This is a genomic window from Aeromonas sp. FDAARGOS 1417 (assembly GCF_019046985.1).
Lineage (GTDB): Bacteria > Pseudomonadota > Gammaproteobacteria > Enterobacterales > Aeromonadaceae > Aeromonas > Aeromonas veronii.
Genome location: NZ_CP077221.1, coordinates 3,755,255 through 3,800,000 on the forward strand (window position 1 = coordinate 3,755,255; position 44,746 = coordinate 3,800,000).

Genomic DNA, 44,746 nt, shown 5'->3' on the forward strand with positions numbered 1-44,746 from the left:
ACGAGCTGGCTCAGGTGGCCGATCTGCTGGATCGCTGCTGCGGCCGCAACCGCTATCGCGAGACGCTGGCGATGCATCGCGAGAAGCTGCTCAACCCCGAGCTCACCTACTCCGCCCGCATGCTCAGGGAGTTGCTGGAGAGCGGCAAGGACAACGGCTGCTACGGCGACAAGCTGGCGACCCGCTATCGCGAGGAGCTGCTGGCAGGGGAGCTGCAGTACTGGGATGAGGCCTACTTTGCCGGTGAGGCGAAGGATTCGCTGGCCAAACAGCGCGAACGCGAGCGCAGCGACAGCCTGTCGTTCGATGACTTCCTGGCCGACTACTTCGGGACCAGTAAGACCCCGGCCTGAAGGCGGGTTCGTACCAACCAAAGTGCCAACAAAAAGCCGCTCGAGTGAGCGGCTTTTTTATTTCTCTGAACCTGAGCGATATCAGACGTGGTTATACATGGCCTCGATTTCGCTCTGGTACTTGGCCTCGATGATCTTGCGGCGCAGCTTCATGGTGGGGGTCAGTTCACCCAGCTCCATGGAGAAGGCGCTCGGCAGCAGGGTGAACTTCTTCACCTGCTCGAACTTGGCCAGCTCTTTTTGCAGATCGGCGATGCGGGCTTCGAAGAACTCCATTACCCGGGAGTGGCGCAGCAGCTCGGTCTTGCACTGGTACTGCAGGTTGATGGAGCGGGCGTACTCCTCAAGCGACTCGAAGCAGGGGACGATCAGCGCCGAGACGAAGTGGCGTGCATCGGCGACGATGGCGATCTGCTCGATAAAGCGATCCTTGCCGATGGTCCCTTCCACCAGTTGCGGAGCCACGTATTTGCCGTTGGAGGTCTTCATCAGCTCCTTGAGGCGTTCGGTGAAGTAGATATTGCCCTGGCTGTCGAGCTCACCGGCATCGCCGGTACGCAGGAAGCCATCCTCGGTCATCACTTCTGCGGTGGCGTCCGGCTTGTTGTAGTAGCCGCGCATCACGGTGGGGGAGCGCACCAACAGTTCGTTGTTCTCACCCAGCTTCACTTCGATGCCGTTCAGTGCCGTGCCGATGGAGCCCAGCTTGAACTGGCTGTCTTCGTAGCAGCAGACAGTGGCGGTGGTCTCGGTCATGCCGTAGCCGTACTTGAGGTTGAGCCCCATCGCCTGGAAGAAGAGGTTCACATCGTCGGCCAAGCGGGCGCCCGCCACCGGCAGGAAGCGGGTGCGGCCGCCAAAACGGGCGCGCAGCTTGCGAAACACCAGTCGCTCGGCAAGCCAGAGCTGGCCGTAGAGCAGCGGGGAAGCGGACTTGCCTGCCTGACGGGTGGCAACCATCTGCTTGCCGACCTTGGTCGCCCAGCCAAACAGGGCACGACGCAGAGCCGGAGCCTGAGCCACCTTGGCCTGGATCATGGCATAGGCCTTCTCGTAGAGGCGAGGCACGGCGCACATCACGGTCGGCTGCACCTCGCCAATCACATCCATCACCTTCTGCGGATCGCGGATATAGACGTTCTCGGCACCACAGTAGAGCACGTAGTAGCTCCAGGCCCGCTCAAACACGTGGCTGAGCGGCAGCATGCAGAGCGACACATCCTGCTGATTGAGGTCGAGGCGGCTGTTGTGCATCTCGAAACAGGCGGCGATGTTGCTGAAGTCGAGCATGACCCCCTTGGGCTCGCCTGTGGTGCCGGAGGTGTAGATCAGGGTCAGCAGATCATCCATCCGGTACTGGGTTTCCCGTACTCGCAGTTCCTGCTCGCTGGGCTGATGGTTGCCGGAGACCAGAAATGTCTGGAAGTGGCTCGCCTGCTCGCAGCCGCGCAGGTTGACGCTGCCGTCGAGGGCGATGAGCTGGCGGATCTCGCCGCTTTCAATCAGTTGCAGCGCCTGATCGAACTGGGGTTGTTCGCCAACGAACAGTACCTTGATGCCGGCATCTTTGACGATGTAGCGCAGCTGATCGAGCGTACTGGTGGGATAGATAGGGACGCTGACACCGCGGGCGGCAAGGATGCCGAGATCGGCCTGGGTCCACTCCGGCATGTTGCGGGCATAGATGCCGACCATTTCGGTTGGCTGGTGGCCGGCACGGATCAGTGCCTGTGCGCAGTAGTCCATGGCCTGGCCCAGAGTACGCCAGCCGATGGCGCGCCACTGACCATCTTGCTGAACCCGCAGGGCAGCCTTGTTGCCAAGCTGGGCAATACGTTCACGCATCAGTCGAACCAGATGAAGCTTCGGCATCAGTTAAACATCCTTTAATTACAGTTGTACGCCCGCGAGGGCACTAAAAATCGGGCTAGAGTTTAAACTCCAACATTACAGCTTACAAGTGTTCGCCGTTTGTCTTGGATCACAAAGAGCGCAAATAGCTCTCCCTTTGCGCAGACTGGCCGATACTGCTAGGAGGCAGAGAGAGGGTTAACGATATGAATCTGTGGGTGAAAGGGGCGTTGGCCGCGGTCGGGCTGATGGTGGTGGGGGGCGCTGCGTTTTGGTTCTTTGCCGGAACGTCATCACAGGGGCCCGCCAATCCCTGGTATCAGGGGGCCGATGGGTATCAGCAGGCGCAGCAACAGGCGCTGGCGTTGGGCTATCCGCTGCTCTATGTGCTGGAGACCCCCAAGTGCCGCCGTTGCGGCGATCTGGAGAAGAAATTCTGGCAGAGCAAGGAGATGGCTGGCCCGCTTGCCCGGTTGGTGAAAGTGCGGCTCAACCCGGGCAAGGGGGATGGCAGCGAGCAGATCCTGCGCCGCTTTCCCAAAGTCGCCACGCCGCCCGGCATCTATATCCAGCAGCCGGGCCAGCCCCTCAGACCCATCAAGATAGTGGTGGATATCGACCAGATCTGGATGCCGGGGAAAACCTGGCAGCGTGGCTTCTATATGCCGCTCTCCGGTGCCGGATTCGAGGCGGTAGTGCATACCACTCTGGCCTTGCAGGATCCCGCGCTGGACAACGCCCCCCTCGATTGAGGGGGACAAAAGGCATGGGCGCGACGAACAGGCTGGATCAGCCGAAATCGAACAGTCGCGACATCAGCACCGCATCTTCCCTGTCGTTGCCGGTGCCGTAGTAGTCGGCGCGGCGGCAATACTCGGCAAAACCGGCGCTCTCGTAGAGGTTGATTGCGGTCTGGTTACCGGCCCGTACCTCGAGAAACCAGGCCTCTGCCCCGGCTTGCTTGCTGCGCGCCAGATAGGCCTGCAACAGCGCTCGTCCCAACCCCTTGCCCTGAAACGCCGGATGCACGCAGATGTTCATCAGCGAGCTGTCACCGGCCACCAGATCCGAGATATAGAAGCCCGCCGGGCGACCATCGACCAGCATCAAACCGTTGAGATAGCGAGGACCGAAGCAGGAGAGCAGGTTGGCCTGGCTCCAGGGCTCCTTGTGAGCGGCTTGCTCGATGGGGTAGACAAGGTCGAAATCGCTCTCGAGCAGGGGACGAAACTCAGGCATGGGGGCTCCGGATGGCAAGATGTTGGGCACTGGGGTTAACAGAGGTTGCAGAGGCGGCATTTGTAAAATCAGGTAAAAAGAGCAGCATCACAGTGGGTCTTGGCGGCATGATGCAGGGTCACGCCGCGTTGGCCGCAAGGTGTTGGCGCAGTTGTTGCCACAGGGCGCGCTTTTGCGCTGCGCTGGGGGTGAGCGGGCAGATCAGCGCATTTGGCCGCTCGGGGTTGGCCTCCGTCAGCCAGAGCAGGGGGGAGGCGTCCGCCGTTTGCAGGTCGGCAGATGGCAGTTCGCTGAGCAGTGAGACCTCGTCGGGGGTCATGCCGAGCAACTGGCAGATATCCGCCAGCAGCGTGGTGGCAGGCAGCTGAGGCGCCAGCAGCCAGAGTTTGCCGCTGGGTAGCGGAGCGCGGGTGGCCGGTGCCGTGTGGCCCGGGTGTGTGGCGTTTTGCGCAAGCTCGGGAGCGGGTGGTGCGCCCAGCAATGCCGGACGACGCAGTTGCCAGCTTTGAATGCCCATGCGGGCCAACATGCTCTGACGAACGGGATCTTGCATTTGAGGCGACTCACTCTTGATCTGCATTGGGGAAAATTGTGTTGCGCAGGGTACACTCGAACCGCTTTTGCTGCACCCTTTGCAACGTATCATCTGGCGCATGCGGGCATGGTGCTCATCACGACACTGGCTATGCATGGGCGCAGCACGCTGCCGATACGGTATCACGCCGACCTTGCGTTTTTCCCTGCCAGAGGCGGGTATTGTGTGGCAAGAGATACCAGAATAAACATCATAACAAGACAAAACCCAAGGTCGAGCAAATGGATATCGCGCCTTGGGGCTAACATCATCCCAGCTTCGGAACACTCTCTATGTCGTCTTTAGCTCAAGCCCAGAACCCTGCGCGTCTTATTCCCATCCAGGAGCGCTTGCCCCGGCTGCTGGCCGCCCTCGGTGAGGGACTCTACGAACGGCAGGATGCCTTGCGCCTCGGTCTGCTGGCTGCCCTCAGTGGCGAGAGTGTCTTCTTGCTGGGGCCACCCGGTATTGCCAAGAGCCTGATTGCCCGCCGCCTCAAGCTGGCCTTTCACGACGCCCGCCACTTTGAATACCTGATGACCCGTTTCAGTACGCCGGAGGAGGTGTTTGGCCCCCTCTCTATTCAGGCGCTGAAAGAGGATGGCAAATACCTGCGCCTCACCACAGGCTATCTGCCTGAGGCCGAAGTGGTGTTCCTCGACGAGATCTGGAAGGCGGGCCCTGCCATCCTCAACACCCTGCTCACCGCCATCAACGAGCGGCAGTTTCGCAACGGCGACAGCCAGCACCCTATCCCGATGCGATTGCTGGTGACCGCCTCCAACGAGCTGCCGGCACCGGACAGCGGGCTGGAAGCGCTCTACGACCGGATGCTGGTGCGGATCTGGATGGACCGGGTGCAGGAGAAAGCCAACTTTCAATCCATGCTGGCCAGCGATGGTCACGCCCACCAGAATCTGCCGGAATCCCTGCAGATCCGGGGGGATGAGTACGAGCAGTGGCAGAGCCAGATTGAACAGGTGCGCCTGCCAGATGCCTGTTTCGAGCTCATCTATCAGCTGCGCCAGCAGCTCGACAGTCAGCTGGCCCATCGCTGCTATGTGTCGGATCGTCGCTGGAAGAAGGCGGTACGGCTTATCAAGGCGAGTGCCTTCTTCAATGGCCGCGACGAGGTCGCACCGGTAGATCTGCTGCTGTTCAAGGATTGTCTCTGGCATGACGAGGAGTCCCGCACCGCCCTGCTGGAGATGATGACCGAATTCTCCCGTCTCTACGGCTATCAGCAACTGGCGATGACCCGTCAGCTACTCGCCCTTCGGGATCAGTTCAAACAGCTCAAACAGAGCGTGGCCCAGCGCCTGTGCACAAAGGCCCGGCAACGCAAGCAGTGGTTTGGCCGGCGGGCTCGGGGCATCGAGATCCCGCTCGCCAATGCCAGACCCTTTGGCAAGCAGGTGCACTTCCATCTGCTCACCCCGGCGCCGCTGGATGGCGGCGATCCTGAACGGCTCACCCGCACCCTGGTGTTCGATCGCACCTTGCTCTCCCATTGGCATCCGACCGGCGAGGCGCTGGTGGGTTATGAGTTCGGCAACCCGAAAGAGGGGCATTATGAGCTGGTGCTGGACGATGAGTTGCGGCTGCAGGTGCTCGATATCCAGCGCCAGCAGATCCCGTTGGTGCTGATGGAGCGCAACGCCATCCCCGAGGTGGTGCTGGCGCCCTGGTTGCAGTCGCTCGACGAGCAGCTGGTTCAGGTCGGCAAGGTGATGCAGATGCTCAAGCAGCAGCGCAGCCTGTTCGAGCGTCACCAACAACACCTCTTTATCGACTCACGCTGGTTGCAGCAGGTGGAGGACAGCTTCTTCGTGCTGAACCGGGATCTCGAACTGCTGCGCAACGAGCTGACCCAGTGGCGCGAGCGGTTGCCAAGGCTGGACGAGTAAGGAGCGCTCATGCTTGAGATCGGCATGCTGGATCTGGGGCTCCTGATTGGCGAAGGGGAGCTTGCGGGTGAGGTGGCGCTCCTGCTGGCGGCCTCGCCCAAGATTTCCGAATTTATCAAACGCTCCCCGCTACAGGGCAAGCTGCTGAAAAAGCGCCTGCAGAGTTGGGGCGAGCAGCTTGGTGAGGAGATCCGTCACAAGCCGGTGCCAGTGGCGCTGGAGCAGGAGTACCTGCTCTATCAGGCGCATCGGCAACTGCCGATGACCGAGCTGATTGGTCGCCTGCCCGGCCTGCTGGAGTCGCTGGAGCAGTACAGCCCCTTCGCTGGTGAGGCCAGATCCTTGGTGCGTCAGCTGACGGCTCACCCCACCGAGGGGCTGCGCCAGCTCTTTATCGACAAGTGGCGCGCCAGTCTGGTGGGGAGCCTGCTGCAACTGCAGCAGCAGATCGCCGAAGCGGAGCGGGAGAAGCAGCGTCAGGAGATTGAAGATCAGCTGCTGGCGAGCCGCACCCTGGCCGATGCCCTCGATCCCAACCAGATCTCCGCGGGCGGCCTTTGGGATCTGGCGCAGGGGCACTGGCACAAGCGCAGTCTGGTGCTGGTCAAGCAGTATGCCCGCATGTTGCAGCGCGAGCCCTTGCTGGCGGAGATTGCCGGTCTGCTCGGGCGCAGCGAGCGGGATCGGCGGGCGCAGGAGCAACCTGTGCCGCCGGTTCAGGTGCTGGAGCTGGAGCCAGCCCCCAGCGACGATGTGCCGGACGATCTGGTAGGCATCCATCAGGCGAACGATCTGATGCGGTTATTGCCAAGTGAAGCTGTGATGCTGGGGCTGCCGGAGCTGGAGCTGGAGTTCTATCGCCGCTATCTGGAGCGGCGTCTGATCAGCTACCAGTCACGTGGCACCTTGCCGCGTCAGCGCATCATGCTGCGCACCCCGGAGCAGGGGGGCCAGCAGTTGCAGCAACGGGGCCCCTTTATCGTCTGCGTCGATACCTCCGGCTCTATGGGGGGATATCCCGAGGAGTGTGCCAAGGCGCTGTTTCTGGCGCTGCTCAAGGTGGCGATGGATGAGAAGCGCGGCTGCTACCTGATGCTCTTCTCCACCGAGGTGGCGACCCTCGAGATCACCGCGGATACCGGGCTGGACAAGGCGGAGCGCTTCCTCTCCATGAGTTTTCACGGCGGTACCGATCTGGTGCCCTGCCTGGAAAAAGCGCTGGCCAAGCTCGATGATCCCGCCTTTGCCAAGGCGGATGTACTGGTCATCTCCGACTTTATCGCCCAGAGCCTGCCTCATCCCCTGCTCGATCAGATGAACCGCTATCGCCAGCGCCAGACCCGTTTTCACGCCGTCGCCATGTCCCGCCACGCCAAGCAGGCGCTGCTGCGGGTATTTGACAACAGCTGGCTGCTCGATTGTGGCCTGCGCGGTCGGCTGCTGCGGCGCTGGCAGCATATGTGACGATATAGAGGACACCAGTTGGGCATCTGATTGCGATTTTCCCCCTCCCTGATTCGGCCGGAGCTCATCCTGACTCGACGATGATTCGCTACTGTGGGTCCGGTGGACATATCTTTGGGCTTCCTGCGGCGGCGCTTCCCTTTACAACGGTGGTGGCAGAAGGGAACAATAACAATAGTCATGTAGTATCGGATTGCCCATTTTATCCGGAGAGTTTATGCGTCATCTCGCTGTACTGCTTTTGTTGGCAGCGTTCAGGCTTGCGGCTTATCCTTTGGCTCCTGCCCAGCTGGAAGGGGTGCTTGATGAGATGGAGCGAACCTACCAGCTTATAGAGTTACAGAGCGAGCGACTTAACCAGTTATTGCAGGAGGGGGATTCTTATTCACAATCGCAGCTGATGCGGATCAGGCGTCTGACCTGTTGGGCACAATCTGCCGATGACATGCAGAAGTCCAGTGCGGCTGTTACCTATGCCAATGCCCAATTGTTGCTGGCGTACCAGCAGCAGGATGGCGTTGCTATGGCAGACCTGACCATTTGTCGTGGTTGGTTCAATCAGCTACTGGGTGATGTGGCACATGCCCGCAAGGACTACGATGAGGGGCTGCAACGGGCCAGGGTCGCCCACGAGCCAAAGCTGGAAGCTCAGGCTCTCTCTCACCGTGGCGCTATGTTGTCGTTTCACGGCGCGGCAGGCCAAGGGTTGGTCGATCTTACCAGGGCGCACACCATTTATGAACGGCTCGGATTGATATCATGGTCTCAGCACGTCCAGCTGGAGATTGCTGCAGCATTTCGTCGTATGGGCCTTTATACCGATGCATTTGCTGCTTTGGCGCCGCTTCGCCCGTACTTTATCGCCAGCAGTGATCGCTTCGGCATGGCCAGGCTTAGCGATCAACTTGCTCTTATCTACCTGCGGACCGAACGTTATCAGGATGCCTTGGCAGAACTTGAGCTCAGCTCTGCATACTACCGTCAGATCCGGTATCGGATTGAGCATGCCGCTCGTCAGATAATGAAGGCCGAGGCCCTGCTCGGGCTGGGTAACCCCGATGAAGCAAAGAGCTTGTTGGATGCGGCTAGCAAAGTCTTGTTGGCAGATGTGGATCCCGTGCTTTATGGCCGTGTAGAGTTGGTGAGAGCCAAGTGGCAGCTGCAGGCTGGGCAACCGGAACAAGCGCTGCAGTCGCTGGAGCGAGTTGAGCCCATTCTCAAGGCGAAGGGCTATGTACTGTTTCTTACCACGTTGTATGCATTGCGTGCTGAGGCACAGGAGGCGTTGCATAACTATCCTGCGGCGTTGGCTGCCCAGCGGGATAACCTGACGCAAGAACAGCTCCTCGCTCAATTGTTACGGGAGCAAAGCATTGCCTGGGTTCGCGGCGAGTTCGAGCTGGCCCGTCAAGAAGGGGATAATGCACGACTGAGAATCGAGCAGCAGTTGCAGCAGCAGGAGCTGGAGCAGGTCAAGGAGCGTCGTTTCTGGCTGCTGGTGGTGATGGTGCTCTGCGGGGTACTGGCGCTGCTGACGATGGGGTGGCTGCTTGATCGCAACCGTCGGATGCGTCGTCTGGCCTTTACCGATGAGCTGACCGGCATCAACAACCGCCGTCGGGTGCTGCGGCAGGGCAGCGATATGTTGGCGCAGGCTCGCAGGCAGGGCGCGCCATTTTGTCTGCTGGTGTTCGATATCGATCACTTCAAGCGGATCAACGATACCCTGGGACATCATCAAGGAGACAGGGTGCTGCAATGGGTCTCTCGGGCGGCAGATCGTCAGCTGCGGCACCAGGATCAGTTGGGGCGTACCGGCGGAGAGGAGTTCTTGATCCTGCTGCCGGATACCAGCCTTGAAGAAGCGTGCCGGGTGGCTGAGCGGATCCGTCACACGGTCGCCAACCGGGCGCTGCCCGGCATGTCGTACCCGGTAACCATCAGTATCGGATGTGCCTCTCTGCGAGACGATGATCAGGATCTGGCGGCCTTGATCCAGCGTGCTGACAATGCGCTGTATCGTGCGAAAGAGGCGGGGCGCAACCGGGTGGAAACAGATAACTGACGGGCTGGGTATTGTCATTCAGCAGGGTGTCATCGCTATTGGGGGCACACTGATACGGCGATGATGCTCGTCCCCTGCGCTCGTTCTTGCCTGCGATGACAGATTGGCAAGCACGAGCGCAGAAGACCGTCAGAAGGGCGTTATGCCCAGGCGCTGCCGCCATTGAGGTGAAGCACTTCACCATTCATGTTGTTATTGCTCATCAGGAATAGCGCGGCCTGCGCATAATCCTCTCCCTCTCCCAAGCGTTTCAACGGCAGGCTTTGCGCCACTGCGGCCACTTTTTGTGGGTCATTGCCCAGCGCTTTAAGCAGCATGGGAGTGCGCATGGGGCCCGGGTTGATTACGTTGATCCGACGGGGGGTCAGCTCGGTAACCAGACTATGAGCCAGCGTTTCAACCGCGCCAGCTGCAACGGCAGGGAGTGCTTTACCTAGTTGTGGGCGGCGCGTCACCATCCCGGACGTGAGCACGATGGAGCCGCGTTCGGACAGTTTGGGTGCTGCGGCGCGGATCGCATGAACACTTCCCCAGAAGCGGCTGTCCATGTTGATTTTCAAGTCCTCGATGGCTGCGGTGAGAAAGCTGCCTGGTCGCATGACGGCGGCGGTGATGACGAGATGATCCAGCGAATCCAGCTGGCTGAAAAAGTGATTGACGGAGTCGACGTCGAGAATATCCAGTTGATGGCCACTGGCACTTGGCCCCAGTTCAGCCAGTGCAGTGGCAAGCTGCTCACGGCTGGAACCGCCGATAATGACCTTGGCGCCTTGCTCGATCGCCTGTTGGGCGGTGGCCAGGCCAAGACCCGAGGTACCACCGATAATGACGATCTGTTGATTGTGCAGGGTGGAATGTTTCATGTAATGACCTCTTCATTATGTAGATACGATTTACATATTTGTAGCTGGATAGGGAAAGTCCAAGTATGAAAATTTATCAAGAGTGGTTGTTGCTGGCATGGGGAGGGGGCCAACTCCACGTGGTCCGGATGCTGCCATCCGATTCGGAGTGTTTGATTTTCTGTTCAGTTGGAACCTGTGTAACGGCTGGGCGGCCAAATTATCATCTCTTGTCAGGCTGGGTATTTTTCACTCGCGCGGGTATAATGTCGCGCAATTTTGCTTTGACTCAGGCGAGAAGACCCATGTAACGCAACCCTCCTCCCTCTCTCCACCAGGTTGGCAACACGCCAGCTGGCGTGGCTTTCGTTGCGTATACATGTGCCATGAGCGGCATTCCGGATTTATTCCCACGGTGGCCGATGCCACCGCTCAATAGAAGAACGTTGAATTATGTCAGCTGAATTTCTGAGTGAAGTCTCCAAGAGACGCACTTTTGCGATCATTTCGCACCCGGATGCGGGTAAAACCACCATCACCGAGAAAGTCCTGCTGTTTGGACAGGCCATTCAGCGCGCCGGTACCGTCAAGGGCCGTGGCTCGGGCCAGCACGCCAAATCCGACTGGATGGAGATGGAGAAGCAGCGTGGTATCTCCATCACCACCTCGGTGATGCAGTTCCCCTATGCCGACTGCCTGGTCAACCTGCTCGATACTCCGGGTCACGAGGACTTCTCCGAAGATACCTACCGTACCCTGACCGCGGTCGACTGCTGCCTGATGGTCATCGATGCCGCCAAGGGTGTTGAAGACCGGACCCGCAAGCTGATGGAAGTCACCCGTCTGCGTGACACCCCCATCCTCACCTTCATGAACAAGCTGGACCGCGAAGTGCGCGATCCGATGGAAGTGATGGACGAGGTAGAGCGCGAGCTGAAGATCATGTGCGCCCCCATCACCTGGCCTATCGGCTGCGGCAAATCCTTCAAGGGTGTCTACCACCTCTACAAGGACGAGACCTATCTCTATCAGAGCGGTCAGGGCCACACCATCCAGGAGAAGCGGGTGGTCAAGGGGCTGAACAACCCGGATCTGGATGCCGCTGTCGGCGAAGATCTGGCCCGGCAGCTGCGCGACGAGCTGGAGCTGGTGCAGGGCGCCTCTCCCGAGTTCGATCACGATGCCTTTATCGCTGGCGAGATGACCCCGGTCTTTTTCGGTACCGCACTGGGTAACTTCGGTGTTGACCACATGCTGGATGGCCTGACTGACTGGGCGCCGTCTCCCATGCCGCGCAAGGCCGAGAGCCGCGAAGTGGTGGCGACCGAGGAGAAGTTCTCCGGTTTCGTATTCAAGATCCAGGCAAACATGGATCCGAAGCACCGTGACCGTATCGCTTTTATGCGTATCGTGTCAGGTACTTACAGCAAGGGCATGAAGATGCGCCATGTGCGTATCGGCAAGGATGTGAACATCTCCGACGCCGTGACCTTTATGGCCGGTGACCGTGAGCAGGCGGAAGACGCCTTCGCCGGTGACATCATCGGTCTGCACAACCACGGTACCATCCAGATCGGCGACACCTTCACCCAGGGTGAGGATCTCAAGTTCACCGGTATCCCGAACTTTGCACCGGAACTGTTCCGCCGCATCCGTCTGCGCGACCCGCTCAAGCAGAAGCAGCTGCTCAAGGGGCTGGTCCAGCTCTCCGAAGAGGGCGCGGTACAGGTGTTCCGTCCGCTGATCAGCAACGATCTCATCGTTGGTGCGGTCGGTGTGCTGCAGTTTGACGTGGTGGTTTCGCGCCTCAAGAGCGAGTACAACGTCGAGGCCATCTACGAGGCGGTCAACGTCTCCACCGCCCGCTGGGTGGAAGGGACCGACGTCAAGAAGTTCGAAGAGTTCAAGCGCAAGAACGAGGTCAACCTGGCCCTCGATGGTGGTGACAACCTCACCTATATCGCGCCGACCATGGTCAACCTGCGGTTGGCGCAGGAGCGTCACCCCGACGTGGAGTTCCGCCAGACTCGCGAGCACTGATAAGTGCTTGCCTGCTCGGCAGACAAGATAAAAGAGACCCCGCTTCGGCGGGGTCTCTTGTTTTGTGCCGTTTTGCCTGTTTTAAGGAGGGATGCAGGGGGTAATGGTTCAGCATATACCAGTCGCAAGCAGCCCTCACCCTAGCCCTCTCCCAGAGGGAGAGGGAACCATCAGAGGTCTGCCTGAAAGGTCGCGGAAGTGTTTTTGCCCCCTTCTCCCCTTGCGGGAGAAGGGTTGGGGATGAGGGGGCTACCCCAGTGTCAGCACCATGCAGATCTCGCAATCCCCGTGGCCGGTGCAGCCAAGGGGGCCGGGCAGGTGTTCAAAGCCCAGTGATTCGTAGAGGCTGGTGGCCTCGCGCAGTACTTCGGTGGTCTCCAGATAGCAGCGTCGATAGCCAAGGGTGCGCGCCTCGTCCAGCGCCTGCAACACCAGCCGCTTGCCAAGACCCAGTCCGCGCAGGGTGGGCATAAAGTACATCTTCTGCAGCTCGCAGACTCCCTCTTCTCCCGCCAATGGCGCGATACCGCCACCGCCGAGGATGGAACCGTCCGGCCCTTCGATGACCCAGTAGCGACTCTTCTCCCCCTGATAGCTCTGGGAGAGTGTGTCGAGATTGGGATCGGATACCCCATACCCCTTGTCAGCGGTGAGGCCATATTCGGCCGAGACGGCGCGAATTACCAAGGCGATCTGGGCATTGTCCGCCGCCGTGATGGGGCGGATCTGGTAACCCCGCTGGCGACGGGCGCGGGAGAGGGCGCTGCGATAGAGCCGCAGTCCTTGCCACAGCTGCTCCCGCTCGGGCAGGCTCAACTGCGCCAGCATCTCTTCCATCGCCCCGTCCATCTCCCGGTGCAACTCCAGCAGCATCCCCTGACCGTTGACGGTGAGGCGGGCCTCCTTGCTGCGGCCGTCGGAGGGGTGCGGGTGCCAGCTGATGAGCTCCCGCTCGGCGAGGCGGGCCAGCGGACGGCTGGCGTTGGATTTGTCGATGTGCAGCTTTTCTGCCAGCTGCTGATTGGTGGCCGGGGCGTTTTCCAGCTCGATCAGCAGGTGAGCCTCGATGGGGGTGAGGGCCAGATTGCCGCACTGCTGGGAGAGCATGCCGAGTTCGCGAACCAGATCGCGCGACAGGGCGCGCAGGGGACGGGGATCCATATCGTGGTTTCCTTTTTAGTTGTGCATGACAACTAAAATAGCGTAAAAGTTGTAATTCGCAACCTTTTGCTGTGATGACTTGCAGAATATGAGGTGAGCGGCAGCCCCGTTGATTGGGCTGCCGCAGGTGGGGCGGTCGTCAGGCGGCGGCTCTGATAGCCAGCTCCGGGCGGCGGGAGAAGCAGCGGGCCAGCAGCAACATGGTGGCGACGCCTATGGTGCCCAGCACCAGCCAGGGAAGGGCCGGTTGTCCCTGTTGCAGCGAGAAGTCATAGAGGGAGCCGCCGCCCACATAGCCGGTCATGCCCCCCAGCGCCAGTCCGAGGCGGCTGAAGCCCATGTAGCTGCCGCGGGCTGTGGGGTTGGCAAGCCGGGTCATCAGGGTCTCCCGGGCCGGTTCACAGATGATGATCCCCAGATAGAAGCAGGCCAGCAGTACGAAGATGCCGGAGAGGGTGCTGACGAAGGCGACCAGCCCGATCCCCACCGTCATCAGCAGGATACCTGCCATCAGCCGGCTCTCCAGCCGATAGCGCCGCTCGCTGAAACGGGCGATAGGGTAGAGCAGCGCCAGTGACAGCGCCGTTTCCAGGCTGTACATCCAGCCCACTGCAGTGGTTGTGCCGGAGAGCTGCTTGACCAGAATGGGGAAAATCAGCATCACCTGTACCCACAGCATGTAGTAGCCGCTCAGGATCAGTACCAGTCGGCAGAAGGCGCGATCCGCCAGCACCTGTCCCAACCCTTCCCGCATCGGAGTCGGTTTGACCGAGAGGCGGTAGGCGGGCAGCAGGGTCCAGTTGCACAGGGCCGCCAGCGTGAAGAGTCCGGCGCCCAGCAGGCAGACGTAGGTGAAGTCAAAACGCAGCAGCCAGCTGCCGAGCAGCGCACCGGTGACGGCTCCCGCGCTCTCCAGCATCATCAGCAGGGAGATAAAGCGGCCCCGCTCATGGGGACGGGTAAATTTGATCACCAGTGCGGCCCGTGGCGGGTCGAACAGGCAACCGCCCAGTCCGGAGAGGAAGCAGGAGAAAATCAGCATGGCGCCGCTGTCGGCCCAGGCCAGGGTGGCAAAGCCGACAGCGCGCAACAGCATGCCGGTGACGATGAGCGGGCGGGCGCCAAAGCGGTCAGCGAGGGAGCCGCCGAAGATCCCCAGTCCCTGCTGGGTCAGCTGGCGCAGGCCGAGGGCCAGCCCCACCAGACCGGCCGCCCAGCCGAGTTGATCGACGAAGCGCAGGCTGATCATCGGCATCACCACAAAGAAACCCAGGATCACCAGTGTGGTATCCAGCGCCAGAAACCAGCGTCCCCAAAACCTCGCCCTATCGACCATAACGCCCTCTCATTCACAGATATCTTCATTCTGGAGAGGGTTTAGATATAGTGGTAGACGACAACTACCTATATTTCATATCAGGATTATTTATGTCTATGGATCTGGACGATCTGCAACTGCTGCTGGATGTGGCCGAGCTGGGCAGCTTCAGCCAGGCGGCGGCCATTCGTGGCTGGTCACAACCGCTGGTGAGCCAGCGGATTGCCCAGCTGGAGGAGAGCCTCGGAGCGCCGCTGTTTCAGCGTCATCGGCGCGGGGTGACGCCGACCCGTGCCTGCGAGGAGTTTCTCCCTGCCGCCCGCTCGGCGCTGGCCACTCTGAGCGAAGGGCGGCTGGCACTGCAGGGGGCGCCTGCGCTGCCTTGTATCCGTCTCTCCAGCCTGCCATCCCTCACTTCGGTGGTGTTTGGCTCGCTATTGATGGAGCTGGTGGATGAGCCGTTCGAGATCCGCTGCACCACGGATCACTCCGGCGAGATCATGCAGTCGCTGCTGACCGGGGAGGCCGATATCGGCTTTGTGCTCAAGCGTCCGCCGGTTGCGGGCCTGCAGATGGAGCTGCTCTGCTGCTCCCCCATTATCGCTATCGCCTCGCCATTGCATCCGCTGGCCGGTTGTCACGGCCTCACCCTGGAGGATATTGCCGACCAGCGGCTGGCGCCTCAGGTATGGGGGCCGGGGTGTGACGTCTTTATCCAGCAGTTGCGGCGGCTGCGACGGGCGGCCAGCCCCCTGCATGCGGTGCAACCCGCCAGTGCAGCGCGGGATCTGGCGCTGGAACACGGGTTTATCACTCTGATGCCGGAGCTGGCCATCAAGCGGGATCTGGAGGTGGGGCGGTTGGTCAGGCTCGATGTGCGCAATCTGCCGCAGGAGCATTGGGATGTGATGATGGCGTGGCGAGGTGGCAAGCGGCCCAACCCGGCCCGGGAAACCGTGTTGGCCACCGCCCGCACGCTGGCGAAACGGTGGCGCAATGAATAGAGCGATGCGGGACAAGGCCCGCATCGGGTGGATCAGTAGTTGGCCTTGAGGGTCACGCCGCTGAACGCTGCAAACCCTGACAGCTGCACATGCCAGGTGCCCACCTTGGGATTGGTGAACGAGCAGCTTTCGTTATTGCCCCCCTTGTAGGGACGGCAGTCGTAACTGCTGCTGGTGGGGGCGCTGCCAAAGCGGACGTAGAGGTCGGCATCACCGGTACCGCCACTGCTGCTGATCTGCAGCGACCTAGTGCCCGCCGGTACGTTCAGGGTGTAGTTGAGCTTGCCACCCTTGCTGGCGGCGAGGTTGCTCACCGGCACGCCGTTTTGCAGTACGTTGTCGCTCGGTGGCGGCGTGGTGCCGCAGCTGGCATCGACCCCGACGGTCTGGAAGGCCCGTGCCACATCCGCCTGACTGTAACCCAGGTCGGCGGTCGCCCGGCTGACGCCGCAGGCCCCTTGCTGGTAGTTGGTGTTGGCGCCCCAGTAGAGGCGGTTGGCCAGCAAGAAGACTTCAAATGCCTTGCGGGTGTTCCAGCCGCTGCTGGTGGCGAGCAGGTAGAAGGCGCGGTTATAGACCCCAGAGCTGTGGTGTACATCCATCCCCTCCTGATAATCCGCCGCATGGCCGATGGATCTGCCATCCCGGGTCGGATCCTCGAAGTAGCGCAGTGAGCCGTTGCCCTTGAAGATCTGGGCACCGACCAGCCAGTCGTTGCTCCCCTTCATGTAGAACTCGGCCGCTTCCCCCGCCATATCGGAGAAGGCCTCGTTGATGCCACCGGATTGTCCTGAATAGATCAGCCCGGAGTTCTGCTCGGTAAAGCCGTGGCTCACCTCGTGGGCCGCCACATCGAGGCTCACCAGCGGGTGGAAGGTGGTGGCGCCGTCACCGAAGGTCATCTGGCTGCCATCCCAGAAGGCGTTCTCGTAATTCTTGCTGTAGTGAACCCGCATCTTCAGTTTGAAGGTGAGGGGCGCCGTGTTGTACCAGTTGCGGTACATGTCGAACACCACGTTGCCGAAGTAGTGGGCGTCGTTGAGGGGCGAGTAGGCGCCGTTGATCTCCTTGACCCGGTTCTCCGGGCAGGTGAACTGGTGGATGGCGCCGCCAGAGGTGGCGTGGTTGAGGTTGATGGTATCGACGTTGGGGCTGGTCATCCGGCAGTTGTCATCGACGATGAGCGGGCCAAAATCGGTGCCGTAGACGTATTTGCCGGTCTTGATGTTGCCCCCCGGGCCGGTGGCGTCCTTGTGGTTGATCCCCTCCCAGCGTTTGAGCTCCTCACCGCTCTGGGCATCAAGAATGACGAAGGGGCGGCTTGGCTTGTCACCTTCGGCGATGAAGGAGACCTGATAAACCAGCCGGGCCAGCCCGTTCTCATCCTGCATCACGTAGAGTTTGACCTGCTCGTTGTTCCCCTTGCTGCCCGCCTTGGCCTTGCTGGCGGCATCCTGTGGCGAGAGGGTGGCGGCCGGGCTTGCTACATCCTGATCGATCTGGCGCAGCATGCGTCCACTGGCCTGTTGCAGCTGGCCGTTCAGGCTCTTGTCAGCCACCACCACCTGACCCATTACCGGGATGCCGTTCCAGACCTGCTCGTAGCGGATCCGCTGCTGGCCGTTGGGCAGCTTGACCACCCGCACCTGACGAAACTCGCCATCTTCCAGCTGCAAGGTACCACTCGCGGCACTGAGGCCGGTCATGGCCCGGATGCCGTTTGCCGTTACGTTGATCTCTACCTCTTGCGCCGCCAGTGCGGCGCTTCCCCAGCAGGCCAGCGCAACGGCCAGATAAATTTTATTCATCTCTTCTTTCCTTAAATCGATGAGGTTGATAAACCGACCGAAGGTCGGGCGTTTTGAAGCTAGTGCCGGTGGGGGAAAGTGCCCCCTGTCAAAAGTGACAGCGCAGCACAAAGGGGTAGCAGGATCTGCCAAAGTGCCGTTTGGGGGGATTAATCGGCGTCATGTGGAGAGCATTATCCGGTTTCAGACACCCACCCTCCTCTTTTGAGGGAGGAGAGTACGTGCGCTTTCATCCTCTGTGACGCCTGCCGGAGGGGGGCCGTAAAAGTGGCTGGCGCGGCCAGTGGCGATTGGCTACATTGGGTGCTGATTCGCTATTTGATCACTGATTTGAAAGGAGAATCCCATGTTTTCATGGCAGTTGGACGACGAGCTTGCGCTGCTCTTCTTGCAGCCAGATATGGCGAGCGAACTGTTTGCCCTCTGCAATGACAACCGGGAGTACCTCTCCCAGTGGCTACCTTGGCCGCCACTGATCCAGCGCCCCGTTGACAGCGCCCTCTTCATTCGCAGTGCCATCGAGAAGTTCGCCCGCGGCGAGGGGCTAACCACTGCCATCGAGTATCAGGGGGAGGTGGTGGGGGTCATAGGTTACAACAGCATCGATCACGACCTTGGCAAGGTGGTCATTGGTTACTGGCTGGCGGAGCGCTGGCAGGGTAACGGCATCATCACCCGGGCCTGTCAGGCCCTGATCCACCACGCCTTCGAGGAGATGGGGATGGAGAAGGTGGAGATCAGCGCCGCCACCGATAACGAGCCCAGCAGGGCTGTTTGTGAACGGCTCGGGATGCAGCTTGAGGGGGTGACCCGGCGCGCAGAGCGGCTGGGCAACCGGATTGTGGACCATGCCCACTACAGCTTGCTGCGCGATGAGTGGCTAAGACAGAGGGAGTCCTGATGGCGCTGCCACATATCAAGACGGCCCGCACCCACCTGACCATACTGTCGCCGGATCAGGCCCCCATGATGCTCGACTTCTACCGGCGCAACCGCGACCACCTTACCCCGTGGGAGCCGCTGCGCGACGAGCACTTCTACACCCTCTCTTACTGGCATGCCCGGCTGCAGGACAGCTACAGCCAGTTCTTCAACGGCACCGGCGTCAATCTGGTGGCCCTCGATCCGGCTGGCGAGCGGGTGATCGCCACCTGCAACTTCAGCAATATCCTGATGGGGGTCTTCAAGGCGTGTCATCTGGGCTATGCCATCGACCAGCAGCATCAGGGGCAGGGGGTGATGGGAGAGGTGCTGTCAGCCGCCATCGACTACCTGTTTCGGGAGCACGATCTGCATCGCATCATGGCTTGCTATATGCCTGCCAATCAGCGCAGTGGCGCCCTGCTGGAGCGGCTTGGCTTCGAGCGGGAGGGATTCGCGCGGGCGTATCTGATGATCAATGGTCGCTGGGAGGATCACATCCTTACCTCGCTGATTAATCCGGCCTCCTGAACGGCAGATAAAAAAAACGGGCCCGAAGTTGCCTTCGGACCCGTCTTCGAATGAGGTGCAGGCTTAGTTGGCCTTGGCATCGCTCACTGCAGCTTCAACCTTGGTAGCGGCTTCGGTAGCTGCTTTTTCTACGGTTGCAGTCGCTTCGGAGGTGGCCTTCTCTACGGTAGAGGTGGCTTCGCTAGCGGCTTTTTCTACAGTGGCAGCAACTTCGGCGGCCGGAGCAGCAGCAGGAGCGGCAGCTTTTTCTTCTTTCTGACCGCAAGCAGTCAACATCAGACCCAGGATACCGGCTACCAGTACTTTGTTCATGTGCATTCCCTCAAAAAAAGATGGAGAGATGGTCTGTGCAACCATCACAGCGCCCACCGTTGCCCGGTATTGAAACAAGAAGCCGGGAGGCAGCAGGCGGGCGCAATATAGCCCCATTAGTTACCGATGAAAACGGATATCACAATGACATTTTTTCGTGCCGTGGATAAAAAGCTCCACTGCAACGACTGATATCAATACAAGATGCCGTTAAATGGCACTAATTGCACAATTAAACACCGCTTTGCTGCCATCTCTTGGCGGTTTAGCAAGGTCAAGGTTGGTCAAGCGCGGCCGATGACCCGCACCTTAGTCAGACAGCTTCTGACAGGGCAGCCGTTTTCCCTCAAGGTGGCTCTGACGGGCCAGATCCAGCAGCGCCATCACCGCCAGCGCTTCACTTGCTGGCACCGGGTTGCTCCCTTCGCCCTTGATGGCGGCGCAGACACCGCGATAGTAGGCGCCATAATCCCCCGCCTCACCCACCAAGCTCTGCTGCTGCAACTGACCGTCGACAATGCGGGTGAGCTGACCGGGTTCGCTATCCATGCCCCAATCCGCCGCCGGTGGCCGCTTGCCCAGCTTGAGCTGATCTTCCTGCACATCCATACCGAATTTCACGAACGAACCCAGGCTGCCGTGAATGACAAAGCGCGGCATGGTGGCCGAGACCAGACAGCTGCCATGCAGAATAACCCGCAGAGCACCGTAACCCAGCACCACATGGAAGTAGTCGTCCGCCAGTGCGCCGGGGCGCTGCTCGGCCAGATCGGCCTGCAACCAGTCCGGCTGGCCGAACAGCTGCAGCGCCTGATCCAGTACATGGGGGCCGAGATCGAACCAGAGGCCGGAACCCGGGCCACCCGCTTCGCGCCAGCGCTGGCGCACTTCGGGGCGATAGCGATCGAAGTGGGATTCGAACTGGGCGATCTGCCCCAGCGTCCCCTCGGCAATCAAACGGCGCACGGTGAGAAAATCCCCGTCCCAACGACGGTTGTGGAAGATGCTGAGCAGCCGCTGCTGCTTTTCGGCCAGCTCGACCAGCGCTTGCGCCTCGGCCAGATCCAGTGCGAAGGGCTTGTCGATCACCACATGTTTGCCTGCCAGCAGCGCTTGGCGGGCCAGAGGCGCGTGGGTGTCGTTGGGGGTGGCGATCACCACCAGATCAACGGTCTCATCGCTTAGCACCTCCTCCAGTGAACCGACCCGGCTGCCGGGCAGATCGGCCTGCACCTTGGCGGCATGGCGGCTCACCACCCAACTCAGGGACAAGCCCGGCGTGGTGGAGAGGAAGGGGGCGTGGAAGGTCTTGCCTGCAAAGCCATAGCCCACCAGGGCTGCGTTGAGAGTGTGGCTCATCGGGAGTTCTCCGCTGACATCGAGTGAGTGGGGTTGCCATCGCAGGCTCTCTGCCGGATGGCCATTCGTTGTAAAGGCGATACAAACGAGAAGGGGGCCGATGGCCCCCCGAATGTGCCCATCAGAGCACAGGATTTATTGCAAACACAAGCGGCGGCCGCGTCGGGTCATCAGCATCACCAGAGGCGGCAGCAGCAGCCACATATGCAGCGCCAGCTGGCTGAGCGGGTCGTGCATCAGGGCACCGGTCAAGCCAACGAGGGCGCCGGATCCGCTCATCTGGAACAGGCCGAGCAGAGCGGCGGCGGTACCGGCGCAGTGGCCGAACGGTGCCAGCGCCATCCCGGCGGCCGAGCCCAGAATCATGGCAAAGCCGATGCTGGAGAGGAATACCGGCCCCATCATCGCCAGTGGATGCTCGATGTGTATGGCCAAAGTCAGGGTGATGGCCGAAAGCATCAACACCAGCAGCCCGATGCGCAGGGTGCGTCTTGGCCCCACCTTGGCGATAAAGCGCGGCGCCATGAAGCAGGCCAGGATGTTGAGCGCGGCGTTGGCGGTAAACCAGTAGCTAAAGCCGCTCATGTCCAGCCCCAGTTTCACCATCAGCTGCACCGGTGCGGCGGTGACATAAGCGAGGATCACCGCCATCGCCAGCATGCACAGCGCCGCATTGAACAGGAAGCTGGGGGAGCGCAGCACCGGGCTATAGCGGGACCAGCTGATGAGGGCCCCTTCACTGCGGGTCTCCTCCGGGCGGGTCTCCGGCATCCGCCACATCAGCCAACTGCCGACGATGAGCGCATAACCGGCCATAAACCAGAAGTTGGCAGACCAGCCCGCCTTGGCGGTGAGCCAGCCACCGAGCAGGGGGGCCAGCGCAGGAATAAAGCAGATGGCGCCATTGAGATAGGAGATCATCTGGCCGCTCTTTTTCGGGCCGTAGCTGTCACGTACCACCGAGAAGGCGGCAACCGAAGTGGCGCAGGCGCCAAAGCCCTGCAGCACTCGCGCCAGCATCAATTCGCCGAGGCTGGCGGCAACGCCGGCCCCCAGCGCGCTCAGGCCATAGAGCAGCACGCCGCCCAGCGCGATGGGCTTGCGACCGTAGCGATCGGCCAGCGGGCCAACAAGCAGTTGCCCCAGCCCCATGCTGAACAGGAACCAGGTGATGGTGCCCTGCATCAGAGTTACTTCGGCGCCCAGCTGCTCGGCCATCTGCGGAATGGCGGGCAGGTAGATGTCGATAGCCAGCGGACTGAACAGCACCAGTAGTACGAGCAAAAGTATCAATGGCATCTGTCACCTCTTTAGTCAGCCAGGTTAATGAATTGGGGCGCGAGTCTACTGACTCACAGTAATGAATAGAAATGGTATTTAATCACTTTGGTTATTCCATTATGGAAACATGTATTAAAAAGCTGGTTATTCGATGGCGGCAAATCCCCCGTAACCCCATCACAGCGGGTGTAATTGACGCTTTTACTAAACGCTTGCGCCGCATAGAATGCGCAGATTATTTTTGCGGAGGTGCTCGATGAACAAGCTTGTCCTGGCAACAGGTAACCAGAAAAAGGTGAAGGAATTGGCCGCCATGCTGGCCGATATGAAGATCCAGGTGATCCCACAGAGCGAGTTTGCGGTCTCCGATGCCGATGAGACCGGCACCACCTTCGTCGAGAATGCCATCATCAAGGCCCGCCACGCCGCCCGCATTACCGGTCTGCCCGCCGTGGCCGATGACTCCGGTCTGGAAGTCGATCTGCTGCAAGGGCGCCCCGGCGTTTACTCCGCCCGCTTTGCCGGTGTGGGTGCCGGTGACAAGGCCAACATCGAGAAGCTGCTCGGCGAGCTGCAAGGTGCCCCCGAGTACCTGAAGAGCGCCCGCTTCTGGTGTGTGCTGGTCTATATGCGCCACGCCGACGATCCCACCCCCATCATCTGTCAGGCGAGCTGGGAAGGGATGATCATCGACGAGCCGCGCGGTCAACATGGCTTTGGCTATGACCCGGTATTCTTCGTGCCGGATCACGACTGCACCGCCGCCCAGATGCCAGCCGAGCTGAAAAACCAGCTGAGCCATCGCGGTCAGGCGCTGGCCAAGCTCAAAGCGGCGCTGGCTGCGGCGCACTGAGTCACTTCGCCACCTTGTTGGTTACACACGGTCAATCACACATAGTCATCTACAATGGGGGCCTTGAGCCCCCGTTTTATTGGAAGCCCCATGCTGCAACTGCCGCCGCTCTCTCTCTATATTCATGTGCCCTGGTGCGTCCAGAAGTGCCCTTACTGTGACTTCAACTCCCATGCCCAGAAGGGGGAGTTGCCTCACCTCGAATATGTCGCCGCCCTGCTGGAGGATCTGGATCAGGATCTGAAGTGGGCGCAGGGACGGCCGCTCTCCTCGATCTTTATCGGCGGTGGCACTCCCAGCCTGTTGACGGTGGAGGCGATGCAAACCTTGCTGGACGGGGTGCGGGCCCGCATTCCGCTCACCGCGGATTGCGAGATCACCATGGAAGCGAATCCGGGCACGGTGGAGGCGGACAAGTTCGCCGGTTTCCAGCGCGCCGGCATCAACCGTATCTCCATCGGGGTGCAGAGCTTCCAGCAGGAGAAGCTGACCCGCCTCGGCCGCATTCACGGCCCGGAAGAGGCGCGCAAGGCCGCCGCACTGGCCCACACCATCAAGTTGCCTACCTTCAATCTGGATCTGATGCACGGTCTGCCGGATCAGAGTCTGGATGATGCCCTTTATGACCTGCAGCAGGCGATCGACTGCGCCCCGCCGCACCTCTCCTGGTATCAGCTCACCATAGAGCCGAACACAGCGTTTGCCTCCAAGCCGCCCAAACTGCCGGAAGATGACACCCTGTGGGACATCTACGAGCAGGGCCACGCCATGCTCACCGCCAGCGGTTATCGCCAGTACGAGATCTCGGCTTATGCCAAAGAGGGCTACCAGTGCCATCACAACCTCAACTACTGGCGTTTCGGCGACTATCTGGGGATTGGCTGTGGCGCCCACGGCAAGGTGACCGATCTCGCGAACCAACAGATCCTGCGCACCGCCAAGGTGAAGCATCCAAAAGGGTATCTGGACAAGAGTCGCCCCTATCTGGACGAGCAGTGGCAGGTGACGGCAGACGATCTGCCGCTCGAATACTTCATGAACCGCTTCCGCCTGTTTGAACCTGCTCCCAAGGCGGAGTTCGAGGCCTATACCGGCTTGCCGCTGGAGCGGGTAGAGACGGTGCTCGCCATCGCCCAAAGCAAGGAGCTTATCGAGGATCTGGGGGATAGCTGGCAGCTCACTTCTCTCGGCCATCGCTATCTCAACGTATTGCTCGAACTCTTTATGGATGAGTGAGCGGCCTGTTGAGGCTGTGAGTTGGCGTTGCCAAATCGCTTCTTCTGTCAAAACAATCAGGGCGCCATTGGCGCCCTGATTGTTTATGCGCGGTAGAAACCCGTTCAGCAGCAGACGCGGATCATCTGCTGTTGGCCGGGCTCCCACCGCTTGCCAAATTTGGCCTTGCGCTGGTAACTCCCCTTGCCCTTTTTGTTGCGCTCGACCCGGCTGCGAAACAGGGGATCGGAGAGCAGGGCGTGCAGATGGTTATCCTTTATTTCGCCGCGCTGATGGGCATAGCAGCCCCCTTGCGCATTTTCCTCACGGGGGAGGGCGGGTTGGTCGACCCGGATCTTGGCCATGATGGCTCCTCTTCTTTTCTCTTGGTGTGTTGATTCTTGTGTCTGGATGGCGGTTTTCGCTGCGGGCGCCTGTTCAGGCTAGCGCCCGGCAACCGGATGCACTGGCACCGGTTAAAAACGCGGCGATTTTGTCACCAAATCGCCGCAGGAGCAATGCATCGGGCGCGCCGAGTCAGTCACACTGAGCCAGGCACGCTCAGTCAGGCATACCATGTCAGCCGTGAACCGGGTCATGCTGGTCGTGGCTGTGATGCTCGTGATGGGCCGGGGCACCAGATTCCAGCGTCTCGAGGATGGCGCAGTGCTCCGCCGAGCGGGGGCCGCCGCAGCAGATATTGGAGAGCTCGCGCAGATTGTCGCGAAAGCGGGTCAGTTCGATGATCTTCTGCTCCACCTGGGCCAGCTTGGTGTCGGCCACCGCTTTCACCTCCTGACAGGTGACTTTGGCCTTGTTGGTATCGAGGTCGAGCAGCTCGCCAATATCGGCCAGCGAGAATCCGACCGACTTGGCGCGGATAATAAACTCCAGCCGCCGCTTGTCCTGTTCGCTGTAGAGGCGGTAGCCGGATTCGTTGCGGATCCCCGGTGAGATAAGCCCGTTCTTCTCGTAAAAACGCAGGGTATCTGCCTTGACCCCGCACGCCTTGGCCAGTTCACCGATCCGATACATGCTCTCTCTCCCCTTGAATGTATGCCGCCACAAAAACCGGAATCCACTATCACCCCTTTGCCCATGGATTGCCAGCCAAGGGCATAAAAGGGGCAGATAAACATCTCCTGGCGACCCTTTTTCCCATAAAACACTGAAAGTGCAAACGTTTCGAGGAGATCAAGTGGAAAACGTTTAACGCCGCGCCAAATAAGGCTTTGCTGTTTCAAAAAATCCACCACAGGTCACATTTTTTGTGTAGAATACGCGCCCATAACAGAGCGCCGCACCAAGCGGGCATTTCCTAAAACGCTTTTGCCGGATGTTGGGGCGAGAGTGGTTTGCGAAATCCCCCACTTCCATTTATTTGGGGACTCTCTGTGTTGAGCCTCGCCTCCCATGGAACGGTCCCCGTTATGTTGAGGACGATAGTGTGATGGAACAAGCTCGACCCATTCGCCGTGCACTGCTGAGTGTGTCTGACAAAACTGGCATTCTGGAATTTGCCAAGGCACTCAACGAGCGTGGTGTTGCCCTGCTCTCCACGGGCGGTACCGCCAAGCTGCTTGGCGAGGCGGGTCTGCCGGTGACCGAGGTCTCCGACTACACGGGTTTCCCTGAAATGATGGATGGCCGGGTCAAGACCCTGCATCCCAAGGTTCATGGCGGCATCCTCGGCCGTCGGGATCAGGATGACGCCATCATGGCCCAGCACGCTATCTCCCCCATCGACATGGTTGTCGTCAACCTCTACCCCTTTGCTGCCACCGTGGCCAAAGCGGGCTGCACCCTGGCGGATGCGGTCGAGAACATCGACATCGGCGGCCCGACCATGGTGCGTTCTGCCGCCAAAAACCATAAAGATGTCGCTATCGTCGTCAAAGCTGCCGACTATGATCGGGTTATTCGCGAAATGGATGCCAACGGCAACAGCCTGAAACTGGCGACCCGTTTCGATCTGGCCATCGCCGCCTTCGAGCACACCGCCGCCTACGATGGCATGATCGCCAACTACTTCGGCACCATGGTTCCTTCCTACGGTGAAAACAAGGAGGGTGACGAGGAGTCCCGCTTCCCGCGCACCTTCAACAGCCAGTTCATCAAGAAGCAGGACATGCGCTACGGTGAGAACAGCCATCAGGCAGCCGCCTTCTACGCCGAAGAGCATGCCGCGCCGGGTTCTGTCTCCAGCGCTATCCAGCTGCAGGGCAAGGCGCTCTCCTATAACAACATCGCCGATACCGATGCGGCGCTGGAGTGTGTCAAGGAGTTCGACGAGCCGGCCTGCGTCATCGTCAAGCATGCCAACCCCTGCGGTGTGGCCATCGGTAACGACCTGCTGAGTGCCTACGATCGCGCCTACCAGACCGACCCCACCTCTGCCTTCGGCGGCATCATCGCCTTCAACCGTGAGCTGGATGGTGCCACTGCGGCAGCCATAGTGGCCCGCCAGTTTGTCGAAGTGATCATCGCCCCGACCGTCAGCCAGGAGGCCCGCGATGCGGTCGCCGCCAAGCAGAACGTGCGTCTGCTCGAATGCGGGCAGTGGACTGCTCCGGCGCAAGGGTTTGACCTCAAACGTGTCAACGGCGGCCTGCTGGTACAGGAGCGGGATCTCGGCATGGTGATGCTGGGTGACCTGACCGTGGTCAGCAAGCGCCAGCCGACCGAGGCCGAGCTGCAGGATCTGCTGTTCTGCTGGAAAGTGGCCAAGTTCGTCAAATCCAACGCCATCGTCTACGCCAAAGATGGCCAGACCATCGGCGTCGGCGCAGGCCAGATGAGCCGTGTTTATTCGGCCAAAATCGCCGGTATCAAGGCGGCGGACGAAGGGCTGACCGTGGCGGGCTCCGTGATGGCCTCCGATGCATTCTTCCCGTTCCGCGACGGTATCGATGCTGCCGCGCAGGCCGGTATCTCCTGCGTGATCCAGCCGGGTGGCTCGATGCGCGATCAGGAGGTAATCGACGCCGCCGACGAGCACGGTATGTGCATGGTGTTCACCAACATGCGCCATTTCCGTCATTGATGGGTCAGGGGCTGCCGATGGCGGCCCTTTTGTTGTCTCTTTTCAACTGACTATTTCCGCTGACTGACGGCCAGAGAGGCCGTCCAGTGACCACAAATAGAAGCGAGCGATACGATGAAAGTACTGATCATTGGCAACGGTGGCCGCGAACACGCTCTGGCCTGGAAGGCCAAACACTCCCCACTGGTACGTCACGTTTTTGTGGCGCCGGGCAATGCGGGCACCCAGCTTGAGCCGGGTGTCGAGAACGTCGCCATCGAGGCAACCGATATCGAAGGGCTGCTGGCCTTTGCCAAAGAGAAGCAGGTCGGCCTCACCATCGTCGGGCCGGAAGCGCCGCTGGTGAAAGGGGTGGTGGATGCCTTCCGCGCCGCCGGTCAGCCGATCTTTGGCCCGACCGCTGCCGCTGCCCAGCTGGAAGGCTCCAAGGCTTTCACCAAGGATTTCCTGGCCCGTCACGCCATCCCGACCGCCGAGTACCAGAACTTCACCGAAGTGGAGCCTGCGCTCGCCTACTTGCGCGAGAAGGGCGCCCCCATCGTCATCAAGGCCGATGGTCTGGCGGCAGGTAAGGGGGTGATTGTCGCCATGACCTTGCAGGAAGCGGAAGACGCGGTGCGCGACATGCTCTCCGGCAATGCCTTTGGCGAAGCGGGCTCCCGGGTGGTGATTGAGGAGTTTCTGGAGGGGGAAGAGGCGAGCTTCATCGTCATGGTCGATGGCGAGCACGTGCTGCCGATGGCCACCAGTCAGGATCACAAGCGGGTTGGCGACGGTGATACCGGCCTCAACACCGGCGGTATGGGGGCTTACTCCCCGGCGCCTGTAGTGACCGCCGAGGTACATCGACGCGTGATGGAGCAGGTGATCATGCCGACCGTGCGCGGCATGGCGGCCGAGGGCAACGTCTACACCGGTTTCCTCTACGCCGGTCTGATGATCGACGGCGCAGGCAATCCCAAGGTGATCGAGTTCAACTGCCGTTTCGGCGATCCTGAGACCCAGCCCATCATGCTGCGGATGCAGTCCGATCTGGTGGAGCTCTGTCTGGCCGCTTGCGCAGGCAAGCTGGATCAGAAAGAGGCCATCTATGATCCCCGCGCCGCTATCGGCGTGGTGTTGGCGGCGGGAGGCTATCCCGGCGATTACAGCACCAACCACCCCATCAGCGGCTTGCCGGTGGATGAAGTGGCGGGCGAGAAGGTGTTCCATGCCGGTACCCGCTTGGAGGGTGATACCAGCCTGACCGCTGGCGGCCGCGTGTTGTGCGCCACCGCCCTCGGCCACACTGTGGCAGAAGCCCAGCAGCGTGCCTATCAGCTCGCTGGCCGCATCAAGTGGGATGGCGTCTTCTACCGCAAGGATATCGGCTGGCGCGCCATTGCTCGCGAACAGGAGTAACTGATGCAAGCCATTGGCCAGCTGATTCAGACCCCGCTACGGCGGGGTTTTTTGTCCCTGTTTACCGCTTTCAACCATCCTCATGGTGCGCGTCACCTGCGTTCAATCAGTTACCAAGCGCAAACAAGCGCGGCATATTTGTCACTATTTGCCACAAAAAACAGCATTTTTCACAAACGTTTCACCATGAGTCATGGCATCATGCTGGTGATGAATTCTTGTTTGGATTCATAAGTACCCCTAACAATTCGAGCATGTCGTTATATAAGGAAATCCCATGTTGAAAACCGTCCGCCCCCTGCTGCTGCCCCTGATGTTTGGCCTGATGACCCTGCCTGTCGTGGCGGGTGATCTGGAACAGCCGATGAAGAAGATTGGCTTCAACTACAAGCAGGCCGTCAAGGCTGATGATGCAGCCACCATGGAGAAGCACATCAACGAGATGAAGGCCCAGCTGGATGTGGCCAAGCAGAAGAACATGCCGGCCGCCAAGAAAGAGAAATTCCTTGAAGGGATGAACGAGGTACAGACCGAGCTGGACGCCAGCCTGGCCGCACTCAAGGCGGGTGATGAGGCCAAGGCGCGCGAACATCTGGCCAAGGTCAACGACCTGAAGAAGGAGTACCACAAATATGCCAAGCAAAAAGGGTGAGCCCTTTCGCTGGGATCCGCTGGTTCGCCTGACCCACTGGGGCTTGGCGGCGGTCTGCATCGGCAACCTCTGGGTTAACGAAGCGGGGGAGGAGTGGCACGAGTGGCTGGGTTACGGCGCCATTGGGCTGGTCTCCTTGCGTCTGCTCTGGGGGCTCACTTTCGCCCGTGGCTACGCTCGCCTTGGTGCCCTCATCCCAAGTGGTGAGGATTTTCGCCAGCAAGCGCGCGAGATGCGTGAGCGGCAGCCTCCGGCACCGGGTCATCACGGCAGCGGCAAGCTGGCCGTGTGGGCGCTCTGGCTGGTTGTGCTGGCCACTGCTGGCAGCGGCTGGTTTCAAAATACCGAGACGGGATTTGAACTGGGGGCTGACGAGTGGCATGAGTGGTGCGTGGTCGCGCTACAGGGGCTGATAGGTCTGCACCTGCTGGCCATCGTCTTAACCTCCTGGCGTCAGCGTAGCAATCTGGTTACCCGGATGTTGCCCGCCGGGCGGCGATCGTCCATCCAGAGCGGCAGCAACGAGCAAACCTGAGGCTCAGCATTAGGCTCCTTGTCTCTGAGTGAGGCGCCTGATCCGGACCCTGCCCAGACCCGCCCATGGCGGGTCTTTTCTATGACCTCATCGAACTTATCACGGGACATTGCTCTATCCGCAGATGCAAAAAGGCCGCTCATCATGAGCGGCCTTTTCTAATTTGGTGGCCCCTGGGGGACTTGAACCCACGACCAATCGATTATGAGTCGACTGCTCTGACCAACTGAGCTAAGGGGCCAAATTGTGCGTTTAGCGGCGTGGATTATAGGGGAAGAGGAAAGGGCAGTCTATAGGCATATCAACCACTTGGCGACTAATTGTCCAGCTTGATTGAGGGCGCAAAGAGGGTCGCAAGGGTAAATGCCAGACAAAACAAAGCCCCGCATGGCGGGGCTTTGGCAGAGTAGTTTGACACAGGGTCAGGACTATTCGTCCAGGAAGCTGCGCAGCACTTCCGAGCGGCTCGGGTGGCGCAGTTTGCGCAGTGCCTTGGCTTCGATCTGACGAATACGCTCACGGGTAACGTCGAACTGTTTGCCCACTTCCTCGAGGGTGTGGTCAGTGTTCATGTCGATACCGAAACGCATCCGCAGTACCTTGGCTTCGCGGGCGGTCAGGCCAGCCAGCACTTCGCGGGTGGCGTTGCGCAGGCTTTCGCTGGTCGCCGCATCCGCTGGCAGAGCCAGGGTGGTATCTTCGATAAAGTCGCCCAAGTGGGAATCTTCATCATCACCGATGGGCGTCTCCATGGAGATAGGCTCTTTGGCGATCTTCAGTACCTTGCGGATCTTGTCTTCCGGCATGCCCATGCGCATGGCCAGCTCTTCCGGGTTCGGTTCACGACCCATCTCCTGCAGCATCTGACGGGAGATACGGTTGAGCTTGTTGATGGTCTCGATCATGTGTACCGGGATACGGATGGTACGGGCCTGATCCGCGATGGAGCGGGTAATGGCCTGACGGATCCACCAGGTGGCATAGGTCGAGAACTTGTAGCCACGACGGTATTCAAACTTGTCTACCGCCTTCATCAGACCGATGTTGCCTTCCTGGATCAGATCCAGGAACTGCAGACCGCGGTTGGTGTACTTCTTGGCGATAGAGATAACCAGACGCAAGTTGGCCTCAACCATCTCTTTCTTCGCACGGCGGGCTTTGGCCTCACCGATGCTCATACGACGGTTGATATCCTTGATCTGGGCAATCGACAGACCGGTCTCTTCTTCAATCTGCTGCAGCTTGCCAATGGCGCGCTGAATATCCTCGTCCATTTCAACCAGACGGGGAGACCAGGCTTTGCCTGCCTGCTTCTGGTATTCGAACCAGGCAGTTTCACACTCGTTGTTGGTGAAGGCCGCGACGAAGGTTTTCTTCGGCATCTTGGCCTGCTCAACGCAGAGCTTCATGATGATGCGTTCCTGCACGCGGACGCGCTCCATCATTTCACGCATGTTGTTGACCAGGCGATCGAACTGCTTGGGCATCAGGCGGAATTGACGGAATACATCGGCCAGCTGGGCGATGGCGGCTTGGGTATCTTCGTGCGCGCGACCATTCTTCTGAATGGAGAGACGGGTCACTTCATACTGGGCACGCAGTTCGCCGAACTTCTCGCGAGCGACTTCCGGATCCGGACCACCGTCACCGTCGTCGTCAGAGTTGTCGCCATCTTCGTCTTCGTCTTCTTCGTCTTCTTCATCTTCGTCGGCCAGATCGTCTTCGCCGAGTTCGGAACCGATATGCGTGGCGGTAGGCGCCATATCTTCAGTTTCGTTCGGGTCAATAAAGCCAGAGATGATGTCAGAGAGACGCAGCTGCTCGGCTTCGTACTTGTCGTACTGTTCGAGCAGGTAAGTAATTGCTTCAGGGTACTCGGCTACGGAGCTTTGTACCTGGTTGATACCGTCTTCGATCCGCTTGGCGATGTCGATTTCGCCTTCACGGGTCAGCAGTTCGACGGTACCCATTTCCCGCATATACATGCGGACGGGATCGGTCGTGCGACCAATCTCAGATTCAACTGATGCCAGAGCCTGGGCCGCTGCTTCGGCAGCGTCCTCATCGGCGGTACCACCTTCAGCCATGATAAGGTCATCGGCATCCGGAGCGTTTTCAACCACTTGAATGCCCATATCGTTGATCATCTGAATGATGTCTTCGATCTGGTCTGAATCGACAATGTCTTGCGGGAGGTGATCGTTCACCTCGGCATAGGTCAGGTAGCCCTGTTCTTTACCTTTGGCAACGAGGAGTTTAAGCTGAGACTGCGGGGTTTGCTCCATAGAACTCATCCGGTTGGTGTTGCTAGGTTGCGCGTACAGTGCGCTGCTGCGCAAATAGCCAATTCTAATAGAAAACCGCCAGACATGCTATGTCTGGTTGCGGCGTCGGTCATGAGAAACCCCTGCCCGCAGTATTGTCGGGGCCAGGCGGTTATAAAAATTTTGCTTTTCATCCCGTCGATTCGGGCAACGCTATCCATATTGGGACTAATCACTCAAATATCAAGCCCCACTCTCATTTCTTTTCTCAATTTGCACCTCTCTGATCAGCATCATCAGCTCTTGGGTTTCTTCGGAGCTTAGTCCTTCCTGAGCCACTTTGGCCTGCAATTCTTCGATCCGCTGTTTCAGAAACTGGTTGATGAAGCCGACGAAGGTGTCCTGCAATTCTCCCAGAATATCCGGCTCCTGATCGAGTTTGATCTCCTCGAACAGGTCGTGCATGGCCAGCTGAGCAAGGATCTCTCCCTCCTTGGTACCACGCCAGTGTTCCAGCAGGATACCGGTTGTGATACTAGGCTGTGCTAGGATCTGCTGGTGCAGTTGCAGCAGGAACTTGATGCCCTGTACGCGTAGTCCGGCCAATTCCGGCATGGGGGGAAGCTCAGCCGTTACTGCCGGATATTGCACCATCAGTGCCAGCGCACGCCGCAGTGGCGTCAGCTTGGCTGCCTTGGGTTTGTTGACTTCGGTCTTGGGCTGACTGTTGCGGGCAAAGAGCTCGGCGATGCGCTGCTTGTTCTCACCCCAACGCATCATGCTGGAGAGACGAGTGATCAGCCCTTCGCGGGTAAACCCTTCCGGAACGCGACGAATAAGCTCGGCGGCCTTGTTGGCTACTTCGAACTTGCCTGCCTCACCGGAGAGCGCCGCATCCCGGCCGAGACGCTCGAACATGAAGTCGGCGAACGGCTGGGCTTCATCGAGCAGGGCTTCAAAGCCCTCCTTGCCGATCTGGCGTACCAACGAGTCGGGATCCTCACCATCGGGCAGGAACACGAACTTCAGCTCGCGGCCATCCTGCAGATGAGGGAGGGCATTATCCAGCGCGCGCCAGGCGGCTTCACGACCAGCATTGTCGCCGTCGTAACAGCAGACCACCTCGGCGGTGGTGCGAAACAGGGTGTGGATATGGTCGCTGGTCGTTGCAGTACCCAGCGCCGCCACCGCATAGTCGATGTCGTACTGACCGAGTGCCACCACATCCATGTAGCCTTCCACCACCAGGATCCTGCGTGGATCCTTGTGTGCCTGCTTCACCTCGTAGAGACCGAACAGCTCCCGCCCTTTATGGAAGATGGGGGTTTCCGGCGAGTTCAGGTACTTGGGGGTGCCATCACCCAGCACCCTGCCACCGAAACCGATAACCCGGCCACGCTTGTCGCGGATCGGGAACATGATGCGATCGCGGAAACGGTCATAACTGCCCGGGCCATTGTCACGGGTGATCAGCATGCCGCCCGAGATAAGCAACTGCTCGTGATCCCGGCTGGCACCAAAGCGGCGGCGCACCTGATCCCAGTCGCTGGGTGCATAACCGATGTTGAAGCGCTTGACTACTTCGCCGGTCAGGCCACGTCCCTTGAGGTACTCCACCGCGTGGGGGGCACTCTTGAGATTGCTCTCGTAGAAGCGGGCTATCTGGTTCATCAGCTCGAACAGATCCTTGCTGACGGCGGGCTGGCTATTGGCCGAGCCGCCGATGCTCTGCTCGCGAGGCACCTGCATGCCCTGCATGCTGGCGAGCTCTTCGATGGCATCGGGAAATTCGAGACCGTCGTACTCCATGACAAAGCCGATGGCATTGCCGTGGGCGCCACAACCGAAACAGTGGTAGAACTGCTTCTCCTGGCTGACGGTAAAAGAGGGGCTTTTTTCGTTATGAAAAGGGCAGCAAGCCTGGTAGTTCTTACCGGCTTTTTTCAGCCGCACTCGCGAGTCGATCAGCTCGACTATGTCTGTGCGTACGAGCAGATCGTCGATAAAGGATTGGGGGATCCTGCCTGCCATAACCGTCCTGTTTCATTGCGGAGAAAATAAAAAAGCCGCGCATTCCAAGGGAAGCACGGCTTCTTCGACCAAACAAGAGAGTTGCCTGTTACGCCAAGCGGGTTTTCACCTGAGCACTGACGGCGCCGACATCGGCACGCCCCTGAATTTTCGGCTTCAAGACAGCCATGACCTTGCCCATATCAGCCATGACGGCAGCACCACTTTCAGTGATGGCTTGCTCGATCAGGGCGGCAATTTCATCTGCGGTCAGCTGTTGCGGCAGGAATTCCTGCAACACAACGATCTCGGCGGACTCTTTGTCGGCGAGATCCTGGCGACCTGCAGCTTCAAATTGGCTGATGGAATCGCGGCGCTGTTTGACCATTTTGGTCACGACAGCGAGGATATCCTCATCATTCAGCTCGATACGGGTATCGACTTCACGTTGCTTGATTTCTGCCATCAACAAGCGGATCGCTCCCAGACGTGCCTTATCTTTGGCAAGCATGGCGAGCTTTTGCTGATCCTTGAGTTGATCCTTCAGAGACACGGCAATATCTCCCGATTAGTACAGGCGGATACGACGTGCGTTTTCGCGAGACAGCTTCTTGGCGTGACGCTTTACAGCAGACGCTTTGGCGCGCTTACGAATGGTAGTCGGCTTCTCGTAGAACTCACGGCTACGAACTTCGGACAGGATACCGGCTTTTTCGCAAGAACGCTTGAAACGACGCAGAGCAACGTCAAACGGCTCATTTTCACGGACTTTGATTACTGGCATGTGCCTTTCACCTCAGTGATAAATTGTTAGCTGATCTTCAATCGATCAGCATGTCTTAAAATGGTGCGAAATTATACTCTGGACAGGGAATGAAAGTAAACCCGCAGAGATCGCTCTGGTTTAAAAAACCCGCGAAGGTTACCATAGCCGTCTCATTTTAGCAGTGAAATTTTTTAGCAATGCGTGTATTGGGCATAGAGACATCCTGTGACGAAACCGGGATCGCGATCTTCGACGATCAAAAAGGGATCCTTTCCCATCAGTTATACAGCCAGGTCAAGCTGCATGCGGACTACGGTGGCGTCGTCCCCGAACTCGCCAGCCGGGATCATGTTCGCAAGACGATCCCGTTGATCCAGGCCGCATTGCAAGAGGCGGGACTGGGCAAAGATGACATCGATGGCATCGCGTATACCGCGGGGCCGGGTCTGGTTGGCGCCATTCTGGTGGGCGCCACTATTGGTCGTTCGCTAGCGATGGCATGGAACAAGCCGGCTATCGCCGTCCACCATATGGAAGGCCACCTGCTGGCTCCCATGCTGGAAGAGAAAGCCCCCGAGTTCCCCTTCGTGGCGCTGCTGGTCTCCGGTGGTCACTCCATGCTGGTGCGGGTTGATGGCATCGGCAGCTATCAGCTGTTGGGCGAATCCATCGATGATGCCGCTGGCGAAGCGTTCGACAAGACCGCCAAGCTGATGGGGCTGGACTATCCGGGTGGTCCGCTGCTCTCCCGTCTGGCCGAGAAGGGCACTAAGGGGCGCTTCCACTTCCCCCGTCCCATGACTGATCGCCCAGGGCTCGACATGAGCTTCTCCGGCCTCAAGACCTTCACCGCCAACACCATCGCCGCCAATGGTGATGATGAGCAGACCCGTGCCGATATCGCTCGGGCGTTTGAAGATGCGGTGGTCGATACTCTGGCCATCAAGTGCCGTCGTGCTTTGAAAGAGACCGGTCTTAAGCGTCTGGTGGTCGCCGGTGGCGTCAGTGCCAACCGTCACCTGCGCGCCCAGCTGGCAGAGCTGATGGAGAGCCTCAAGGGCGAGGTGTTCTATCCGCGCACTGAATATTGCACCGATAACGGCGCCATGATTGCCTATGCCGGTATGCAGCGCCTGAAAGCGGGCGTGTTCGAACCGCTGGCGGTCAAAGCCGTGCCGCGCTGGCCGCTGGATACCCTGGATCCGGTCTGATCCGACGGTTCCCGCCTTCTGGCGTGGTGCTGAGTACCATGGTGGCCTACTACTCCGGCAATCCAGCAGCGGTGGTTATAGCGCAGCTGGTAGGCTGTTATAGTGTCTGCTGTCGCCGTGGTTGAGCCATCCGGATAAGAGGTCAGCCCTCTTGCTGTCAGACAGCCAAGCCAACCACAGAGTAAAAAGAGATAAAAAAATCCCCGCCAACTGGCGGGGATTTTTGTTTGGTAATCGGCAGGCGATGAATTACAGCAGGATGCCGCCGAAGAAGAAGCCCAGTGCCACGGCGATGGCGATGGTGGCGGTGCCCGGTACGAAGAAGGGGTGGTTGAAGACCGCCTTACCGATACGGGTGGAGCCGGTGTCGTCCATCTCTACCGCGGCCAGCAGGGTCGGGTAGGTCGGCAGTACGAACAGGGCGCTCACGGCTGCGAAGGAGGCAATCGCAGTCAGCGGGCTGACACCCAGTGCCAGTGCGGCAGGCATCAACGCTTTGGTGGTGGCGCCTTGTGAATAGAGCAGCATGGCAGCGAAGAACAGCACCACGGCCAGCAGCCAGGAGTACTGGTTCAGCAGGTCGCCAGCGATCAGCTGGATGGTGTCCATGTTGCCTTTCACGAAGACGTTACCCAGCCAGGCCACACCCAGTACGCAGATACAGGCGGACATACCGGACTTGAAGGTCGGCATGTTGGTCACTTGGGTGGCGTCCAGTTTGCACACCAGGGTCATGATGGTGGCCGCGGCCAGCATGATGCCCATGATGGCACCGTCACGGGGGATCGGCGGGTTGGTGATCAGGCCCACTTTACCGGAGATGGCAGTGGCATAAGCCATGACAGCAACGATGGCGGCGATGAAGATCCAGACAGACAGTTTGGCGTACGGTTTGATCTCGAGCTTGGTAGTACCACGCAGTTTGATCAGGCCCTTGGCTTTACGCTCCAGATAGACTTCGTCCTGATCCAGCGGTTTGCCCATCATGTTGGCAATGAAGGCGCCCAGGATACAGGCCAAGAAGGTAGAGGGGATGCAGATGGCCAGCAGGGTCAGATAATCAACACCAAACGGCTCGAGCATGCCGGAGAAGGCAACCACTGCGGCAGAGATCGGGGAGGCTGTGATGGCGATCTGGGAGGCGACAACCGCGATGGAGAGCGGACGGGATGGGCGGATCCCTTGCTCTTTTGCCACTTCAGCGATCACCGGCAGGGTGGAGAAGGCGGTATGACCGGTACCGGCCAGCATGGTCATCAGGTAGGTGACCACCGGGGCGGCGAAGGTGATGTATTTGGGGTTCTTGCGCAGCGCTTTTTCAGCCAAAGAAACCAGATAGTCCATCCCGCCTGCCAGTTGCATACAGGCGATGGCGCAGATGACGGACGCGATGATCATGATCACATCCCAAGGGATGTAGCTGACCAGTTGATCGCTCGGGATGGGCATGCCCAGACCCCACGTCAATACCAGTACCCCCAGACCACCGGCAAAGCCGATGCCGATGCTGCCTATCCGGGCCCCCAGATAGATAGCGGCGAGCACGACAAGTAACTCGATTCCAATCATAGCGATAACTCCATTTTTTAGTTTTTGGTTTTTATTTGGCAAAAAGCCAATTCCCGATCGGGCTGGGGATAAAGACCAATCGGGAACTGACTTTATGGGCCGGGAAGATCCCGGCCCACACTCGCTTATACGGCAGCTTCGCGGGTGAAACGCTTGGCTTTGTATTGCGGGTTCATCAGGTTCTCGATGGAGAGAATTTCGTCCAGCTGCTCGGCGCTCAGCAGGCCGCGCTCAAGAACGACTTCGCGGACGTTCTTGCCGGTCTGGGCACAGATCTTGCCGACGATATCCCCTTCGTGGTGGCCGATGAAGGGGTTCAGGTAGGTCACGATACCGATGGAGTTCAGCACGTGATTCATGCAGATTTCCGGGTTGGCGGTGATACCTTCCACGCACTTCTCGCGCAGGGAAATACAGGCTTTTTCCATCAGGCTCAGGGATTCGAACATCGCCTGACCAATCACCGGCTCCATGACGTTCAGCTGCAGCTGACCGGCTTCGGCGGCGAAGGTGATGGTGATGTCGTTACCGAATACCTTGAAGCAGGATTGGTTGACCACTTCCGGGATAACCGGGTTGACCTTGGCCGGCATGATGGAGGAACCCGCCTGCATTTCCGGCAGGTTGATCTCTTTCAGTGCAGTGCGCGGGCCGGAGGAGAGCAGACGCAGGTCGTTACAGATCTTGGACAGCTTCATGGCCAGACGCTTGATGGCGCCGTGCAGCATGACGTAGGCGCCACAGTCTGAAGTGGCTTCGATCAGGTCTTCTGCCGGCACATAGGCACGACCGGTGATCTCGGCCAGACGCTTGATAGCCAGTGCAGAGTACTCGGGCGGAGTGTTCAGACCGGTACCGATGGCGGTCGCGCCCAGGTTCACTTCCAGCAGCAGCTCCTGGCAGCGCTTGATGGACTTGATCTCTTCACGCAGGGTCACGGCGAACGCGTGGAACTCCTGACCCAGAGTCATCGGAACCGCATCTTGCAGCTGGGTACGACCCATCTTCAGGATGTTTTTGAACTCTTTCGCTTTGGCATCGAATGCCGCGATCAGGTGCTCCAGCGCGTGCAGAGTCACGTCAGTGCTGTTGACCACAGCAACGCGGAAACCGGTCGGGTATGCATCGTTGGTGGACTGGCACTTGTTGACGTGGTCGTTCGGGTTGATGACGTCGTAACGGCCTTTCTCCAGACCCATGATTTCCAGGGCGATGTTGGCCAGTACTTCGTTGGTGTTCATGTTGACGGAGGTACCGGCACCACCTTGGTAAACGTCGACCGGGAACTGGTCGAAGCATTTGCCGGTGTTCAGCATCAGGTCGCAGGCTTCTACGATCTTGTCAGCAATTTCAGGACGGATGGTACCCAGTTCACCGTTTGCCAGCGCAGCGGCCTTCTTGGTCAGCACCATACCGCGGACGAATTCCGGAACGTCAGAAATCTTCTGAGAGCTGATCTTGAAGTTCTCGACAGCGCGCAGGGTGTGCACACCGTAGTAGAGATCATTGGAAACTTCTTTGGTGCCCAGCAGGTCTTCTTCAATGCGGACGTTCTTGATGTCGCTCATTGTAATGCCTCAGAAATCAGATAAATGGAAAAATCCTCACCGAGTGGTCGCGAGTTCCTTGCGCACAGCTCATCCTGAAGCACCACACATCGAGTGGGGCGGTTGGGAGAATGACCTCCCGAAAAACTAATCAATATACTACTCCAATTGAGGTATCGGTTATTAGAGGTGGATCACTAAATTTGCGACATTTTCAAATTACTTTGAGGAAAGTACACATATGTTATGAAGTTTTTATCATGATGATTTTTATAAGTTTTTGTGACTTTTTGCTGATTTTTTAGATTGCTGATGACGTAGGGGTCAGTTGGCCAACTTGAAAAGAGGGGGGCTGCCCCCATTTATTCAGAGCAGAAAGTGGTGATGACGGGGCGGCAAAATCGCCTCTGACCATCGTTGGATGGGCGCCACTTTTTCTCAATTTACCGGTGCTGGAGTGGATATGGGCAAGTTGTTTTTGTTGTTGGTGGGTCTGGTTGTGCTGGAGCTCACCGTGATGATCGAGGTCGGCTCGGTAATCGGGGCGCTGCCGACTGTCGGCTTGCTCATCCTGACTGCGGTATTGGGCTCCTCGCTGGTGCGCAGTGAAGGGATCAAAACCCTGTTCAGCGCCCAGCAAAAGATGCAGATGGGCGAGATGCCGGGCCGCGAGGTGATGGGGGGCATGATGCTGGCGTTGGCCGGTCTGCTGCTGATTATCCCGGGTTTTGTCACCGACTTCTTCGGGGTCCTGCTGCTGCAGCCCTGGCTGCGTAACAAACTGGCTGACAAGCTGATCGGCAGCAGCCAGTTCCGGATGCAGATGGGTGGCTTCCAGCGTACTCAATCGCCGTTTGGCAACGCACCGTCCGATGATCATCTGGGGAACACCAAGCAGGGCGGCACCACCATCGAAGGCGAATTTGAGCGTAAAGAGTAATCGACGAGACGAAAAACCGAGGCGAGTGACTGAATCAGGGTTTGCCCTGATGGCACAAGGCCTCGAAGCGGTGTCGGGCATACCACCATGCGAGGGTGCCCGCCGCCAGATTGGCCAGCAGTATCCCCAGATATATCCCTTGTTCTCCTCCCAGCCTTGCTCCCAGCCAGGCTCCTGGCAACAGAAAACCAAACAGCCGCAATCCGTTGAACAAAAACGAGATACTGGATGCTCGCACGCCATTGAGTGCCGAGGCCAGCAGCATCACCATGCCCTGAAAGCCGTAACCGATCGGCACTAGATGCAGATAGAGAATGATGAGGCGAATGACCTGCGGATGATCGCTGAACAGATTGGCGATGAGTGGCGCCAGTAGCCAGGTCAGGCCATAGATAGCGAGCTGGAACAGCAACGCAAACCCCATGCAGCTCTGCAGTGCAGCCTTGGCGCGGGCCGGATTGCCAGCGCCGCAGTTTTGCGAGATGAAAGGGGCCAGCACGGAGGCAAGGGCCATCATCACAATCAGCAGCAGCGCCTCGACCCGCGACGCGGCACCGTAAGCCGCCACCACCTCGGTACCCAGTCCTGCAAAGATCGTCATCAGCACCGCATTGGCCAGGGGGTTGAGCATATTGGTAAAAGAGGCGGGGACGGCGACATGGAGCAGCGCCTGCCAGTGGGACAGCAACCGGGCCCGCGGCGAGAGGTGCCACAGCAGCAAGCCCTCCCGATGACGCAGGATATAGAGGCTGACCAGCATCGCCATCAACCAGGAGATAGAGGTGGCGATGGCGGCCCCGCGGATCCCCCACTCGGGAAAGGGGCCGATGCCGAAGATCAACAGAGGATCCAGTACCCCGTTGACCAACCCGGCTACGGCCATCACCAGACTGGGGGTTTTGGTATCGCCGGTCGCCCGGATGGCGGCATTGCCCACCATGGGCAGCACCAGCATGGGGACGGTGAGATACCAGATCAGCATGTAGTCATGGATGAGGGAGATAAGCTCGGCACTGGCGCCCAACAGGGTAAACAGAGGCTTGATGGTGAGAGCGCCCCCCGCGGAGAGCAGGGCCACCATGATCACCGCCAGAAACAGGCTGTCGGTGGCGAGATGGGCCGCCTCATCGTGTTTGCCCTGCCCCAGGGTATGACCGATCACCGCTGACAATCCGGCGCCCAATCCCATCGCCAGCGAGGTAACCACAAAAGTGACGGGAAAGGTAAAACTGATGGCGGCCAGAGCTTCGGTTCCCAGCATACCGATAAAAAAGGTATCGACCAGATTGAAGGCCAGAATGGCGATGATGCCGAAGATCATGGGGCCCGTCATCTGGCGCAGTACGACCGGAATAGGGGCTGTCAGCATGGGGTTGGTGCGGGTCAAAGGCTCGTCTCTACAGCTGGCTTTGAAGGTTCTTGCATGGAAACTGGGCGGCTTGAACCGACCTTGCACCAGAGTGCGGACATGGCTGAACCATCGAAGATGTTTATAGTACGTGAAAAAATTTTTTTTGTATTTGCCCTTGAAGGGTTAGCAACTCTGCCCCACATCAGGGACATATCCGATTTGGCCTGGAACGGCCATTCCTCAAAGCAACAATGAGACTCATTTTGGGAGAGTTATCGATGAAAATTCGTCCACTGCACGACCGCGTCATCATCAAGCGCATCGAAGCTGAAGCCAAATCTGCCGGCGGTATCGTCTTGACTGGTACTGCGGCCCAGAAGTCCACCCGTGGTGAAGTGCTTGCCGTGGGGACTGGTCGCATCCTGGATAATGGCGAAGTCAAAGCGCTGGCCGTGAAGGTTGGTGACAAAGTTATCTTCAACGAAGGCTACGGTGTGAAGACCGAGAAGCTGGATGGTCAGGACGTCCTGATCCTCTCCGAAACCGACATCCTGGCGATTGTCGAAGAGTAATCCATCCTCCTTTTCCCCGAATTGATTTAAGGATTGAAGAAAAATGGCAGCTAAAGACGTTAAGTTTGGTAACGAAGCCCGCATCAAGATGCTGGAAGGCGTAAACATCCTGGCTGATGCCGTCAAGGTGACTCTGGGCCCGAAAGGCCGCAACGTGGTGCTGGACAAGTCCTTCGGCGCCCCGACCATCACTAAAGATGGTGTTTCTGTTGCGCGCGAAATCGAGCTGGAAGACAAGTTCCAGAACATGGGCGCCCAGATGGTCAAGGAAGTGGCTTCCAAGGCGAACGATGCCGCCGGTGACGGTACCACTACTGCAACCGTTCTGGCTCAGGCAATCGTCAACGAAGGTCTGAAAGCCGTTGCCGCCGGTATGAACCCGATGGATCTGAAGCGCGGTATAGACAAGGCCGTTGTGGCTGCTGTTGCCGAGCTGCAAGCGCTGTCCCAGCCGTGCGCTGACAGCAATGCCATCGCTCAGGTGGGCACCATCTCCGCCAACTCCGACGAGAAAGTGGGCAAGCTGATTGCTGAAGCCATGGACAAAGTGGGTCGCGATGGCGTCATCACCGTTGAAGATGGTCAGGGTCTGGAAGATGAGCTGGCAGTTGTTGAAGGTATGCAGTTCGACCGCGGCTACCTGTCCCCCTACTTCATCAACAAGCAAGAGACCGGTTCCGTTGAACTGGACGACCCGTTCATCCTGCTGGTTGACAAGAAAGTCTCCAACATCCGCGAAATGCTGCCGGTGCTGGAAGGCGTTGCCAAAGCTGGCAAGCCGCTGCTGATTGTTGCTGAAGACGTAGAAGGCGAAGCCCTGGCGACTCTGGTGGTCAACACCATGCGCGGTATCGTGAAAGTGGCTGCCGTCAAGGCGCCTGGCTTCGGTGACCGTCGCAAGGCCATGCTGCAGGATATCGCCGTACTGACTGGCGGTACCGTCATCTCTGAAGAAGTTGGCATGGAGCTGGAAAAAGCGACGCTGGAAGATCTGGGTCGTGCCAAGCGCATCGTCATCACCAAAGAGAACACCACCATCATCGATGGCGTGGGTGATGCCGGTGTGATCGAAGGCCGTGTTGCCCAGATCCGTCAACAGATCGAAGAGACCTCTTCCGACTACGATCGTGAGAAGCTGCAAGAGCGCGTAGCCAAGCTGGCTGGCGGTGTTGCCGTGATCAAGGTTGGCGCAGCCACCGAAGTCGAGATGAAAGAGAAGAAAGCCCGCGTTGAAGATGCCCTGCACGCTACCCGCGCCGCGGTTGAAGAAGGTGTGGTTGCCGGTGGTGGTGTTGCGTTGGTTCGCGTTGCAGCCAAACTGGCTGGTCTGCGTGGTGACAACGAAGACCAGAACGTCGGTATCAAGGTTGCCCTGCGCGCCATGGAAGCCCCGCTGCGTCAAATCGTCATCAACGCCGGTGAGGAAGCCTCCGTCATTGCCAACGCAGTGAAGAACGGCGAAGGCAACTTCGGTTACAACGCTTACAGCGAACAGTATGGCGACATGCTGGCCATGGGCATCCTGGATCCGACCAAGGTAACCCGTTCCGCCCTGCAGTTTGCCTCTTCCATCGCCGGTCTGATGATAACCACCGAGTGCATGGTCACCGAACTGCCGAAGAAAGATACCCCTGCCATGCCTGACATGGGCGGCATGGGTGGCATGGGCATGATGTAATCATCCCCCCTTGCTCTGTTTGACAAACGGCTCGCTCAAGGCGAGCCGTTTTTTTATATCTGGCTAAACTGAGTCTGTTGAGACAGCAAATATGGGGGCGATATGAAAATGTTTGGTTGGCTGACACTACTGTGTTCATTGGTCATCATGCCGGTGATGGCTGCTGAGGCGCTGACTGGGCCGGTGATCCTGAAAGTCGGTGGCAACATCAGGTCGGCAGACGAAGTTGATGGCAAGGTGTTGTTTGATCTGGCAAAACTACAGGCTCTGCCGCAACATGAGATAGTGACAGGCAACCCGTGGGTGGATAAGCCGCACACCTACAGAGGCCCAAAACTGGCCGATGTATTGGCTGCAGTCGGTGCGGATGGCAAGACCATTACGTTGACAGCACTGAACAGTTTCCAGATCCGCATTGAATGGGACAAGGTTGCCAAATACGAGCCCATTCTTGCATGGGAAGACAATGGGGCTGTCATGCGGGTGCGTGACAAGGGGCCGGTCTGGTTTATGCTGCCTCTTGATCAATATCCGGAATTGAAGCGATCCGAATATACCGACATGATGATTTGGCAGTTGGATTTGATAGACATTCAGCACTGATAAAAACAGCACGGGAGCATGGGGTGAAAGGAAAGACCAGGGCGTGGCCACTGCTCGTCATTCTGTATGTATCCATCCTGTCGTTTACCGGGAGCACCCTCTATTGCCTGATGCAGATCCAGAATGCGACCAGAGCGATGGAGAAATACACCTATGATGTCTCCTGGGCGCTGATGCAGTTGCAGCTGGAGCTCGGGCGTTTCCTCAATGCGGTAGAGGTCTATCACTATGGCGGGATTGATCATGACACCTTGATGTTGCGTTATGACATTCTCTGGAGCAGAACGCCCATCCTGTTGAGCGGCCAGCTGCGCAAGAGCATGCAGGACAAGCAGAAAACCTTGCGTCTGGTGCAGCTGATTGAAACCAATATTCGCCAAATAGAGCCCGACATCACCAAGTTGCAAAGCGGGGCATCTGACTATCAGCAGATCATGATGCGCCTTGCCCCGCTGCAAGAGCCGCTCTCCTACTCCCTCGCTTCTGTGATGCAGAAGAACATTAAC

Annotated in this window: 41 protein-coding genes and 1 tRNA gene (2 of these 42 cut by a window edge); 22 read left to right on the forward strand and 20 right to left on the reverse strand. The window is 59.0% G+C overall.

Annotated features, from left to right (window positions below; translation table 11 throughout):
* Positions 1-353: the 3' portion of a glutamate--cysteine ligase gene (gene gshA, locus I6L47_RS17385; RefSeq protein WP_216947965.1), read on the forward strand. It extends 1,246 nt beyond the left edge of the window; the window shows 353 of its 1,599 coding nt (coding positions 1,247-1,599); its start codon lies off the left edge, out of view; it ends in the stop codon at positions 351-353.
* Between the two features lie 81 nt (positions 354-434).
* Here the strand turns inward: gshA and I6L47_RS17390 are convergent, their stop codons facing one another.
* Entirely contained in the window at positions 435-2,225 is a 1,791-nt protein-coding gene (locus I6L47_RS17390; protein ID WP_127006904.1) for a long-chain fatty acid--CoA ligase, read from the reverse strand.
* Between the two features lie 185 nt (positions 2,226-2,410).
* On the opposite strand from I6L47_RS17390, the gene I6L47_RS17395 reads away from it, so the two are divergent.
* A complete protein-coding gene (locus I6L47_RS17395) occupies positions 2,411-2,956 on the forward strand; it encodes a hypothetical protein (protein ID WP_069554415.1) in 546 nt (181 codons plus the stop codon).
* A 37-nt stretch (positions 2,957-2,993) separates the two neighbouring features.
* Here I6L47_RS17395 and rimI read toward each other — a convergent pair whose 3' ends face one another.
* Together rimI and I6L47_RS17405 are read right to left on the reverse strand one after the other, a co-directional pair.
* Positions 2,994-3,443 carry a ribosomal protein S18-alanine N-acetyltransferase gene (rimI, locus tag I6L47_RS17400; RefSeq protein WP_042656300.1) on the reverse strand — a complete coding sequence of 150 codons (450 nt, stop codon included), beginning with the start codon at positions 3,441-3,443 and terminating at the stop codon, positions 2,994-2,996.
* Positions 3,444-3,561: 118 nt separating this feature from the next.
* The gene (locus I6L47_RS17405; protein WP_216947966.1) at positions 3,562-3,996 is read right to left on the reverse strand and encodes a DNA polymerase III subunit psi; all 435 of its coding nucleotides are present in this window, start codon (positions 3,994-3,996) and stop codon (positions 3,562-3,564) included.
* A gap of 314 nt (positions 3,997-4,310) precedes the next feature.
* Here I6L47_RS17405 and I6L47_RS17410 point away from each other — a divergent pair, with 314 nt between their 5' ends.
* From I6L47_RS17410 to I6L47_RS17420, 3 genes are all read left to right on the forward strand, one after another.
* Positions 4,311-5,924 carry an ATPase RavA domain-containing protein gene (locus tag I6L47_RS17410; protein WP_216947967.1) on the forward strand — a complete coding sequence of 538 codons (1,614 nt, stop codon included), beginning with the start codon at positions 4,311-4,313 and terminating at the stop codon, positions 5,922-5,924.
* A gap of 9 nt (positions 5,925-5,933) precedes the next feature.
* Complete coding sequence (viaA, locus tag I6L47_RS17415; protein ID WP_216947968.1) at positions 5,934-7,388, forward strand: ATPase RavA stimulator ViaA; 1,455 nt, start codon at positions 5,934-5,936, stop codon at positions 7,386-7,388.
* 193 nt (positions 7,389-7,581) lie between these two features.
* The gene (locus I6L47_RS17420) at positions 7,582-9,453 is read left to right on the forward strand and encodes a diguanylate cyclase (protein ID WP_254204762.1); all 1,872 of its coding nucleotides are present in this window, start codon (positions 7,582-7,584) and stop codon (positions 9,451-9,453) included.
* Positions 9,454-9,593: 140 nt separating this feature from the next.
* Here I6L47_RS17420 and I6L47_RS17425 read toward each other — a convergent pair whose 3' ends face one another.
* Entirely contained in the window at positions 9,594-10,316 is a 723-nt protein-coding gene (locus I6L47_RS17425) for an SDR family oxidoreductase (protein ID WP_115522027.1), read from the reverse strand.
* 429 nt (positions 10,317-10,745) lie between these two features.
* On the opposite strand from I6L47_RS17425, the gene prfC reads away from it, so the two are divergent.
* On the forward strand, positions 10,746-12,335 hold the full coding sequence (gene prfC / locus I6L47_RS17430) for a peptide chain release factor 3 (RefSeq protein ID WP_085942070.1): 1,590 nt from the start codon (positions 10,746-10,748) through the stop codon (positions 12,333-12,335).
* Between the two features lie 249 nt (positions 12,336-12,584).
* On the opposite strand, the gene I6L47_RS17435 is transcribed toward prfC, so the two are convergent.
* Entirely contained in the window at positions 12,585-13,496 is a 912-nt protein-coding gene (locus tag I6L47_RS17435; protein ID WP_216947969.1) for a bifunctional helix-turn-helix transcriptional regulator/GNAT family N-acetyltransferase, read from the reverse strand.
* A gap of 139 nt (positions 13,497-13,635) precedes the next feature.
* On the reverse strand, positions 13,636-14,832 hold the full coding sequence (gene mdtH / locus I6L47_RS17440; protein WP_005340523.1) for a multidrug efflux MFS transporter MdtH: 1,197 nt from the start codon (positions 14,830-14,832) through the stop codon (positions 13,636-13,638).
* A gap of 92 nt (positions 14,833-14,924) precedes the next feature.
* Between mdtH and I6L47_RS17445 the strand changes: the two genes are divergently transcribed.
* Positions 14,925-15,818 (forward strand): LysR family transcriptional regulator, encoded by an 894-nt coding sequence (locus I6L47_RS17445; protein WP_005340524.1) that lies wholly within the window; start codon positions 14,925-14,927, stop codon positions 15,816-15,818.
* 32 nt (positions 15,819-15,850) lie between these two features.
* On the opposite strand, the gene I6L47_RS17450 is transcribed toward I6L47_RS17445, so the two are convergent.
* Complete coding sequence (locus I6L47_RS17450; RefSeq protein WP_216947970.1) at positions 15,851-17,626, reverse strand: M4 family metallopeptidase; 1,776 nt, start codon at positions 17,624-17,626, stop codon at positions 15,851-15,853.
* A gap of 346 nt (positions 17,627-17,972) precedes the next feature.
* Between I6L47_RS17450 and I6L47_RS17455 the strand changes: the two genes are divergently transcribed.
* Together I6L47_RS17455 and rimJ are read left to right on the forward strand one after the other, a co-directional pair.
* A complete protein-coding gene (locus tag I6L47_RS17455; RefSeq protein ID WP_005340529.1) occupies positions 17,973-18,527 on the forward strand; it encodes a GNAT family N-acetyltransferase in 555 nt (184 codons plus the stop codon).
* Complete coding sequence (rimJ, locus tag I6L47_RS17460; protein ID WP_159143033.1) at positions 18,527-19,078, forward strand: ribosomal protein S5-alanine N-acetyltransferase; 552 nt, start codon at positions 18,527-18,529, stop codon at positions 19,076-19,078. Before I6L47_RS17455 ends, rimJ begins: the two co-directional genes overlap by 1 nt.
* Before the next feature lie 63 nt (positions 19,079-19,141).
* Here rimJ and I6L47_RS17465 read toward each other — a convergent pair whose 3' ends face one another.
* From I6L47_RS17465 to I6L47_RS17475, 3 genes are all read right to left on the reverse strand, one after another.
* Entirely contained in the window at positions 19,142-19,390 is a 249-nt protein-coding gene (locus tag I6L47_RS17465; RefSeq protein ID WP_005340533.1) for a hypothetical protein, read from the reverse strand.
* 309 nt (positions 19,391-19,699) lie between these two features.
* Complete coding sequence (locus tag I6L47_RS17470) at positions 19,700-20,749, reverse strand: oxidoreductase (protein ID WP_216947971.1); 1,050 nt, start codon at positions 20,747-20,749, stop codon at positions 19,700-19,702.
* A gap of 135 nt (positions 20,750-20,884) precedes the next feature.
* Positions 20,885-22,048 (reverse strand): multidrug effflux MFS transporter, encoded by a 1,164-nt coding sequence (locus I6L47_RS17475; RefSeq protein ID WP_216947972.1) that lies wholly within the window; start codon positions 22,046-22,048, stop codon positions 20,885-20,887.
* Positions 22,049-22,286: 238 nt separating this feature from the next.
* On the opposite strand from I6L47_RS17475, the gene rdgB reads away from it, so the two are divergent.
* Together rdgB and hemW are read left to right on the forward strand one after the other, a co-directional pair.
* Positions 22,287-22,883, forward strand: a complete 597-nt coding sequence (rdgB, locus tag I6L47_RS17480; protein ID WP_005340539.1) for an RdgB/HAM1 family non-canonical purine NTP pyrophosphatase — start codon at positions 22,287-22,289, stop codon at positions 22,881-22,883.
* Between the two features lie 90 nt (positions 22,884-22,973).
* A complete protein-coding gene (gene hemW, locus I6L47_RS17485) occupies positions 22,974-24,119 on the forward strand; it encodes a radical SAM family heme chaperone HemW (RefSeq protein ID WP_139741610.1) in 1,146 nt (381 codons plus the stop codon).
* Positions 24,120-24,223: 104 nt separating this feature from the next.
* On the opposite strand, the gene I6L47_RS17490 is transcribed toward hemW, so the two are convergent.
* Both I6L47_RS17490 and zntR read right to left on the reverse strand, forming a co-directional pair.
* Positions 24,224-24,463, reverse strand: a complete 240-nt coding sequence (locus I6L47_RS17490) for an alternative ribosome-rescue factor A (RefSeq protein ID WP_019444977.1) — start codon at positions 24,461-24,463, stop codon at positions 24,224-24,226.
* A gap of 214 nt (positions 24,464-24,677) precedes the next feature.
* The gene (gene zntR / locus I6L47_RS17495) at positions 24,678-25,133 is read right to left on the reverse strand and encodes a Zn(2+)-responsive transcriptional regulator (RefSeq protein WP_005341244.1); all 456 of its coding nucleotides are present in this window, start codon (positions 25,131-25,133) and stop codon (positions 24,678-24,680) included.
* A gap of 415 nt (positions 25,134-25,548) precedes the next feature.
* Between zntR and purH the strand changes: the two genes are divergently transcribed.
* From purH to I6L47_RS17520, 5 genes are all read left to right on the forward strand, one after another.
* On the forward strand, positions 25,549-27,141 hold the full coding sequence (gene purH, locus I6L47_RS17500; protein ID WP_216947973.1) for a bifunctional phosphoribosylaminoimidazolecarboxamide formyltransferase/IMP cyclohydrolase: 1,593 nt from the start codon (positions 25,549-25,551) through the stop codon (positions 27,139-27,141).
* 114 nt (positions 27,142-27,255) lie between these two features.
* Entirely contained in the window at positions 27,256-28,542 is a 1,287-nt protein-coding gene (gene purD, locus I6L47_RS17505) for a phosphoribosylamine--glycine ligase (protein WP_005341242.1), read from the forward strand.
* A 3-nt stretch (positions 28,543-28,545) separates the two neighbouring features.
* Entirely contained in the window at positions 28,546-28,776 is a 231-nt protein-coding gene (locus I6L47_RS17510) for a hypothetical protein (RefSeq protein WP_216947974.1), read from the forward strand.
* Between the two features lie 43 nt (positions 28,777-28,819).
* Positions 28,820-29,194, forward strand: a complete 375-nt coding sequence (locus tag I6L47_RS17515; RefSeq protein WP_139430050.1) for a cytochrome b562 — start codon at positions 28,820-28,822, stop codon at positions 29,192-29,194.
* On the forward strand, positions 29,175-29,729 hold the full coding sequence (locus tag I6L47_RS17520) for a cytochrome b/b6 domain-containing protein (RefSeq protein ID WP_216947975.1): 555 nt from the start codon (positions 29,175-29,177) through the stop codon (positions 29,727-29,729). Before I6L47_RS17515 ends, I6L47_RS17520 begins: the two co-directional genes overlap by 20 nt.
* Positions 29,730-29,893: 164 nt before the next feature.
* On the opposite strand, the gene I6L47_RS17525 is transcribed toward I6L47_RS17520, so the two are convergent.
* The 5 genes from I6L47_RS17525 to rpsU all read right to left on the reverse strand — a co-directional run bounded on the left by I6L47_RS17525 (position 29,894) and on the right by rpsU (position 34,787).
* Positions 29,894-29,970 (reverse strand) — tRNA-Ile (locus I6L47_RS17525).
* A 187-nt stretch (positions 29,971-30,157) separates the two neighbouring features.
* A complete protein-coding gene (gene rpoD, locus I6L47_RS17530) occupies positions 30,158-32,014 on the reverse strand; it encodes an RNA polymerase sigma factor RpoD (RefSeq protein ID WP_234898261.1) in 1,857 nt (618 codons plus the stop codon).
* Between the two features lie 222 nt (positions 32,015-32,236).
* Complete coding sequence (dnaG, locus tag I6L47_RS17535) at positions 32,237-34,024, reverse strand: DNA primase (RefSeq protein ID WP_216947976.1); 1,788 nt, start codon at positions 34,022-34,024, stop codon at positions 32,237-32,239.
* An 88-nt stretch (positions 34,025-34,112) separates the two neighbouring features.
* On the reverse strand, positions 34,113-34,556 hold the full coding sequence (locus I6L47_RS17540; protein WP_005349081.1) for a GatB/YqeY domain-containing protein: 444 nt from the start codon (positions 34,554-34,556) through the stop codon (positions 34,113-34,115).
* A gap of 15 nt (positions 34,557-34,571) precedes the next feature.
* The gene (gene rpsU, locus I6L47_RS17545) at positions 34,572-34,787 is read right to left on the reverse strand and encodes a 30S ribosomal protein S21 (RefSeq protein WP_005309452.1); all 216 of its coding nucleotides are present in this window, start codon (positions 34,785-34,787) and stop codon (positions 34,572-34,574) included.
* Between the two features lie 179 nt (positions 34,788-34,966).
* Between rpsU and tsaD the strand changes: the two genes are divergently transcribed.
* Positions 34,967-35,980: a tRNA (adenosine(37)-N6)-threonylcarbamoyltransferase complex transferase subunit TsaD gene (tsaD, locus tag I6L47_RS17550; protein ID WP_005341236.1), complete on the forward strand. Its 1,014-nt coding sequence runs from the start codon at positions 34,967-34,969 to the stop codon at positions 35,978-35,980.
* Positions 35,981-36,229: 249 nt separating this feature from the next.
* Here tsaD and I6L47_RS17555 read toward each other — a convergent pair whose 3' ends face one another.
* Both I6L47_RS17555 and aspA read right to left on the reverse strand, forming a co-directional pair.
* Positions 36,230-37,549 (reverse strand): anaerobic C4-dicarboxylate transporter, encoded by a 1,320-nt coding sequence (locus tag I6L47_RS17555; RefSeq protein ID WP_019444958.1) that lies wholly within the window; start codon positions 37,547-37,549, stop codon positions 36,230-36,232.
* Between the two features lie 125 nt (positions 37,550-37,674).
* Positions 37,675-39,117 (reverse strand): aspartate ammonia-lyase, encoded by a 1,443-nt coding sequence (gene aspA, locus I6L47_RS17560; RefSeq protein WP_005340569.1) that lies wholly within the window; start codon positions 39,115-39,117, stop codon positions 37,675-37,677.
* A 442-nt stretch (positions 39,118-39,559) separates the two neighbouring features.
* On the opposite strand from aspA, the gene I6L47_RS17565 reads away from it, so the two are divergent.
* The gene (locus I6L47_RS17565; RefSeq protein ID WP_201944313.1) at positions 39,560-40,036 is read left to right on the forward strand and encodes an FxsA family protein; all 477 of its coding nucleotides are present in this window, start codon (positions 39,560-39,562) and stop codon (positions 40,034-40,036) included.
* Between the two features lie 34 nt (positions 40,037-40,070).
* Here I6L47_RS17565 and I6L47_RS17570 read toward each other — a convergent pair whose 3' ends face one another.
* Positions 40,071-41,423, reverse strand: coding sequence for an MATE family efflux transporter (locus I6L47_RS17570; protein ID WP_216947977.1), 1,353 nt, complete (start codon positions 41,421-41,423; stop codon positions 40,071-40,073).
* A 242-nt stretch (positions 41,424-41,665) separates the two neighbouring features.
* Between I6L47_RS17570 and I6L47_RS17575 the strand changes: the two genes are divergently transcribed.
* From I6L47_RS17575 to I6L47_RS17590, 4 genes are all read left to right on the forward strand, one after another.
* The gene (locus tag I6L47_RS17575) at positions 41,666-41,959 is read left to right on the forward strand and encodes a co-chaperone GroES (protein ID WP_005340573.1); all 294 of its coding nucleotides are present in this window, start codon (positions 41,666-41,668) and stop codon (positions 41,957-41,959) included.
* Positions 41,960-42,002: 43 nt separating this feature from the next.
* Complete coding sequence (gene groL / locus I6L47_RS17580; protein WP_005340575.1) at positions 42,003-43,637, forward strand: chaperonin GroEL; 1,635 nt, start codon at positions 42,003-42,005, stop codon at positions 43,635-43,637.
* A gap of 102 nt (positions 43,638-43,739) precedes the next feature.
* Complete coding sequence (locus I6L47_RS17585) at positions 43,740-44,240, forward strand: molybdopterin-binding oxidoreductase (protein ID WP_005349099.1); 501 nt, start codon at positions 43,740-43,742, stop codon at positions 44,238-44,240.
* 23 nt (positions 44,241-44,263) lie between these two features.
* Positions 44,264-44,746, forward strand: the 5' end (the start) of a protein-coding gene (locus I6L47_RS17590; protein ID WP_005340581.1) for a bifunctional diguanylate cyclase/phosphodiesterase. It continues 1,449 nt past the right edge of the window; the window shows 483 of its 1,932 coding nt (coding positions 1-483); the start codon lies at positions 44,264-44,266; its stop codon lies beyond the right edge, outside the window.

What these genes read in the sequence shown, in the direction of transcription:
- I6L47_RS17405 (WP_216947966.1), bottom strand. Translation starts at nt 3,996, where the DNA reads ATGCAAGATCCCGTTCGTCAGAGCATGTTGGCCCGCATGGGCATTCAA.
- viaA (WP_216947968.1), top strand. Translation starts at nt 5,934, where the DNA reads ATGCTTGAGATCGGCATGCTGGATCTGGGGCTCCTGATTGGCGAAGGG.
- dnaG (WP_216947976.1), bottom strand. Translation starts at nt 34,024, where the DNA reads ATGGCAGGCAGGATCCCCCAATCCTTTATCGACGATCTGCTCGTACGC.
- I6L47_RS17585 (WP_005349099.1), top strand. Translation starts at nt 43,740, where the DNA reads ATGAAAATGTTTGGTTGGCTGACACTACTGTGTTCATTGGTCATCATG.
- I6L47_RS17575 (WP_005340573.1), top strand. Translation starts at nt 41,666, where the DNA reads ATGAAAATTCGTCCACTGCACGACCGCGTCATCATCAAGCGCATCGAA.
- I6L47_RS17475 (WP_216947972.1), bottom strand. Translation starts at nt 22,048, where the DNA reads ATGCCATTGATACTTTTGCTCGTACTACTGGTGCTGTTCAGTCCGCTG.
- rimI (WP_042656300.1), bottom strand. Translation starts at nt 3,443, where the DNA reads ATGCCTGAGTTTCGTCCCCTGCTCGAGAGCGATTTCGACCTTGTCTAC.
- I6L47_RS17520 (WP_216947975.1), top strand. Translation starts at nt 29,175, where the DNA reads ATGCCAAGCAAAAAGGGTGAGCCCTTTCGCTGGGATCCGCTGGTTCGC.
- rdgB (WP_005340539.1), top strand. Translation starts at nt 22,287, where the DNA reads ATGAACAAGCTTGTCCTGGCAACAGGTAACCAGAAAAAGGTGAAGGAA.
- I6L47_RS17470 (WP_216947971.1), bottom strand. Translation starts at nt 20,749, where the DNA reads ATGAGCCACACTCTCAACGCAGCCCTGGTGGGCTATGGCTTTGCAGGC.
- I6L47_RS17435 (WP_216947969.1), bottom strand. Translation starts at nt 13,496, where the DNA reads ATGGATCCCCGTCCCCTGCGCGCCCTGTCGCGCGATCTGGTTCGCGAA.
- rpoD (WP_234898261.1), bottom strand. Translation starts at nt 32,014, where the DNA reads ATGGAGCAAACCCCGCAGTCTCAGCTTAAACTCCTCGTTGCCAAAGGT.
- I6L47_RS17565 (WP_201944313.1), top strand. Translation starts at nt 39,560, where the DNA reads ATGGGCAAGTTGTTTTTGTTGTTGGTGGGTCTGGTTGTGCTGGAGCTC.
- I6L47_RS17490 (WP_019444977.1), bottom strand. Translation starts at nt 24,463, where the DNA reads ATGGCCAAGATCCGGGTCGACCAACCCGCCCTCCCCCGTGAGGAAAAT.
- I6L47_RS17450 (WP_216947970.1), bottom strand. Translation starts at nt 17,626, where the DNA reads ATGAATAAAATTTATCTGGCCGTTGCGCTGGCCTGCTGGGGAAGCGCC.
- tsaD (WP_005341236.1), top strand. Translation starts at nt 34,967, where the DNA reads ATGCGTGTATTGGGCATAGAGACATCCTGTGACGAAACCGGGATCGCG.
- I6L47_RS17410 (WP_216947967.1), top strand. Translation starts at nt 4,311, where the DNA reads ATGTCGTCTTTAGCTCAAGCCCAGAACCCTGCGCGTCTTATTCCCATC.
- I6L47_RS17455 (WP_005340529.1), top strand. Translation starts at nt 17,973, where the DNA reads ATGTTTTCATGGCAGTTGGACGACGAGCTTGCGCTGCTCTTCTTGCAG.
- aspA (WP_005340569.1), bottom strand. Translation starts at nt 39,117, where the DNA reads ATGAGCGACATCAAGAACGTCCGCATTGAAGAAGACCTGCTGGGCACC.
- rimJ (WP_159143033.1), top strand. Translation starts at nt 18,527, where the DNA reads ATGGCGCTGCCACATATCAAGACGGCCCGCACCCACCTGACCATACTG.
- I6L47_RS17390 (WP_127006904.1), bottom strand. Translation starts at nt 2,225, where the DNA reads ATGCCGAAGCTTCATCTGGTTCGACTGATGCGTGAACGTATTGCCCAG.
- groL (WP_005340575.1), top strand. Translation starts at nt 42,003, where the DNA reads ATGGCAGCTAAAGACGTTAAGTTTGGTAACGAAGCCCGCATCAAGATG.
- I6L47_RS17445 (WP_005340524.1), top strand. Translation starts at nt 14,925, where the DNA reads ATGTCTATGGATCTGGACGATCTGCAACTGCTGCTGGATGTGGCCGAG.
- I6L47_RS17395 (WP_069554415.1), top strand. Translation starts at nt 2,411, where the DNA reads ATGAATCTGTGGGTGAAAGGGGCGTTGGCCGCGGTCGGGCTGATGGTG.
- I6L47_RS17465 (WP_005340533.1), bottom strand. Translation starts at nt 19,390, where the DNA reads ATGAACAAAGTACTGGTAGCCGGTATCCTGGGTCTGATGTTGACTGCT.
- rpsU (WP_005309452.1), bottom strand. Translation starts at nt 34,787, where the DNA reads ATGCCAGTAATCAAAGTCCGTGAAAATGAGCCGTTTGACGTTGCTCTG.
- I6L47_RS17555 (WP_019444958.1), bottom strand. Translation starts at nt 37,549, where the DNA reads ATGATTGGAATCGAGTTACTTGTCGTGCTCGCCGCTATCTATCTGGGG.
- I6L47_RS17425 (WP_115522027.1), bottom strand. Translation starts at nt 10,316, where the DNA reads ATGAAACATTCCACCCTGCACAATCAACAGATCGTCATTATCGGTGGT.
- zntR (WP_005341244.1), bottom strand. Translation starts at nt 25,133, where the DNA reads ATGTATCGGATCGGTGAACTGGCCAAGGCGTGCGGGGTCAAGGCAGAT.
- hemW (WP_139741610.1), top strand. Translation starts at nt 22,974, where the DNA reads ATGCTGCAACTGCCGCCGCTCTCTCTCTATATTCATGTGCCCTGGTGC.
- I6L47_RS17510 (WP_216947974.1), top strand. Translation starts at nt 28,546, where the DNA reads ATGCAAGCCATTGGCCAGCTGATTCAGACCCCGCTACGGCGGGGTTTT.
- purH (WP_216947973.1), top strand. Translation starts at nt 25,549, where the DNA reads ATGGAACAAGCTCGACCCATTCGCCGTGCACTGCTGAGTGTGTCTGAC.
- purD (WP_005341242.1), top strand. Translation starts at nt 27,256, where the DNA reads ATGAAAGTACTGATCATTGGCAACGGTGGCCGCGAACACGCTCTGGCC.
- mdtH (WP_005340523.1), bottom strand. Translation starts at nt 14,832, where the DNA reads ATGGTCGATAGGGCGAGGTTTTGGGGACGCTGGTTTCTGGCGCTGGAT.
- I6L47_RS17515 (WP_139430050.1), top strand. Translation starts at nt 28,820, where the DNA reads ATGTTGAAAACCGTCCGCCCCCTGCTGCTGCCCCTGATGTTTGGCCTG.